We start from the raw sequence: 57,671 nt of genomic DNA, 5'->3' as shown, positions 1-57,671 counted from the left end.
CAGCACGGGCCCCCGCTGGCGCGGGGAGGGCGGCGGATCAGAAGTGGTACGCGGCGCGCAGTTCGAAGAAGTTCACGCCCGAATTCGGCTTCTTGTAGCCGCCGTTCGAGAAGTGCTGCACGCGGGCGGCAACTTCCCACTTGTTGTCGAACACATAGCCAACGCCCAGGTGGTCGCCGAACTGGAAGTGGGTCGACAGGCGGTTGTCGTCGTTGTTGTACAGCTTGGACAGCATGTGCACGCCGATGCCGCCTTCGTAGTAGATGCCTTTTTTGTTGTCGTTCTGGAAGCGGAACACTGGGGTGAAACCGATGTCCCACAGCTTGTGCTCGACGCCAGGCTGGTTCATGTAAGCGTTTTCGCGCCAGATGCCGGTGCTGGCTTCCCAGTAGCCGCTCAGGTTGGTGCCGTTCGACTGGAACCACTTGGTGTCCCAGTCTTTGGCGGCGCTGAAGCGGACCATTTGGACTTTGGAGCCGGTGCCCACGTCGACCGACACGGAATCAACCAGTTTGTCATCGGCGAACGCGCTTTGCGCAACGACCAGGGCGGCTGCAACCGCCATCATTTTTTTAGCGAACATAGTATCCTTGGAATGTTGAATGCTGTATCTCAGGTTTGTTATACGGCTAACCCGTGATTGTACCGGGGTTCGGGAAAATATTCAGGAGCGGCATTGTCGACGCAAATTAGCTTTTTAGGCATAGGCTTGATGGGGGATCCGATGGCGCGGCGCCTGCTGGCGGCCGGCCATGCGGTCACGGTCTGGAATCGCACCCACGCCAAGGCGGAAGCGCTGGCCGGCGCTGGCGCGCGCGCCGTGCCGGATGTGCAAGAGGCGGTGCGTGGCGCGCAGGTCATCATCTCCATGCTGGAGGCCGGCCCGACGGTGCAACAGGTGCTGGCGGCGGCGCTGCCGGCGCTGGCGCCCAATACACTGTGGATCGACATGAGCTCGACGCAGCAGGCCGAAGCGCAAGCCGTCCATGCGCGGCTGACGGCGCGCGGCTGCCGCTTCATCGACGCCCCGGTGTCCGGCGGCGTGGGCGGCGCGGCGGCCGGCACACTGGCCATCATGGCCGGCGGCGGCGCCGAGGATTTTGCCGAGGCCGAACCGCTGCTGTCCGCCATGGGCCGCGCCACGCTGGTCGGCCCGGCCGGCGCCGGGCAGGTGGCCAAGCTGTGCAATCAGCTGATTGTTGGTGCAACGATCAATATTGTCGCGGAGGCCATGCTGCTGGCGCAGGCGGCCGGCGCCGACCCGGCGGCAATGCGCGCCGCCATCCGCGGCGGGTTTGCCGAGTCGAAGATTTTAGAGGTGCACGGCCAGCGCATGCTGGACCGGAATTTTGTCGCCGGCGGCAAGATCAGCACGCAGTTGAAGGACCAGCGCAACATCCTGGCGGCGGCCGAGGCGGCTGGCGTGGTGCTGCCGCTGACGGAACTGGTGACGGCGCGCTACCTGACGCTGTCCAAAACCATCCCGCAAGCCGATCACGCGGCCGCGCTGATCGGCCTGGAGCAGCTGAATCCGGGCCAGCGCGTTGGCACCGGCCCCGACCAGCTAGGCTGACTCAGGCCGCCTTGGGCAGGCTGGCCTCGGTCAGCTTGACCCAGAAGCTGGCGCCGACCGGCAGCAGGTTGTCGTTGAAGTCGTAGCTGCCGTTGTGCAGCACGCAGGGGCCGAGGCCATGGCCGCCGTCGCGGTGGTCGCCCTCGCCATTGCCGATGAAGATGTAGCAGCCCGGCTTGGCCTGCAGGAAGTAGGCGAAGTCCTCGGCCGCCATCGACGGCTCGGTGTTGTCATCGACCTTGTCGGCGCCCACCACCGACTTCATCACCTCCACCGCGAAGCGCGTCGCTTCCGGATCGTTGACCAGCGGCGGGTAGTTGCGGCGGAAGCGGAATTCCACTTCAGCGCCAAACGCGGCGGCAGTGTTGACGGCCACTTCTTCCATCTGCTTTTCGATCGCGTCCAGCACCTTGGCGGACAGCGTGCGCACCGTGCCGGCCAGCTTGGCCTCGTCGGGAATGACGTTGGTGGCGGTACCGGCGTGGAACTGCGTCAGCGACAGCACGGCGGTGTCGATCGGATTGGTGCGGCGGCTGACGATGGTCTGCCACGCCTGCGCGATCTGCATGCCGATGATGACCGGGTCGATGCACTTGTGCGGCTGCGCGGCGTGGCCGCCCTTGCCCTTCACCGTCAGATAGAACTCGTTACTGGAGGCCATTTGCGGGCCGGGCGTGACGCTCATGTGGCCGGACGGGATGCCGGGCCAGTTGTGCATGCCGTAGATGGCGTCCATCGGGCATTGCTCGAACAGGCCATCGTCGATCATGCGCCGGGCGCCGGCGCCGCCTTCTTCCGCCGGCTGGAAAATGAGGTAAACCGTTCCGTCGAAATTGCGGTTGTCGGCCAGGTGTTTGGCCGCGCCCAGCAGCATGGCGGTGTGGCCGTCATGGCCGCAGGCGTGCATCTTGCCGGGATGGCGCGAGGCGTGCGGGAAGGTGTTCACTTCCTGCATCGGCAGCGCGTCCATGTCGGCGCGCAGGCCGATGGCGCGCGCCGAGGTGCCGTTCCGGATGATGCCGACCACGCCGGTCACGCCCAGGCCGCGTATCACCGGGATGCCCCATTCGGTGAGCTTGGCGGCCACCACCTCGGACGTGCGTTGTTCTTCGTAGCAGAGTTCCGGATGGGCGTGCAGGTCGCGCCGTATCGCTTGAATTTCGGATTGAAATGCAATGATGGGATCTACCAGTTTCATGCTGCTTCTCCAATAATTCGGGTCGCTTGCTTTTTAAGCATCGAGAACAGCCATTGTAGCCCTTGTCAGCCGACTAAAGCCAGAGCGGGCGCAATGGTTTACGATACCGTTTTACGCATATGCTTCCCTGGATTTTTTCATGACTACCACACAAGTCCGCGCAGCCTGCCCGCTCGACTGCCCCGACACCTGCGCCCTGCTGGTGACGGTGGAAGACGGCGTCGCCACCGCGGTCAAGGGCGATCCCGACCACCCGACCACGGCCGGCGTGCTGTGCACCAAAGTGTCGCGCTATACCGAGCGCACCTACCACGAAGACCGCTTGCTGTACCCGCTCAAGCGCGTCGGCAAAAAAGGCGAGGGCAAGTTCCAGCGCATCAGCTGGGACGAGGCGCTGGACACCATCGCCGCGCGCCTGAAGCCGATCGCCGCGCGCGCGCCGGAAGCCATCCTGCCCTACAGCTATTGCGGCACCATGGGACTGATCCAGGGCGAGTCGATGTCGTCGCGCTTCTTCAACAAGATCGGCGCCTCGCTGCTGGACCGCACCATCTGCGCGATGGCCGGCGCCACCGGCTACAAGTACACCATCGGCAGCTCGGTCGGCACCGACATGGAGCAGTTCCAGAGCGCCAAGCTGCTGATCATCTGGGGCGGCAATCCGATCGCCTCCAACCTGCACTTCTGGATGCGCGCGCAGGAAGCCAAGCGCAATGGCGCGAAGCTGATCGCCATCGATCCCTACCGCTCGCTGACGGCCGAGAAGTGCCACCAGCACATCGCCCTGCTGCCCGGCACCGACTCGGCGCTGGCGCTGGGCATGATGCATGTGCTGATCGCCGAAGACCTGCTGGACCACGACTACATCGCGCGGTACACGCTGGGCTTCGATCAGTTGAAGGAACGCGCCGCCGAATGGACGCCGGAACGCACGGCGGCCACCTGCGGCATCACGGTCGCCGAAGTGGTGGAGCTGGCGCGCCTGTACGGCGGCATGGCCAAAACCGGCGAGCCAGTGGCGATCCGCACCAACTATGGCGTGCAGCGCGTGCATGGCGGCGGCATGGCGGTGCGGAATATCGCCTGCCTGCCGGCGCTGGTGGGCGCGTGGCGCCATCCGGCCGGCGGCGTGCAGCTGTCGGCCAGCGGCTCCTTCCCGACCAACAAGGCCAGGCTGCAGCGCACCGATTTGCTGAAGAAGATCCCGCGCACCATCAACATGAGCACCATCGGCGACGACCTGCTGCGGCCGGCGTCGCCGGCGTTCGGGCCGGCGGTGGAGGCGGTCATCGTCTACAACTCGAATCCGGTGGCGGTGGCGCCGGATTCGGACAAGGTGATGCGCGGCTTCCTGCGCGAGGATTTGTTCACGGTGGTGCTGGAGCACTTCCAGACCGACACCGCGGATTACGCCGACATCGTGCTGCCGGCCACCACGCAGCTGGAGCACCTCGACGCCCACACCTCCTACGGCCACCTGTACATGATGGCGAATAACCCCGCCATCGCGCCGATCGGCGAGGCCAAGCCGAACACCGAAATCTTCCGCCTGCTGGCGGCGCGCATGGGCTTTGACGACGACTGCTTCAAGGAGACGGACGACCAGCTGGCGTCCATCGCCTTCAACGCGCAGGATGCGCGCGCGGTCGGTTTCGACTGGGACGCCTTGAAGCGCCAGGGCTGGCAGAGACTGAACATGCCGGCCGCGCCGTTCGCGCAGGGCGGCTTCGCCACGCCGTCCGGCAAGTGCGAGTTCTATTCCGCGAAGATGGCCAAGGACGGACTCGATCCGCTGCCGGCCTACGTGCCGCCGTATGAATCGGCGGCCAGCAATCCGGCGCTGGCGGCGCGCTATCCGCTGGCGATGATTTCTCCGCCGGCGCGCAACTTCCTCAACTCCACCTTCGTCAACGTCAAGAGCCTGCGTGCGACGGAGGGCGAGCCGCATCTGGACATCCATCCCGACGACAGCGCGGCGCGCGGCATCGCGCACGGCGACATGGTCCGCATCTTCAATGACCGCGGCTCCTTTGTGGCCAAGGCGCGCGTGACGGACAAGGCGCGCGCGGGTCTCGTTGTCGGCTTGTCAGTGTGGTGGAAAAAGCTCGCCACGGATGGCAAAAACGCCAATGAGGTTACCAGCCAACAGTTGACAGATATGGGCCGCGCGCCGACGTTTTACGATACACTGGTTCAAGTCGAGAGAGTCGCCGCTTGAAGGTAATGTATGCGCAATATTGCACGCCGAATGCTCCGCGCCAGGTACTGGCTGGTGCCGGCGTGCGCCGCCGCGATGCTGGCCGGCTGCGCGCAATTCAAGTACTACATGCAGGCCGCGCAAGGCCAGTATGCGCTGTGGTCGGACGCGCGTCCGATCGACGACTGGCTCGGTGATCCGTCCACCGATCCGCAGCTCAAGGCGCGCCTGGAAAAGGCGCTGTTGATCCGCAAGTTCGCGGTCAGGGAACTGGGCCTGCCGGACAACGCCAGCTACAAAAATTACGCCGCCTTGTCGCGCCCCTTCGTGCTGTGGAACGTGGTGGCGACGCCGGAGCTGTCGCTGCGGCCGATCCAGTGGTGCTTCCCGATCGCGGGCTGCGTCAGCTATCGCGGCTACTACAGCAAGGACGATGCGCTGGCCTACGCCGACGAACTGCGCAAGGAGGGCAACGACGTGCAGGTGGGCGGCGTGCCGGCGTATTCCACGCTGGGCTGGTTCAGCGATCCGCTGCTGTCCACCTTCATCAACTATTCCGACGCCGAGCTGGCGCGCATGGTGTTCCACGAGCTGGCGCACCAGGTGGTGTACGTGCCGGGCGATACGCAATTCAACGAGAGCTTCGCCACCGCGGTGGAGGAGGCCGGCGTGGCGCGCTGGCTGGAGCTGTATGGCACCGATCCGATGCGCGAGGCCTATGCCCGCTACAACGCGCGGCGGCAGGACTTCCTGGCGCTGCTGGTGCGCCACCGCAAAATGCTGGCCGACCTGTACGCCAGCAAGACCAGCACCCGCCACAAGCGCGCCGAGAAGGCGCGCATCTTCGCCCATCTCAAATCCGACTATCTGAAGCTGAAGGAAAGCTGGGGCGGCTACGCCGGCTACGACCGCTGGTTTGCCGAGCCGCTGACCAACGCCCACCTGTCCGCCGTGGGGACGTACCACGATTATCTACCGGCCTTCCGGGCGTTGCTAAAGCAGGAACGAACGTTCGTGCGTTTCTATGCTGCGGTGCAAAAGATAGCGACTCTTGATGTAGTTCAACGCCGCCAGCAGTTGGACGTCTTGGGCCGCCCGGCGATGCTCAACGCGGAGGGCACCAAGGATGGTTCCGCCGGCGCCGAAGGCGCGCATTGATGTTGCGCCGCGTCATGAAAAGCCGTTAGAACCTCCGTTCTAATTATGGTTAAATGCGCTTGCGTACGGGCTTGGTGCCCGATAGCATCGCATCATCAGCAAGCTCCCCTTACAACGATAATTATTCGAGACAGAGGCACAGGATGGAGAAAATCTGGTTGAAATCGTATCCGCCGGGCATGCAGACCGAGGTCGATACGGGTCAGTACCGTTCGCTGGTGCAGTTGCTGGAAGAAGCTTTCCACAAGTATGCCGACCGCAACGCTTACGTCTGCATGGACAAGTTCCTCACCTATGCCGAAATCGACGCGTACTCGAAGCGTCTGGGCGCGTGGCTGCAAAGCCGCGGCCTGAAGCCGGGGGCGCGGGTGGCCATCATGATGCCGAACGTGCTGCAGTATCCGATCGCGATCGCGGCCATCCTGCGCGCCGGCTACACGGTGGTCAACGTCAATCCGCTGTACACGCCGCGCGAGCTGGAGCACCAGCTGAACGATGCCGGCGCCGAGGCCATCATCATCCTGGAGAACTTTGCCACCACGCTGGAGCAGGTGCTGGGGCGGACCCAGGTCAAGCACATCGTCGTGGCCAGCATGGGCGAGATGCTCGGCAGCCTGAAGGGCATGCTGGTCAATTTTGTGGTGCGCAATGTGAAGAAGCTGGTGCCGGCGTTTTCGCTGCCGAACGCGGTGCGCTTCAAGGACGCGCTGTCGCAGGGCGGCGGCATGAAGCTGACGCCGGTCGAGCGGCAGTACAACGATCCGGCGTTCTTGCAGTACACCGGCGGCACCACCGGCGTGTCCAAGGGCGCGACGCTGACGCACCAGAACATCGTCGCCAACCTGCTGCAGAGCGAGGCGTGGTCGCAGCCGGCGCTGGGCGATTCCAGCGCGCAGACGACCATCGTCTGCGCGCTGCCGCTGTACCATATCTTCGCGCTGACGGCGTGCGCGATGTGGGGCATGCGGGTGGGCGCGCTGAACATCCTGATTCCGAATCCGCGCGACATCGGCGGCTTCGTCAAGGAGCTGGCCAAGTACAAGTTCAACATGTTCCCGGCGGTGAACACGCTGTACAACGCGCTGCTGAACCATCCGGATTTCGCCCACCTGGATTTCTCGGCGCTCAAGATCTGCAACGGCGGCGGCATGGCGGTGCAGCAGTCCGTCAACGACCGCTGGCTGAAGGTGACCGGTGTGTCCATCATCGAGGGTTACGGCTTGTCCGAGACCTCGCCGGTGGCCACCTGCAACCGCGCCGACAGCACGGCGTTCACCGGCACCATCGGCCTGCCGGTGCCGTCGACCGACATCGCCATCCTGGATGACGACGGCAAGGAAGTGCCGCTGGGCACGCCGGGCGAGATCGCTATCCGCGGCCCGCAGGTGATGGCCGGCTACTGGAACCGGCCAGACGAAACCGCCAAGGTGATGACGCCGGAGGGTTTCTTCAAATCCGGCGACGTCGGCGTGATGGATGAGCGCGGCTTCGTTAAAATTGTCGACCGCAAGAAGGATATGATCCTGGTGTCGGGCTTCAACGTCTATCCGAACGAGCTGGAAGGCGTGATCGCCGCCCATCCGGGCGTGCTGGAGTGCGCCGCGATCGGCGTGCCGGACGAGCATTCCGGCGAGGCGGTGAAAATCTTCGTGGTCCGCAAGGACCCGAACCTGACGCAGGAGGCGCTGATGGCCTACTGCAAAGAACAACTGACCGGCTATAAAAAGCCGAAATACATTGAGTTCCGCGAGGAGCTCCCAAAAACCAATGTCGGGAAAATTCTGCGCCGCATGTTGCGCGACGAACCACCCGGCGAGAAGAAGAAGGCAGCATAAAGATGGAAAAGATTTGGCTCAAGTCGTACCCGGAAGGCGTACCGGCGGAGATCGACCCCACCCAGTTCCGCTCGGTGACACACCTGATGGAGGAATCGTTCCGCAAGTACGCGGACCGCAATGCCTTCGTGTGCATGGACAAATTCCTGACCTACGGCGAGCTGGATCACCTGTCGCAGCAAGTGGGCGCGTGGCTGCAGTCGAAAGGCCTGCAGCCGGGCGCGCGCGTGGCGGTCATGCTGCCAAACGTGCTGCAGTATCCGGTGATCATGGCCGGCATCCTGCGCGCCGGCTACACCGTGGTCAACGTCAATCCGCTGTACACGCCGCGCGAGCTGCAGCACCAGCTGACCGACTCCGGTGCCGAAGCCATCTTCGTGCTGGAAAACTTTGCCACCACGGTGCAGCAGGTGGTGGCGCAGACTTCCGTCAAGCACGTGGTGGTGGCCAGCATGGGCGATATGCTGGGCGGGCTGAAGGGCTTTATCGTCAACTTCGTGGTGCGCAATGTGAAGAAGATGGTGCCGGCGTTTTCGCTGCCGGGATCGGTGTCGTTCAAGCAGGTGCTGGCGGAAGGCGCGGGCAAGACGCTGCAGCCGGCCAAGCAGGGGCATGACGATATCGCCTTCCTGCAGTACACCGGGGGGACCACCGGCGTGTCCAAGGGCGCCATCCTGCTGCACCGGAATATCATCGCCAACGTGCTGCAAAACGAGGCGTGGCTGCAGATGAAGGCCGGCGGCGAGCCGATGGTGTTTGTGGCCGCGCTGCCGCTGTATCACATCTATTCGCTGACGGTCAGCGCCTTCATGAGCATCCGCACCGGCGGCCTGAGCCTGCTGATTCCGAATCCGCGCGACATCCCTGGCTTCGTCAAGGAGCTGGCCAAGTACAAGGTGACGGTGCTGCCGGCCGTGAACACGCTGTACAACGCGCTGCTGAACAACGCCGACTTCGCCAAGCTGGACTTCTCGTCCTACAAGCTGTGCAACGGCGGCGGCATGGCGGTGCAGAAGGGCGTGGCCGAGCGCTGGCTGAAGGTGACCGGCACGCCGATCATCGAGGGCTATGGCCTGTCCGAGACGTCGCCGGTGGCCACCGCCAACCGCATCGACATCAAGGAATTCACCGGCACCATCGGCCTGCCGATTCCATCGACCGAGGTGGCGATCCTGGACGACGATGGCAAGCCGCTGCCGATCGGCTCGACCGGCGAGATCGCGATTCGTGGTCCGCAGGTGATGGCCGGCTACTGGAACCGCCCCGAGGAAACCGCCAAGTCGATGACGGCCGACGGCTTCTTCAAGACCGGCGACGTGGGCGTGATGAACGAAGACGGCTACACCAAGATTGTCGACCGCAAGAAGGACATGATCATCGTCTCCGGCTTCAACGTCTATCCGAACGAGGTGGAAGAGGTGGTGGCGTCGCATCCTGGCGTGCTGGAAGTGGCGTGCATCGGGGTGCCGGACAAGAACTCGGGCGAGGCGGTGAAGCTGTTCGTGGTGCGCAAGGATCCCAACCTGACCGCCGAGCAGATTCTCGACTACTGCAAGCACGAGCTGACCGCCTACAAGAAGCCGAAGTACATCGAGTTCCGCGACGAGCTGCCGAAGACCAACGTCGGCAAGATCCTGCGCCGCCAGCTGCGCGACGAAAAAGCCGCCGCCTGACCCCCGTCGTCCCGGCGCAGGCCGGGACCCATAGAACGTCTCCGTATTTAGCTCAGCATGGGTCCCGGCGGGTCAGGTTTTGCGCAGGCCCGGCTGGCCATTGCGGACCACGAAGCCGGCGGCGCGGGCGATGGCGCTGGCGCTGTTGTGCACATCGTCCAGCGCCAGAAAGTGGGCGGTGGTGTCGGCCGGCGTGATGGTCAGCAGCATGTAGCCACGCTTGTCGCTGCGGCCATACTTGATGGCGTGATTCATCCTCACATATTCCTCCGTGCGCGCCTGCGGGCGTGACGGCGACGTCACCGACGTGCCGCAGAACTCCGTCGCCACCAGCGGATTGCCGGCACTGCGCGGGCGCGATGGATTGCGCGCCAGCTCGCCGGCAAAGAAGCTGTGCACATCCCCCGACAGCACCAGCGGATTGCTGGCCCGGCTGGTGTAGAGCGTGTCCATCAGGCGCTGGCGCGCCACCGGATAACCATCCCAGCCATCGGTCCAGAAGCGGCCGTCGCCCTCCTTCACGACAGGCACTTGGCTGTTCTGCGCCATCAGCGTCTGCTGGGCGAGGATGTTCCAGCGCGCCGGCGAAGCGCTCAGTCCCTGCGCCAGCCATTGTTCCTGCTCCTTGCCCAGCATGCTGCGGCCGCGGTCCAGCAGCGCCGGGCAGTCGCGCGGCGTTACCGAGCTGGAACCGCCGCGTCCCTTCGGCGGACAGGCGTGGTAGGCGCGGTATTGGCGGTCGTCCAGCACGTGGAAGCGCGCCAGCCTGCCCCAGTCGTAGCGCTGGAAGATGCGCAGGTGAGCGAAGTCTGTCGGCGTCGAGGACAGCCGAAGCGGCATGTGCTCGTAGAAGGCCTGGTACGCGGCCGCGCGGCGTTCGATGAAGCGCGGATTGAGACGCTCATCACGGTCGTTGCCGTAATCGTTGGCCACCTCGTGGTCATCCCAGGTGACGATCCACGGCGCGGCGTGGTGCGCGGCCTGCAGTTGCGGGTCGGTTTTGTACTGGGCATAGCGCGCGCGGTAGTCGGCCAGCGTGAAGCACTCGGAGACGCGTACCGCGCTTTTCGGATGCTGCAGCTGGTACGGCCCCCACTCATAAATGTAATCGCCCAGGAAGGCCACCAGGTCCGGCGCGGCGGCGGCGATGTGGCGGTGCGCCGCATAGGTGCCGAATTCCCAGTGCTGGCAGGACGCCACGGCCAGCTTCAGCGTGGACGGCATGGCATCGGCGGCGGGTGCGGTGCGGGTGCGGCCGACCGGGCTGACGGCGTCGCCCAGCATGAAGCGATACCAGTACCAGCGATCCGGCCGCAAGCCGGTGACGTCGACGTGTACGCTGTGCGCCAGTTCGGGCGGCGCGCTGGCCGTGCCCTTGGCAACGATGCGGCGGAAGTTGTCGTCCTCCGCCATCTCCCAGCGCACGCTGAAGGCCAGCGGCGGCGTCGTCGTCGCATCGAGGGGGTGTTGCAAAACGCGAGTCCAGATCACCACCGCGTTGGGCAGCGGCGAGCCCGAAGCCACGCCTAGCGAGAACGGATACGCCGCAAGGGGTCCGACCCCTTTTGGCTGTTCGGGTTGAAAGGTGCCAAGCGCGGCCAAGGCGCCGAGAAAGATGCGGCGTTGTTCATCCATGCAGCGCAGGCTATCACGCTTACTGCTGGATCAGCGTTTCGATAGGCGGCACCTTGCGCGGCTTGCGGTTGGAGTCCGTCGCCACGTAGGTCAGCGTGGCCTCGGTCACTTTCACGGTGTCGGCCTGCAGGCGGTTGCGCTCGGCGTACACCTCCACCTGTACCGTAATGGACGTATTGCCAACCTTGACAATATCAGCATAGAACGACAGCAGGTCGCCCACGAACACCGGATTCTTGAACACGAACGAGTTCACCGCGATGGTGGCCACACGGCCATTGGCGCGACGGGTGGCCGGCAGCGAGCCGGCAATGTCCACCTGGGCCATGATCCAGCCGCCGAACACGTCGCCGTAGACGTTGGCGTCGGACGGCGCCGGCATCATCCGCAGTTCCGGCATCTTCCCGGCTGGCAGGCCACGATTGACGGTGGTGACGGCGATAGGGGAGGGCGTTGGGGACGTGGTCATCTTAAAATCTCTTCAGGGGCTACAATAAACAAGATTGAAACATAAAAACGCTATTATCCACCATGCGCCGTTATTCCGAATCCCCGCCAGCTCCCGCCAGCACGCCCGCTTCGTCCCGCAGCGATTTCTCCACCCTCCGCACCCTGCTGCCGTATTTGTGGGTCTACAAATGGCGCGTGGCGCTGGCGCTGGGCTGCCTGGTCGGCGCCAAGCTGGCCAACGTCGGCGTGCCGGTGGTGATGAAAAAGCTGATCGATTCGCTGACCATCACGCCGTCCCATCCGCAAGCCTTGCTGGTGCTGCCGCTCGGCGCGCTGGTGGCGTATGGCGTGCTGCGCGTGTCGACCACCGTGTTCACCGAGCTGCGTGAATTCCTGTTCGCGCGCGTGACGCAGCGCGCCGTGCGCACCATCGCGCTGAAGGTGTTCCGCCACCTGCACGCGCTGTCGCTGCGTTTCCACCTGAACCGCCAGACCGGCGGCATGACGCGCGATATCGAACGCGGCACGCGCGCCGTCGGCTCGCTGATCTCGTACACGCTGTTTAACATCCTGCCGACGCTGGTGGAGATTACGCTGGTGCTGGGCTATCTGGTCACGCATTACGACATCTGGTTCTCGGTGATCACCTTTGTGGCGCTGGTGTCGTACATTACCTTCACGGTGATCATCACCAACTGGCGCACGCACTTCCGCCGCACCATGAACGAGATGGACTCGAAGGCCAACACCAAGGCCATCGACTCGCTGATCAACTACGAAACGGTGAAGTACTTCGGCAACGAGGAGTACGAGGCGCGCCGCTACGACGAGGGCTTGCAGAACTACGAGAGCGCGGCGGTCAAGTCGCAAACGTCGCTGTCGCTGCTGAACACCGGCCAGTCGATGATCATCGCCATTGCGGTGACGCTGATCCTGTGGCGCGCCACGGTGGGCGTCATCGACGGCAAGATGACGCTGGGCGATCTGGTGCTGGTCAACTCCTTCATGATCCAGCTGTACATTCCGCTGAACTTCCTCGGCGTGATCTACCGCGAAATCAAGCAAAGCCTGGCGGACATGGAGAAGCTGTTCTCGCTGCTGGACCAGAACCGCGAAATCGCCGACGCGCCGGACGCCAGGCCGCTGGTCACGCATGGCGCGCAGGTGCGCTTCAACCACGTTGACTTCAGCTACGATCCCAAGCGCCAGATCCTGTTCGACGTCGACTTCACCATCGCGCCGGGCACCACGACAGCGGTGGTGGGCCACAGCGGTTCCGGCAAGTCGACCTTGTCGCGTTTGCTGTTCCGCTTCTATGAAGTCAACAGCGGCAGCATTACCATCGACGGCCAGGACCTGCGCTCGCTGACGCAGGACTCGGTGCGCCACGCCATCGGCATCGTGCCGCAGGATACGGTGCTGTTCAACGACACCATCGAATACAACATCGCCTACGGCAAGCCGGGCGCCTCGCACGACGAGATCGTGGCCGCCGCGCGCGCCGCGTCGATCCACGACTTCATCGACAGCCTGCCGGATGGGTACAAGAGCATGGTCGGTGAGCGCGGCCTGAAGCTGTCCGGCGGCGAAAAGCAGCGCGTGGCGATTGCGCGCACGCTGCTGAAGAATCCCGCCATCCTGATCTTCGACGAAGCCACGTCGGCGCTGGACTCCAAGGCGGAGCAGGCGATTCAGGCGCAGTTGAAGGAAATCTCGCGCACCCGCACGACGATGGTGATCGCCCACCGCCTGTCCACCGTGGCCGATGCGCAGCAGATCATCGTGCTGGATCATGGCCGCATCGTCGAACGCGGCACCCATCAATCGCTGCTGGCCGCCAACGGCCTGTACGCGCAGATGTGGGAGCGCCAGCAGGCCAAGGCTGAGGAAGAGGACAGCGTCGTCTGAACCTTCAGACCAACGATTCCGCGTAATGGCTGCGCTTGCTTGCTGTGCGCTGCCTCAAGGCGCATCATGTGCGCACGGACTACGCTTCAATGACATCTTTTACCGCAGAAGCCTGGGCCACGACGTCGCCATGAGCCCTTTATTACGCAGGGGCTGTGATGGGTGGCATTGCCGCGGCAACCGGCCGAACGTTTGCGGGCGCCTGATGCACCATCCTGAGCTATACGCGGAGGAACCAATGAAAGATGGGTTAATGCTACTGCTTACCGGAGTGATTTGTGCTGGTGGCGCAGCACTATTTTTCCGATTCTTTGGGAGCGATGCGGTCAACATCATCTTGTTGTTGACACTGATTTGTACGCTGATTGACAACGCTCGTCTGCGCCGCCGGTTGCGGGAGATGGGGGCCAGGCCGGAGGGCAAGCGCACCTGGCTGTAATGAAAAAGGCCGCTTGCAGGCGCGATCCTGTTACGTTGGCGTTTACCCGGTCATTCCGGCGCAGGCCGGAATCCATACGCAGCATGTGTCATGTCATGCGTGCGTTCTATGGGGTCCGGCTTGCGCCGGAACGACGGGCTTGACTGGCGGTGTTATGTAGCAGCTTTCGGCGTGTCCATCTCGCCTTCCCACTTGGCGACCACGGCGGTGGCGATGCCGTTGCCGATGACGTTGGTGGCCGAGCGCGCCATGTCGAGGAAGTGGTCGATGCCCAGCAGCAGCAGCATGCCGGCTTCCGGAATGTTGAACTGGCCCAGCGTGGCGGCAATCACCACCAGCGACGCGCGCGGCACGCCGGCCATGCCTTTCGAGGTCAGCATCAGCACCGCCATCATGGTCATCTGCTGGCCCAGCGACATCTCGATGCCGTAGGCCTGGGCGATGAACACGGTGGCGAAGGTGCAGTACATCATCGAGCCGTCCAGGTTGAACGAGTAGCCGATCGGCAGCACGAACGAGGCGATGCGGTTGCGCACGCCAAAGCGCTCGAGGCCTTCCAGCGTTTTCGGGTAGGCTGCCTCGCTCGACGCGGTCGAGAACGCCAGCAGCGCCGGGCTGCGCATTTCCTTCATCAGGTCGAAGATGCGGCGCTTGAGGAACAGGAAGCCGATGAAGATCAGCAGCGCCCACAGCAGCGCGATGCCGAAGTAGAACTCGGCCATGAACACGCCGTAGGTCTGCAGCACGCCCAGGCCGCTTTTGGCGATGGTGCCGGCCACCGCCGCAAACACCGCGAACGGCGCGAACTGCATGACGTAGCCGGTGACTTTCAGCATCACGTGGGCCACGCCGTCCAGCGCTTCGATCAGCGCGTTGGCCTTGGGGCCGACCGCGGCCGCCGCCGAGCCGAAGAACAGCGAGAAGATCACGATCTGCAGGATTTCATTCTTGGCCATACCGTCGACGATGGAGGCCGGCACCAGGTGGGTGACGAAGTCCTTCAGCGTCAGGCTGGAGGTGGCCAGGTCGGCCTTGGCGGCGGTGGCGGCCATGTGGCCCAGCAGCGCGTCGCCCGGACGGAAGATGTTGACCAGAATCAGGCCCAGCGTCAGCGACATGACCGAGGCGATGAAGAACCAGCCCAGCGTCTTGATGCCGACGCGGCCGACGGCGCTGGCGTCGCCCATCTTGGCGATGCCGCACACCAGCGTGGAGAACACCAGCGGTGCGATAATCATTTTGATCAGGCGCAGGAACAGCGTGGTGATCAGCGCCATGGTGTCGGCAAAGCCGGTTGGGTTGGCCAGGTTATCGTGGGCGAAATAGCCGGTGATGATGCCTAGCGCCAGTCCAATCAGGATGTACGTGGTCAATCGGCTTTGTTTGTTCATATTGTTGGGTTTCCTGTGGTAGTGTCTCTTCTTGGCCTGCACAGCGGGCAGGTTGGCGGCCACTGCGTTCTTCCTGGCGTGGCGACAGCCGGTTGGAAGGTGCGCCGGCTGCTGAAACTATTGGCAAGTTCCGCAGTATCCTTGTGGGCAGGGACGCTGTCAAGCGCGTGGGCGCCGCGCGCCGTGCCAGACCGAATAATCTATTTTCTTATGATCGAAATCAAAAACATCAGCAAGTGGTATGGCCAATTCCAGGTGTTGAAGGATTGCAGCACCCGTGTCAGCAAGGGCGATGTGATGGTGATTTGCGGGCCGTCCGGCTCCGGCAAGTCGACCCTGATCAAGACCGTCAACGGGCTGGAACCGTTTCAGCAGGGGGAAATCATCGTCGATGGCACCTCGGTCGGCGCCAGGGGCACCGATCTGCCGGCCCTGCGGGCGCGGATCGGCATGGTGTTTCAGAACTTTGAGCTGTTCCCGCATTTATCGGTGCGCGACAACCTGACGTTGGGCCAGATCAAGGTGCTGGGCCGTGGCGTGGACGAGGCCACCGCGCGCGGTTTGCAGTATCTGGACCGGGTCGGCCTGCTGGCGCAGCAGGACAAATTCCCCGGCCAGTTGTCGGGCGGGCAGCAGCAGCGGGTGGCGATCGCCCGCGCGCTGGCCATGGACCCGATCGCCATGCTGTTCGACGAGCCGACCTCGGCGCTGGACCCGGAGATGATCAACGAGGTGCTGGATGTGATGGTCGGCCTGGCGCAGGAGGGCATGACCATGATGGTGGTGACGCACGAAATGGGCTTCGCCCGCAAGGTGGCCAACCGGGTGGTGTTCATGGACCAGGGCGCGATCCTGGAGGACGCGTCCAAGGACGAGTTCTTCCAGGCCCCGCGCACCGAGCGCGCGCGCGATTTCCTGGCGCGTATCATTCACTGATTAATCATAGCTCCTCCACATACGCAGGATGCGGACGGTTTTTTCGTCAGGGAAGACTTCGTACCTTTTGCGCCTGGCGCGAATATAGCAGCTGCCAGCTCACCAGCTCAATTCCTTGCTGCTGTCTGCCAGTGCTTGCGCGCGCGCGGCAATGATGGATTCCCGCATGCCGGGCACGCCGATACCAGCACAGCATGATTGCGCTTGCCGGTGATGGTAACCGGGGCACGGCTGGCGGCGGTGAATACGTACGCACTGTCAGGCGGCTGGCGCAACGAGGTAAAATGTCGCCTATTCGCATTTGATAGCCTGAAAGCACGCCGCCATGTCCGATCTCGCAACCACTCCCGACAGCATCACCATCACCCGTCCAGACGACTGGCACCTGCACCTGCGCGACGGCGCCACGCTGGCCAGCGTGTTGCCGCATAGCGCCCGCCAGTTCGCCCGCGCCATCGTGATGCCAAATCTGAAACCGCCGGTGACCACCACGGCGGCCGCTGTCGCCTACCGCGAGCGTATCCTGGCCGCGCTGCCGGAGGGCATGCGCTTCGAGCCGCTGATGACGCTCTACCTCACCAACAACACCCAGCCGGACGAAATCGTGCGTGCCATGGACAGCGGCATCGTCCACGCGGTCAAGCTGTACCCGGCCGGCGCCACCACCAACTCGGACGCCGGCGTGACCGATCTGGCCAACTGCTACAAGGTGCTGGAGAAGATGCAGGAAGTGGGCATGCCATTCCTGGTGCACGGCGAAGTGACCGACCAGGACATCGACCTGTTCGACCGCGAGGCGGTGTTCATCGAGCGCGTGATGCGTCCGTTGCGCCGTGATTTCCCGGCGCTGAACATCGTGTTTGAACACATCACCACCAAGCACGCCGCCCAGTACGTGGCGGAAGCCGAAGGCCCGATCGCCGCCACCATCACCGCGCACCACCTGCTGTACAACCGCAACGACATCTTCAAGGGTGGCATCCGTCCGCACTACTACTGCCTGCCGGTGCTGAAGCGCGAAGAGCACCGCCTGGCGCTGGTGACGGCGGCCACCAGCGGCGACGAGCGCTTCTTCCTCGGCACCGACTCGGCGCCGCACGCCAAGGGCGCCAAGGAAGCCGCCTGCGGCTGCGCCGGCTGCTACACCGCGCTGCATGCGATGGAGCTGTACACCGAAGCCTTCGAGCGCGCCGGCGCGCTGGACAAGCTGGAAGCCTTCGCCAGCCTGAATGGCCCGGCCTTCTACGGCCTGCCGGTCAACCAGGAGACCATCACGCTGAAGCGCGAGCAGTGGACGCTGCCGGAAGCCCTGCCACTGGCCGACCAGACCGTGGTGCCGCTCAACGCCGGCGAAACTATCAACTGGAAAATGGTGTAAGCAGTGCGGGACACAATCGACTGGTCGCGTCCCTGGTACGAATCGGTACGCGACGCGGCCGGCCGCTTGTCCGCAGACACCCACTTCCGTGATGGCTTCAGCCAGCAGGCGGCCGCGCTGGGCCTGCGCAATCACCTTGGCCTGCCGGTGTCCTTCGTGCCGCAGGAAGCTCTGCCGGAGGGCACGGCCTACGAGGAGCACATCGGCGCCACCGGCTGCGTGCCGACGCGCGACAACTTGCACGACTTCTTCAACGGCCTGGTATGGCTGACCTTCCCGCGCATCAAAGTCCAGCTCAACGCCCTGCAGGCCGCGCAGATCGCCCGGGATGGCGTGGGCAAGTCGCGCGGCCCGGCGCGCGACGCCGCCACCATCTTCGATGAAAACGCCGCGCTGCTGGTGGTGCGCGACAACGCGGCCGGCCAGGCGCTGATGGATGCGCTGCGCGAGCACCGCTGGCATGAGGCGTTTGTCGCGCGTCGCGCCCAGTGGGGCGTGGAGGCGCAGGTCTGGCTATTCGGCCACGCGCTGATGGAAAAGCTGGTGGCGCCGCGCAAGGCCATCACCGCCCACACCCGCATCGTGCTGGCGGACGAGGAATTCTTCACGCTGGACGACAGCGCGCGCCGCGCATGGATCGACGAGCGCGTGGCGCGGCAACTGGCCGAGGAGGGCCTGAGCACCGCCGGCTTCACGCCGATGCAGGCGCTGGGCGTGCCGGGCTGGTGGCCGCAGCAGGACGCGGCCTTCTACGCCGACGCAACGGTGTTCCGCCCCAAGCGCGTGGCCGCAGTAAAATAGCCTTTTCGACATCAACCAACACGCCGCCGACGCGGCAGAAAGTGTACGCCATGACGCAGGTAATTCGCTGGGGTATTCTGGGCACGGGCAAGATCGCCAAGGCCTTCGCCACCGCCTTGCAGGACACGCCGGACGCCAAACTGGCGGCCGTTGCTTCGCGCTCCGTAGATAGCGCTACCAGCTTCGGCCTGGAGTACGGCGCCGAGCGTTTTCACGGCAGCTACCAGGCGCTGGCCGACGATCCGGACGTGGACGTGATCTACATCGGCACGCCGCACCCGATGCACCACGAGAACGCGCTGATGTGCCTCAACGGCGGCAAGGCGGTGCTGGTGGAGAAGTCGTTCACCATGAACCGCCGCCAGGCCGAGGACATCATCAACCTCGCACGCGCCAAAAAGCTGTTTGTCATGGAGGCGATGTGGACGCGCTTCATGCCGGCCATCGTCGAGGCCAAGCGCATCGTGGACAGCGGCGAGATCGGCAAGCCGGCCAACGTCTCGGCCGATTTCGGCTTTACCTCGGACGCCGGCCCGGAACACCGCCTGTTCGCGCCGGAGCTGGGCGGCGGCGCGCTGCTGGACCTGGGCATCTATCCGCTGTCGATGTCGTCGTTCTTCCTCGGCGCGGTGACCGGCGTGAAGGCGCAGGCCGAAATGGCCGCCACCGGCGTCGACATGCAGACCGCCTTCACGCTGACGCACGAAGGCGGCGGCGTCTCGTCCTGCGCCTGCAGCCTGCGTTCGCGCACGCCGACCGAACTGGTGATCTCCGGCGAAAAGGGCTACGTGCGCCTGCACGACCGCTTCCACAACACCGACACCCTCACCGTCACGCTGGTGGATGGCGCCGCGCGCAACGAGCGTACGCTGAACCTGCCGAAGTCCGGCAACGGCTACACGCACGAAGCGCAGGAAGTGGGCCGCTGCCTGCGCGCGGGCTTGATCGAAAGCCCGGTGATGCCGCATGCCGAAACGCTGGCGCTGATGGGCACCCTGGACGAGATCCGCGCCCAGATCGGCCTGCGCTACCCGGCCGACGCCTAAGGCCGCAAGCGCGGCCGGCGCGAACTGGTTACAATGCCCCGATAAGCTTTTAACAACGGGGACCACATCATGTTCGTCGCAGACCGCGCACCTTCCTTGAAAACCGTGCTGCTCGCCACCGGCGTCGTGCTGACGCTGGCGATGGGCGTGCGCCATGGCTTCGGCTTCTGGATGCAGCCGATTTCCCAGGCCAACGGCTGGACCCGCGAAACCTACTCGCTGGCGCAAGCCATGCAAAACCTGATGTGGGGTGCGCTCGGCCCGTTCGCTGGCATGGCGGCGGACCGCTTCGGCACCATGCGCGTGGTGCTGGTGGGTGCCGTCAGCTACGCGGCGGGCCTGTTCTGGATGGCGCTGGTCAAAGATCCCATGTGGTTCGTGCTGGGCACCGGCCTGTTCGTCGGCTTCGGTCTGGCCTGCACCGCGTTCGGCGCGGTGAGCGGCATCATTGGCCGCGTGGCGCCGCCGGAAAAGCGCTCGTGGGCGTTCGGCATCTCCGGCGCGGCCAGCTCGTTCGGCCAGTTCATGCTGATGCCGATCGAGCAGCAGCTGATTTCCGCCGTCGGCTGGCAGAACGCCTTCTACATCCTGGGCGCGCTGGTGGTGGCGCTGATGGTGCCGATGTCCTTCTACCTGCGCGAGCCGGCGGTGACGCACACGCACGGCGCGCAGCAGAGCATCCGCGAGGCGGCCAGCGAGGCGCTGGGCAACCGCTCCTTCCTGCTGCTGGTGGCCGGGTATTTCGTGTGCGGCTTCCAGCTGGTGTTCATTGGCGTGCACATGCCGGCGTACCTGAAGGACAAAGGCATCGCCAATCCCAACGTCGCCGTGCTGGCGCTGGCGCTGATCGGCTTGTTCAACATCTTCGGCTCGTACTACGCGGGCAAGCTGGGTGGGCGCTTCCCCAAGCGCTACCTGCTGTCGATGATCTACTTCGCGCGGGCGGCAGTGATCGCGCTGTTCCTGCTGGCGCCATTGATGCCGCTGTCGGTGTACCTGTTCGCGGCGGCGATGGGCGTGTTATGGCTGTCGACGGTGCCGCTCACCAACGGCATCATCGCCGGCGTGTTTGGCGTGCAGCATATGTCGATGCTGGCCGGGATGGTGTTCTTCTCGCACCAGTTGGGCAGCTTCCTTGGCGTGTGGCTGGGCGGCTATCTATACTCGGTGCAGGGCAACTACAACATGGTGTGGGGCATCGCGATTGCGCTGGGCGTGATGGCGGGCCTGGTCAACCTGCCGATCAACGAGCGCCCGCTGGCGCGCCTCAAGGCGGCATGATGAAAACCTGGCTGCTGCGCGCCGCCATCGCCGCCGTGCTGGCGCTGGTATTCGCCGCGTACTTGCGGCCAGACTTCATGATGGACCTCGCGAACCGTATCTACCTCTGTCTTTAAAAAAACCGGGGTCAGTGCCGACATTCGGACATTGGGTCGCGCGCGACCCAATGTCCGAATGTCGGCACTGACCCCGGTTTTTTCAGACTTTGAGGAATTCTTCGCGGCCGCCCAGCCAGCGGGCCAGGTGGGCTTCGACGGTGGCGGCTTTCTCGGGGCTGTTGGCGTGCAGAAGGTCGTGGGCGACGTCGCGCGCCTGGTCGACCAGCCAGCCGTCCGTTTCCAGGTCGGCGAAGCGCAGCATGGCCTGGCCGGATTGGCGGGCGCCGAGGAATTCGCCAGGGCCGCGGATCTCCAGGTCGCGGCGGGCGATTTCGAAGCCGTCGGTGGTTTCGCGCATCGTCATCAGGCGCTGTTTGGCGATCTGGCCCAGCGGGCTTTGGTACAGCAGCAGGCACACCGATGCCGCCGATCCCCGCCCCACGCGGCCGCGTAGCTGGTGCAGCTGCGACAGGCCGAATCGCTCGGCATGCTCGATCACCATCAGCGAGGCGTTGGGGACGTCCACGCCCACCTCGATCACCGTGGTGGCCACCAGCACCTGCATGTCGTTGGCGATGAAGGCGTCCATCACTTCCTGCTTTTCCGCCGGTTTCAGGCGGCCGTGCACCAGGCCCACGTTGAGGTCGGGCAGCGCCTCCGCCAGCAGCGCGTGGGTGTCGGTGGCGGTTTGCAGTTGCAGCGCTTCCGATTCTTCGATCAGCGGACAGACCCAGTAGACCTGCCGGCCTTCCAGCGCGGCCGCGTGCACGCGTTCGATCACCTCGTCGCGCCGGTTCTGGTCGATGGTGCGCGTGACGATCGGGCTGCGGCCCGGCGGCAGTTCGTCGATGACCGAGACTTCCAGGTCGGCGTAGTAGGTCATCGCCAGCGTGCGCGGGATCGGCGTGGCGGACATCATCAACTGGTGCGGCACCGAGCCTTCCACGCCCTTGTTGCGCAGCACGAGCCGCTGGCCGACGCCGAAGCGGTGCTGCTCGTCGACGATCACCAGCCCGAGATTTTCGAACGTGACCACGTCCTGCAGCAGCGCGTGGGTGCCGACCACCAGCCGCGCCTCGCCGGATTCGATCAGTTCATACGCCGCCTGCTTGTCCTTTTTCTTCAAGCTGCCGCTCAGCCATGCGACCTTGACGCCCAAGGGCTCCATCCACGCGGCGATCTTGCGGAAGTGCTGCTCGGCCAGGATTTCGGTCGGCGCCATCAGCGCAGCCTGGTAGCCGCTGTCGATGGCCTGCGCGGCCGCCAGCGCCGACACCACGGTCTTGCCACTGCCGACGTCCCCTTGCAGCAGCCGCTGCATCGGGAACGGCTGGCGCAGGTCGGCGCGGATTTCGTTCAGGACCTTTTGCTGGGCCCTGGTCAGCTTGAACGGCAGGCCGGCCTCGAAGCGCTCGGACAGCGGGCCGATGACCGTCAGCGCCGGCGAGCCTTTCAGCCGGCGTGCGCGCTGGGCGCGTTTCAGCGACAGCTGCTGCGCCAGCAGTTCGTCGAACTTCACGCGTGTCCACGCCGGATGCGAGCGGTCGGCCAGCGCGTGGTTGTCCACCTGCTGCGGCGGATAGTGCAGCAGCTTCACGGCCGGCTCCAGCTCGGACAACTGCAGCTGCTTGCGGATCTCGACGGGAATGGTGTCGGTCCAGTCGACGCGCTTCATGGCGTCGCCGATCGCCTTGCGCAGCACCGGCTGCGACAAGCCTTCGCCGGCCGGATAGACCGGCGTCAGGGAAGTCGGCAGCGGCGCGCCCTCGTTGACCACCTTATAAGCCGGGTGCACCATTTCGGCGCCGAAGAAGCCGTGTTTTAACTCGCCGCGCGCGCGCACCCGCGTGCCCTCGGCCAGCTGCTTGACCTGGCTGCCGTAAAAATTCATGAAGCGCAGCTGCAATTCGCCGCTGCCGTCGCTGATATGGACCAGCAACTGGCGGCGCGGCTTGTAGGTAATCTCGTTTTTGACGACAACGCCCTCAACTTGGGACGTGTCGCCGCCATGCAGGCGGGCTTCTTCGATGGTGATGACCTGGGTCTCGTCCTCGTAGCGCATCGGCAGGTGCAGCACCAGGTCCATATCGGTGTGCAAGCCCAATTTGGCCAGTTTGGCCTCTGCGCTGACGGTTTTTTTGGCAGTTTTCGACGGTGAAACAGGCATATGGCGTAAAATAGAGGGTTGGCCGCCGGTATTGTAAGGCCTACCGTATTTTTGTTAAGAACAGAGTCCGCAAATGTATTCGCTTTCCGATTTCGATTTTAACTTGCCGCAAGAGCGTATTGCGCAATTCCCGCTGCCCGACCGCAGCGCCTCCCGTCTGCTGCACCTCGACGGCGAGCAGATTATCGACCGCCAGTTCGCCGACATCGTCGAGCTGCTGCAGCCGGGCGACCTGCTGGTGATGAACAACACCCGGGTGCTGAAGGCGCGCTTTTTCGGCACCAAGGAAAGCGGCGGCAAGGTCGAGGCGCTGGTCGAGCGCGTGCTGGATAACCGCACCGTGCTGGCCCAGGTGCGCGCCTCGCGCTCGCCGCTGGCCGGCACCAAAATGCGCCTGGCCGACGCCTTCGACGTCACCGTCGGCGAGCGCGCCGGCGAATTCTTCACGCTGCACTTCGACGCCGATGTGTTCGACCTGATCGAAACCCACGGCCGCCTGCCGCTGCCGCCGTACATCGAGCACGATGCCGACTCGTTCGACGAAAACCGCTATCAGACCGTGTTCAACAAGGTGCCGGGCGCGGTGGCCGCGCCGACCGCCGGCCTGCACTTCGACCAGCCGCTGCTGGAGAAGCTGAAGGCCAAGGGCGTCAACTTCGCCTACGTCACGCTGCACGTCGGCGCCGGCACCTTCCAGCCGGTGCGTCACGAGAATCTGGCCGATCACCAGATGCATACCGAGTGGTACACCATGCCGCAGGAGACGGTGGACGCGGTGCGCGCCGCGCGCGCCGCCGGCCGCGACGTGGTGGCGGTGGGCACCACCTCGCTGCGTGCGCTGGAATCGGCCTCGCAGGGCGGCCAGCTGGAGGCGGGCAGCGCGGACACGGCGCTGTTCATCACGCCCGGCTACCAGTTCAAGACGGTCACGCGCCTGATCACCAATTTCCACCTGCCGAAATCGACGCTGCTGATGCTGGTGTCGGCCTTCGCCGGTTTTGAAGAGATCCGCAAGGCCTACGCCCACGCGATCGCCCATGAATACCGCTTCTTCAGCTACGGCGACGCCATGCTGCTGACGACGCAGAACAGAGCTTAACCGCCGCTTCGTCGTCCTCGCGTATCGGGGGACGCTTGCTCAGCATGGATTCCGGCGTTCGCCGGAATGACGGGGTAACAACAAGGATTGAATATGCTGGAATTTAAATTACACAAAACCGACACCACCGGCGTGACCAAGGCCCGCCGTGGCGAGGTCAAGCTGAACCATGGCGTGGTGCAGACGCCGATCTTCATGCCGGTCGGCACCTATGGCTCGGTCAAGGCGATGTCGCCGCTGGAGCTGAAGGAGATCGGCGCGCAGATCATCCTGGGCAATACCTTCCACCTGTGGCTGCGTCCGGGCAACGACGTGATGGCCAAGTTCGGCGGGCTGCACGATTTCATGGGCTGGGACAAGCCGATCCTGACCGACTCCGGCGGCTTCCAGGTGTTCTCGCTGGGCGCCATGCGCAAGATCACCGAGGAGGGCGTGCACTTCAACTCGCCGATCAACGGCGACAAGCTGTTCCTGTCGCCGGAAGTGTCGATGCAGATCCAGCGCGTGCTGAACTCGGACATCGTCATGCAGTTCGACGAATGCACGCCGTATGAAATCGACAACCGCCCGGCCACGCTGGACGAGGCGGCCAAGTCGATGCGCATGTCGCTGCGCTGGGCGCAACGCTCGTACGACGAGTTCCACCGCGGCGAGAATCCGAACGCGCTGTTCGGCATCGTCCAGGGCGGCATGTTCGAGAAGCTGCGCGATGAATCGCTGGAAGGGCTGGAGAAGATCGATTTCCCCGGCCTGGCCATCGGCGGCCTGTCGGTCGGCGAGCCGAAGGAAGACATGATGCGGATCCTGCAACACGTCGGCCCCAAGCTGCCGGCCAACAAGCCGCACTACCTGATGGGCGTGGGCACACCGGAAGACCTGGTGGCCGGCGTGTCCAACGGCGTCGACATGTTCGACTGCGTGATGCCGACCCGCAACGCCCGCAACGGCTGGATCTTCACCCGCTTCGGCGACATCAAGATCAAGAACGCCCGTTACAAGGATGACAAGGAGCCGTACGACAGCACCTGCGCCTGCTACGCCTGCAAGAACTTCTCGCGCGCCTACCTGCATCACCTGAACCGCACCCAGGAGATTCTCGGGGCGCGCCTGAACACCATCCACAACCTGCACTACTACCTGGACATCATGCAGCAGATGCGCGACGCCCTGGACGCCGACCGTTTCCCGGCCTGGGTGCAGCAATTCCACGCCGACCGCGCGCGCGGGGTGTAAAAGTCCTTGCGGCGAGCGCCCAGTGCTAGAATACAGCGCTGTTTTTTAAACTATAGATATCGGAGTCACCAGTGTCCTTCTTCATTTCCAATGCGTATGCCCAATCCAACCCAATAGAAGCGCTGGGTTCGTCCAGTTTCCTGGGCCAGTATGGTTTCCTGATTCTGATGTTCGTGGCCATGTACTTCCTGATGATCCGTCCTCAGCAGAAGCGCGCCAAGGAACAAAAAGCCATGATGGAGGCGCTGGCCAAGGGCAATGAAGTGGTCACCGCCGGCGGCGTGCTGGGCAAGATCACCAAGATTTCCGACGCCTACGTGACGCTGGAAATCTCCAGCGGCGCGGAACTGGTGGTGCAAAAGAACGCGATCACGATGGTGCTGCCAAACGGCACGCTGAAAGGCCTGTAATTCACCCGGGCCCGCGCGGGCGCGGGCCTGTTGACGTCACCATTGAACGTTAGAACTCTATGAATCGTTATCCACTCTGGAAATACATTGTGATCGTGGTGGCCATCCTGCTGGGTGCGCTGTACACGGCGCCGAACTACTTCGGCGAATCGCCGGCGGTGCAGGTCACCAGTGGCAAGTCGACCGTCAAGATGAGCGCGGACATGACCGCCAAGGTGCTCGACGTGCTGAACCAGGCGGGCATCGCCAACCAGGGCGTGGCCTTTGACGGCACCGGCAACTACGCGTCGGTGCGGGTGCGCTTCGCCACCCCGGACATCCAGTTCCACGCCAAGTCGGTGCTGGAAAAAGGCCTGAACACCGATCCTGAAGATCCCACCTATCTGGTGGCGCTGAACCTGCAGGCGGATACGCCGAAGTGGATGCAAAGCCTGCACGCGCTGCCGATGTACCTCGGCCTCGACCTGCGCGGCGGCGTGCACTTCCTGATGCAGGTGGACGGCGAGGGCGTGCTGAACAAGCGCATCCAGGGCCTGCAATCGGCCGCCCGCTCGATCCTGCGCGACAAGAACATCCGCCACGCCGGCATCGACAAGGTCGGCAATACCGTGGAAATCAAGTTCCGCGACGACGCCACCCGCCAGAAGGCCAAGGACGTGCTGGGCGGCCAGCTGTCGGACCTGCAGTTCGCCGACGCCGGCGAGGGCAGCGACCTGAAAACGGTGATGAGCCTGAAACCGGCCGCGCTGAAGCAGACCATCGACGACGGCGTCAAACAGAATATCGCCACGCTGTCCAAGCGCGTCAACGAGCTGGGCGTGGCCGAGCCGGTGATCCAGCAGCAGGGCGCGGACCGCATCGTGGTTCAGCTGCCGGGCGTGCAGGACGTGGCGCGCGCGCGCGCCGTGATCGGCCGCACCGCCACGCTGGAAGTGCGCATGGTCGACGAGTCGATCACGCCGGGCACCGAGCTGTCGGCGGCGATTCCGTTCAACTCCGAGCTGTTCACCGTCGGCAAGGGGGTGCCGGTGGTGCTGTCCAAGGACGTGGTGCTGACCGGTGATTACATCTCCAGCGCCGTGGCGCGTACCGACCAGAACGGCCAGCCGGCCGTCAGCATCGACCTGAACGGCGATGGCGGCCGCCGCATGCGCGACGCCACCCGCGACCGCGTCGGCAAGAAAATGGCCATCGTGCTGTTCGAGAAGAAGGGCAAGCCGGGCGAAGTGCTGTCGGTGGCCACCATCCAGCAGGAACTGGGCAGCAGCTTCCAGATCACCGGCATGGGCACCTCCGAGAATTCGGCCGAGCTGGCGCTGCTGCTGCGCGCCGGCGCGCTGTCGGCGCCGATGGACATCATCGAGGAACGCACCATCGGTCCGGCGCTGGGCGCCGAGAACATCAGCAAGGGCATCCACTCGACGCTGTACGGCTTTGCCGCCATCGCGATCTTCATGATCGTCTACTACATGGTGTTCGGCTTCTTCAGCGTGTTCGCGCTGGCCTGCAACCTGCTGTTCCTGCTGGCCATCCTGTCGCTGATGCAGGTGACCCTGACGCTGCCGGGCATGGCCGCGATCGCGCTGGCGCTGGGCATGGCGATTGACTCGAACGTGCTGATCAACGAGCGCGTGCGCGAGGAGCTGCGTGCCGGCGCCTCGCCGCAGCAGGCGATCGCCGCCGGCTTCGACCGCGCCTGGGCCACCATCATCGACTCCAACGTCACCACGCTGATCGTCGGCGTGGCGCTGTGGGTGTTCGGTTCCGGTCCGATCCGCGGCTTCGCCGTGGTGCACACGCTGGGTATCCTGACCTCGATGTTCTCCGCCGTGTTCGTGTCGCGTGGCGTGGTCAACCTCTGGTACGGCCGCAAGAAGAAGCTGCAATCGATCGCCATCGGTACCGTCTGGGTACCGGGTCAGAAATAATCAGGGGCACCAAGCATGGAATTTTTCCGCATCAAAAAAGACATTCCGTTCATGCGCCACGCGCTGGTGTTCAACGTCATTTCGGCGTTGACCTTCGTCGCGGCCGTGTTCTTCCTGCTGCACCGCGGCCTGCATTTGTCGGTGGAGTTCACCGGCGGCACCGTGATGGAGCTGAAATACAAGGACGCGGCCAACCTTGAGCGCATCCGCCACACGCTGGAAAGCATCGGCTACGAGCAGCCGGAAGCCACCGGCTTCGGCACCGCCCACGACGTCATGCTGCGCCTGCCGGTGGTGAAGGGCATCACGCCCAACGCCGCCTCGGCCAAGGTGTACGACGCGCTGTGCAAGGCCGAAAACGGCGCCATGCAGCAGATCGACACCGTGACCGGCAAGGGCGAGCACGTGGTCAAGCAAGCCTGCTCGGACGCCGCCGGCGCCGAACTGGTCGGCCTGCAGAAGGTGGAATTCGTCGGTCCGCAGGTCGGCGACGAGCTGACCCAGAACGGCCTGAACGCGCTGGTGATGGTGGTGATCGGCGTGATGATCTACCTGGCCGTGCGCTTCGAATGGAAGTTCGCGGTGGCGGCGATCATCGCCAACCTGCACGACGTGGTCATCATTCTCGGCTTCTTCGCCTTCTTCCAGTGGGAATTCTCGCTGACGGTGCTGGCCGGTATCCTGGCGGTGCTGGGCTACTCGGTCAACGAGTCGGTGGTGATTTTCGACCGGATCCGCGAGAACTTCCGCAAGCAGCGGTCGATGTCGGTGCATGAGGTGATCGACAACGCGATCACCTCGACCATCTCGCGGACCATTATCACCCACGGCTGCACGCAGATGATGGTGCTGTCGATGCTGTTCCTGGGCGGCCCGACGCTGCACTTCTTCGCCATGGCGCTGACGATTGGTATTTGCTTCGGCATCTACTCGTCGGTGTTCGTGGCGGCGGCCGTGGCCATGTGGCTGGGCGTCAAACGTGAAGACCTGATCAAGCCGATCAAGCCGAAGGATGAAACCGACGGCGCGGTCGTCTAAGCGTCCCCAAAATCCCTCCCGCGCGGAGGGATTTTTTTTTGCCCCCCCAAACGAAAGGGTCAGACCCCGTACGGGGTCTGACCCTGGCCGCAGCGGTGTGCGGGGTGCGCGGGGGTCATCCGCTGCCGGACCGGTTGCGCCGCTTTGGTGCGTGACCGCTGGCACAGGACTTGCATATTTGATCATCTCTCAAGGAGGCGACCATGCAAGCTACGTTACAGAAGACGCTGGGCACGTTTCAACTGTGGGGCATCGCTGTCGGGCTGGTGATTTCGGGCGAATATTTCGGCTGGAGTTACGGCTGGGCGTCGGCCGGCACGCTGGGCTTTGCCGTCACCGCGCTGTTCATCGCCGCGATGTACACGGCCTTCATCTTCAGCTTCACCGAGCTGACCACCTCCATTCCGCACGCCGGCGGGCCGTTCGCCTACAGCAAGCGCGCTTTCGGCCCGCTGGGCGGCTATCTGGCCGGCGCCGCCACGCTGATCGAATTCGTGTTTGCGCCGCCGGCGATCGCGCTGGCCATCGGCGCCTATCTCAACGTGCAGTTCCCGCAGGTCGAGCCGAAGACGGCGGCGGTGTGCGCCTACCTGGTTTTCATGGGACTGAATATCCTCGGCGTGCAGATCGCCGCCACCTTTGAACTGCTGGTGACGCTGCTGGCGATCTTCGAGCTGCTGGTGTTCATGGGCGTGGTGTCGCCGGGCTTCTCGATGGCGAACTTCGTCCGCGGCGGCTGGTCCGGGCAGGATGCGTTCACGCTGGCGGCGATTCCCGGCATGTTCGCGGCGATCCCGTTCGCCATCTGGTTCTTCCTGGCGATCGAGGGCGTGGCCATGGCGGCGGAGGAGGCGCGCGATCCGCAACGCTCGGTGCCGGTGGCGTATATCGCCGGCATCCTGACGCTGGTGCTGCTGGCGCTCGGCGTGATGGTGTTTGCCGGCGGCGCCGGCGACTGGAGCAAGCTGGCCAACATCAACGATCCGCTGCCGCAGGCGATGAAGCTGGTCGTCGGTGAACACAGCGGCTGGCTACACATGCTGGTGTGGCTTGGGCTGTTTGGCCTGATCGCCTCCTTCCACGGCATCATCCTCGGTTACTCGCGGCAGATCTATGCGCTGGCGCGCGCGGCGTACCTGCCATCGTTCTTTGCCACGATACACCCGCGCTTCAAGACGCCGCACCGCGCCATCCTTGCTGGCGGCGTGGTGGGCATCGCCGCCATCTACAGCGACCAGTTGATCACGCTGGGCGGCCAGACGCTGACGGCGAATATCGTCACGCTGTCGGTGTTCGGGGCCATCACCATGTACATCATCAGCATGCTGGCGTTGTTCAAGCTGCGACGCGTGGAGCCAGCGATGGCGCGGCCGTTCCGCGCGCCGTGCTATCCGCTGTTGCCGGCCGTCGCACTGGTGGGGGCGCTGGTCTGCATGGCCACCATGATCTATTACAATGGGCTGATCTTCTGTGTGTTTGTGGTGTTGCTGCTGCTCGGGTATGGCTGTTTCCTGGCCACCGCGCCGCAGCGTCAGCGAAAGGACCGTGATGGGCTACTCGCACCAGGTGGGCAGTAAGACGTATCTGTTCCGCGATCTGAAGGACTTGATGGCGAAGGCGACGCCGGCGCGTTCGGGCGACCATCTGGCTGGCGTGGCCGCCGGCAGCGCCGAGGAGCGCGTGGCTGCGCAGATGGCGCTGGCCGAGCTGCCGCTGACCGTCTTCCTCAACGAGGCGCTGGTGCCTTACGAGGCGGACGAGGTGACGCGGCTGATCGTCGACACGCACGACGCGGCGGCCTTCGCGCCGGTGGCGCATCTGACGGTGGGCGATTTCCGCAACTGGCTGCTGAGCGACGCGGCCGATGCCGCCGCGCTGGCGGCGCTGGCGCCGGGGCTGACGCCGGAGATGGCGGCGGCGGTGTCCAAGATCATGCGGGTACAGGACCTGGTGCTGGTGGCGCGCAAATGCCGCGTGGTTACGCGCTTCCGTAACACCATCGGCCTGGCGGGGCGCATGGCCACGCGCCTGCAGCCCAATCATCCGACCGACGACGCCAGCGGCATCGCGGCCAGCCTGCTCGATGGACTGTTGTACGCCAGTGGCGACGCGGTCATCGGCATCAATCCAGCCACCGACAACGTGCCGCAGGTGATCAAGCTGGTGTCGATGCTGGACGAGATCATTGCGCGCTACGCGATTCCGACGCAGTCCTGCGTGCTGACCCACGTGACCAATACCATCGCCGCTATCGAGCGCGGCGCGCCGGTGGACCTGGTGTTCCAGTCGATTGCCGGGACCGAGGCGGCCAATGCCGGTTTCGGCGTGACGCTGTCGCTGCTGGACGAGGCGCGGCAGGCGGCGTTGTCGCTGGGGCGCGGCACCGTGGGCAATCATGTGATGTATTTCGAGACGGGCCAGGGCAGCGCGCTGTCAGCCAATGCGCACCATGGCGTCGATCAGCAGACCTGCGAGGCGCGGGCGTACGCGGTGGCGCGGCGCTTCCAGCCGCTGCTGGTGAATTCGGTGGTGGGCTTCATCGGGCCGGAGTATCTGTATGACGGCAAGCAGATTGTGCGCGCCGGGCTGGAAGATCATTTCTGCGCCAAGCTGCTTGGCTTGCCGATGGGCTGCGATGTCTGCTACACCAACCATGCGGAGGCGGATCAGGATGATATGGACGTGCTGCTGACGATGCTCGGCGCCGCCGGCGGGACCTTTGTGATGGGCGTGCCGGGGTCGGATGACATCATGCTGAATTATCAGAGCACATCGTTCCACGATGCGCTGTATGTGCGGCGCGTGCTGGGGCTCAGGCCCGCGCCGGAGTTTGAGGCATGGCTGGCAGCGATGGGCATCGTGGCGGAAGGGGCGCCGTTTGCGCTGGCCGATGGCGTGCCGCCCGCGTTCAGCAAGGCGGTGCTGCGGGTGGCGCATGGATAAGCCGGTGACGGACAACCCATGGGCCGCGCTGCGGCAGTTGACGGCGGCGCGGATCGCGCTGGGGCGCAGCGGCGTCAGTCAGCCGACGGCGCCGCAACTGGCGTTCCAGTTGGCTCACGCGCGTGCTCGCGATGCCGTGCATCTGGCGCTGGATCCGGCGGCGCTGGGCGACGCGCTGCACGCCGCCAGCGGCTTGCCATGCGTGAGCGTGCATAGCGCGGCGGCGGACCGCCACGTCTACCTCCAGCGCCCGGACCTCGGCCGCCGGCTCGACGACGCCTCGCGCGCGAAGCTGTCCGCCGCCGCCCCCGCAGACGACAGCGTGGCCCGTGACCTCGCCATCGTGGTGGCCGACGGCCTGTCGGCGCTGGCGATCGAGCAGAACGCCGCACCCTTCCTCCGCGCGTTGCTGGCCCGCCTGTCCGGCGAGCAGTGGCGCCTGGCGCCCATCACCATGGTCCAGCAAGGCCGCGTGGCCATCGGCGACGACATCGGCCACCTGCTGCGAGCGCAAATGGTGGTGGTGCTGATCGGCGAACGCCCCGGCCTCAGCTCCCCGGACAGCATGGGCCTTTACCTCACCTGGTCGCCGCGCCCCGGCCTGACGGACGCCAGCCGCAACTGCATCTCCAACGTCCGCCCCGAAGGCTTGACCTACGAGGCCGCAGCGTTCAAGCTTCACTACCTGTTGTCCGAAGCGCGCCGCCGCCAGTTGTCCGGCGTGGCGCTGAAAGACGAAACCGCAAGCGACAGCGCCAACCTGGAGGCGCCACGGCGCAATTTCCTGTTGGAGTGACCCCGTACCATGAGCCGCACTGGCCGCCTTTTCATGCTGATGGACGCCATGCGCGGCTACCGGCGCCCCGTCACCGCCGCCCGGCTGGCCGAACAGCTGGGCGTGTCCGAACGCACCATCTACCGCGACATCCAGACCCTGGCCGGCCTCGGCGCGCCGGTGGCCGGCGAGGCTGGCGTCGGCTACATGCTCAAGCCCGGCTTCTTCCTGCCGCCGCTGATGTTCGGCGCCGACGAGCTGGAGGCACTGGTGCTGGGCGCGCGCTGGGTACGTCGCCAAGGCGACGAGGCGTTGGCCCACGCCGCCAGCAACGCCCTGGCCAAGATCGCCGCCGCCACGCCCAAGGACCTGCGCGACGACATGGCCGACACCAGCCTGTGGGTGCCGATCGGTGAGGACCGCAACACCAGCGACATCCACGTGCGCCCGGTGCGCGAAGCGATCCGCTACCAGCACCGGCTGCGCATGTCCTACTGCGACGAGCACGGCGCGCCATCCGAGCGGGTGGTGTGGCCGTTTGCGCTGGCGTTCTTCGAAGGCAAGCGGCTGCTGGCCGCGTGGTGCGAATTGCGGCTGGCGTTCCGCCACTTCCGCATCGACCGCATCGCGGCGGTGGAGTCGCTGCAGCAGCGCTACCCCGCGCGCCGCCACGAGCTGCTGAAGACCTGGCGCGCCGAGCACAATATCCGCGACGACTCCTGACAAAAACTGTCGCGGCGTGGTCCTACGATGCAGTTCTCAACCCACTCAACGGAGACTGCAATGCGCCTGTACCACCACCCTATGTCGACCTCCTCGCGCCGCGTGATGATGGCCGCCCTGCACATGGGCACGCCGCTGGAACTGACCGAGGTCAGCCTGCTGAGCCAGGACGACCGGCGTCGCCTGGTGGCGCTCAATCCCAACAACAAGCTGCCGGTGCTGCAGGACGGCGACTTCACGCTGACCGAGTCCTGCGCCATCATGCAGTACCTGGCCGACCGTACCCATGGGCAAACGCTGTATCCCGACAACATCCTGCTGCGCGCCGACATCAACCGCTGGATGTTCTGGGCCGCGCAGCACTTCGCGCCGCCGATCGGCGTGTTTGGCTTCGAGCACATCTGGAAAGGGCTGATCGGCCTGGGCGGGCCGGACGCCGCCGAACTGGACCGCGCCGGCCGCCAGTTGGCCCAGTTTGCGGCGGTGCTGGAGCAGCATCTGGCCGGCCGCCAGTGGATCGTCGGCGAACAATTGACCCTGGCCGACCTGGCGGTTGCGCCGTCACTGACTTACATCCAGCAAGCCAAGCTGCCGGTCACGCAGTATCCCCAGCTGATGGCGTGGCTGGGCCGCATTCAGGAAATGGAAATTTGGAAACACACGATGCCGTCATGGTGATTGCAAAAAGCACACGCTTATGTGAAGTAGCGCACAGAGCGGGATGGGGAAGGGCAGTATTCTGAAACCGTCTCCTCTGGAGGAGATCCCTAGTTTTGGACTTTGCCCGCTGCCCAGCGGGCTTTTTTTTGGGGACAGACCACGTTTTTGCAACGCCTTGGCGTTGCAAAAACGTGGTCTGTCCCCGAATTACAGCATTAGGACCGCGTAGAGCGACTGCACCTCATGCGCCGATTCGGTCATGATGGCGTGCAGCGTGCCCTCGCCGACCACGAAGTCGATCGTCCGGGCGCCTTGCAGCGTGGTCGCGCCAGGGCGCTGGTGCAGCGGCGAATGCACCGGCGACAGGTCATTGGCCAGCAGCAGCGTGTCACCCAGCGTTTCCGGCGGCAGCGCGCGCAGGCCGACCCACATCGATTCGATCGCCTTGAACACGCCTTCCGGCACGCCCAGATGCGTCATGACGCCACGGCCGATCTCGATCTCGCCGTGCTCGACCCAGTCCTCCGGCTCGCCCTCCATCACCTGCGGGTAATCGCCGGCGCAGGACAGCATGTAGAAACCGGCCACCTCGTGCATGATGCCGGCAAACAGCGCCGTATCGGGATCGACATGGGTGACGCGGCGCGCGATCACCTGCGACAGCGCGGCCACATGGGCGGTGTGCTCCCACAGTTGCTGCACCTTGGCGGCCAGCGCCGGCTCGGTGACCTGGCTGCCGATCTGGCGCACGATCAGCGCCGCCACCAGCGATTGCAGCGTGCGCACGCCAAGCCGCTGCACGGCCGCGCGCACGCTGGAAATTTCAGTTCCGGAACGGTTGTAGGCCACCGAGTTGGCGATGGCGACGCTGCGCGCCGCCAGCAACGGGTCGGCCTGGATCAGCCTGGCAGCCGACTCGACATGGCAATCGGGATCATTCAGCGCCTGCTGCAAGCGCAGCGAGGCGTTGACGTTGGCCGGGAACGTGAGTTCGCCCCGGCTCGCTTGAGCAGCGATAGTCTTGAAGGCGTCGAGTCTGTCCATTGCCAAAAATTATACCCGGAATATTGCTCCATGGAACTTTTCCGGGTATGACTTTTTCAGACGTCTTTTTTCGCCAACAAGCAAATTGGTTATTGCTCGCTGAAGATGGCGTCGCAGCCCTCTACCGGCTCATCGGTGTCCTGCAACTCGTCGCTCAGGCCCAGGTCGAACAATTCCTCGACCGCGTTCATGAAGCTGTTGTGGGTGGAGGCGCCGATCAGGCGGTAGATTTCGCCGTCGGCGTTGCGCACGCCGACGATCAGCGCTTCCTGGCGCACTTCGTCCGCCGGCGCCACGTCCAGCAGCAGGTTGCCGATAATATGTTTGTCGAATTTGGCAGGCTTAATGCCTTCCAGCAGTGAGGTTTTCAAATCTGTTTCCTTGTTTTAATCACATTCGCGGGTGGACGGGCAGTCATCCGTCTGGCCGGCCATGATCACAGTTTTAAGCTCGGACAGCGTTTTTTCAAGGCGCGCAAAGTCGTCGTCGGTGAACTGAGCAAACACTTTGCCGCCCTGGGCGATGACTTCCGGGAACACGGTGCAGAACGTCCGCTCGCCCTCCGGGGTCAGCCGCACGAAGAAAGAACGCTTGTCGCAGTCGTTGCGCTGACGTTCCACCAGCCCTTTTTGTTCCAGCCGTTCGATCACCCCGGTCAGGGTGCCCTTGGTGATCAGCGTCTTGTCGCCCAGTTCCTTGTACGACATGCCGGGCGTATTGCCCAGCGTGGCGATGATGTCGAACTGCGCGTGCGTCAGGCCGCTCCGGCGCACATAGTTGCCGGAGAGCCGTTCATAGCCTTGCATGCATTCCGCCAGCAGCCGGATGCTTCTCAAGTATCGTTCACCCATAGAGCGTGATTATAGCCGCTTCGCATCCGGCTTTCCGGCGGGGTACACTACGCGAAACGACAAGATTGATCAGAATAGCCGATGTCCTTTGCAAATTTATCCAGCCTCGCCGGGCAGCGCCCCCTGCGGCTGCTGCTGGTCAACGCCGGCGAGGCGGACGCCATCACCTGGGCCGGGCTGGTGCAGCCGCTGCGCCTGGCCGCCGCGCAACTGGGGCGGGAGGTGCTGCACCTGGAAACCATGACGCCGGCGCAGGTCGTCCTGGCCCAGCCCGGCTGGCACCTGGCGCTGCTGGTGGCGGAGGAGCAACAGGCGCCGCTGCCGGCCGAGCTGTGCCGCGCGGTCATGGAACGCTGCCGGTCGGCGCCGTACTGGGGCGGCGTCGGCGCCGGCGTGCTGTGGCTGGCCAAGGCCGGGCTGATGGCCGGCGTGCGCATCGCGCTGCCCTGGGCCTTGTATGCCGACACCGAGGACATCACCGAGCGCGCCATCCTGACCCCGCACCTGTTCGAGCTGGACGGCCGCCACCTGAGCTGCTGCGGCGGCGCCGCCTCGATCGACTTTGCGCTGACGCTGATCGAGCACCTGTTTGGCGCGGGCGTGCAGGCCACCGTCAAGGAAACCTTGTGCATCGAGCGTGTGCGCGGGCCGGAGGAACGGCAGCGGGTGGCGCTGCAGGCGCGCTTCGGCGCCCTGCAGCCGCGGCTGTCAGAAGCGGTAACCTTGATGGAAACCAACATCGAAGAGCCGCTGTCGACCGACGACATCGCCAACCTGGTCGGCCTGTCGCGGCGCCAGCTGGAGCGGCTGTTCAAGCAATACCTGGGCAGCCTGCCATCGCGCTACTACCTGGAGCTGCGCCTGCAGCGCGCGCGCCAACTGCTGCTGGAAACCAACCACTCGATCGTGCAAGTGGGGCTGATGTGCGGCTTCTCATCCGGCTCGCACTTCTCCACCGCCTTCGGCGCGCTGTTCGGCAACACGCCGCGCGAGGAGCGCCAGCGCAAACTCCAGTCCTAACTCCGGGGTCAGGTCCTCCATTTCTACACGAGCACAGCAGTAGGCATTGCCTACTGCTGTGCTCGTGTAGAAATGGAGGACCTGACCCCGTTTTTAATTTGATAAGTTTACTTTGCGGCCAAAAGTAAAAATTCTTGTCGCCATTTGAAAAGAACTTTAGCATCCCGGTTTTTATAATGGGTCCACGCGGCGCTGTGCCGCGCATGACCCACATATTGATAGGGAATGCCATGAATGCCAATGTAGATACGACCGCTCTCAACCGTCCTGTAACCCGTCAGACGTTTGACGAGGTTCTGGTGCCGACTTATGCACCGGCAGCGATGGTTCCGGTCCGAGGCGCGGGTCTGGACCTGTGGGACCAGGCCGGCAAGCACTACCTGGACTTCACCTCCGGCATCGCCGTGGCCGCGCTGGGCCACTGCAACCCTGTCGTGGTCGAAGCGCTGACCCGCCAGGCCAATACCCTGTGGCACCTGGGCAATGGCTACACCAACGAGCCAGTGCTGCGCCTGGGCCTGGCCCTGACCGAAGCCACCTTTGCCGACCGCGCCTTCTTCTGCAACTCCGGCGCCGAGGCCAACGAGGCCGCGCTGAAGCTGGCCCGCAAGTATGCGCACGCCAAGTTCGGCCCGCAGAAATCGCGCATCGTGTCGTGCTACCAGTCGTTCCACGGCCGTACGCTGTTCACCGTGTCGGTCGGCGGCCAGTCGAAGTACACCGAGGGTTTCGAGCCGCTGCCGCCGTCGATCGACCACATCGTCTACAACGACATCGCATCGGCCCGCGCCGCCATCGGCGATGACGTCTGCGCCGTGATCGTCGAGCCGCTGCAAGGCGAGGGCGGCGTGGTGCCGGGCGACAAGGCCTTCCTGCAGGAACTGCGCGACCTGTGCAACAAGACCGGCGCCCTGCTGATCTTCGACGAAGTGCAGTCCGGCATGGGCCGCACCGGCTATCTGTTCAACTACATGGCCTACGACATCATCCCGGACGTGCTGACCTCGGCCAAGGCGCTGGGCAACGGCTTCCCGGTCGCCGCCATGCTGACCACCCACGAACTGGCGGCCACGCTGAACGTCGGCTCGCACGGCACCACTTACGGCGGCAACCCGATGGCCGCCACCGTGGCGCTGACCGTGCTGGAAACCATCAACCAGCCGGCCTTCCTGGCGCGCGTGAAAGAGGCTGGCGGCAAGCTGCGTTCGACCATGGAGAAGCTGGTGGGCGACTACCCGCAGGTGTTCCAGCTGGTGCGCGGCGCCGGCCTGCTGCTGGGCCTGGTCGTGACCGATGCGTGGAAGGGCCGTTCCAAGGATATCCAGAAGGCCGCCGAGGCCAATGGCATGATGGTGCTGATCGCCGGCATGGATGTGGTGCGCCTGGCGCCGGCGCTGATCGTGTCGGACCAGCAGATCGCCGAAGCCGACCGCATCCTGCGCAAGTCGCTGGATGATCTGCTGAAAGCTTAAGCGACACTACCTGGTCATTCCGGCGAAGGCCGGAATCCATACAGCCTGTCCGAGGCCGGACACTTGGCATGGATTCCGGCTTTCGCCGGAATGACGTTTCTGCGTTCACTAAGGAGTTGTTATGTATGTAGTCCGTCCGGTCGAACTTGCGGATATTCCGGCCCTTGAGGCGCTGGCCGCGGTGCCCATGCCGGGAGTGCATACCCTGCCCAAGACGCGCGAAAAAATCCGCGCCATGGTCGAACTGTCGATCGCCTCCTTTGCCGCCCACGTCGACATCCCGAGCGAAGAGGGCTACCTGATGGTGCTGGAGTCGCCGCAGGACAGGCAGATCGTCGGCACCGCCGCCATGTTTGCCGCCGCCGGCTCCAACGGCACCTATTTCTCCTTCCGCAACGACGTGATCCAGCAGGTTTCGCGTGACCTCAACATCAGCCACAGCGTGCACGCGCTGACGCTGTGCTCCGAGCTGACCGGCTACTCGCAGCTGTCGTCGTTCTACGTCGGCGAGCGCGAATACGGCACGCCGGAAGCCGCGCTGCTGTCGCGCGCGCGCTTGATGTTTGCCGTGCTGGCCCCACATCGCTTCTCGGACCGCTTCTTCGTGCCGCTGGCCGGCGTGACCGACAGCGAGGGCGGCTCGCCGTTCTGGGATGCGCTGGGCCGCAAGTTCTTCCAGATGGATTTCCTCGACGCCGAACGCACCATCGGCGGCGCCCGCAACCGCACGCTGATCGTCGAACTGATGCCGCACTATCCGGTCTACGTGCCGCTGCTGCCGGGCGACGCCCAGGCGGCCATGGGCCAGATCCATCCTTCGGGCGAGCTGGCGTTCAACCTGCTCACCGCCGAGGGCTTCGAGGCCGACGATTACATCGACATCTTCGACGGCGGCCCGATCCTGCAGGCGCACAAGAATTCGCTGCGCACCTTTACCGGCGCGCTGCAGCGCCGCGTGGCGACGTCGGTCGATACGCCGGACCGCGGCCGTGAACCGCAGCTGCGCTACGCCGTGTCGTCCGGCTCCGAACACGACTTCCGCGTCGTCATCACGCATTGTCCGGCGCTGGATTCGCAACTCAGCGTGGCGCTGTCTGTCGAGGTACAGGACGCGCTGCACGTCGCCGAAGGCGACACCGTCATCTGCGTCAGAATATAAAAACGAGAAAACCTATGCTAGTTGTACGCGCTATCCAAGCCACCGACCTCGATGCCCTGTACGTGATGGCCACCCAGGTAGGCAGCGGCATGACCACGCTCAAGCCGGACATGAAGATGATGGGCGATCGCCTCGACATCGCCGTGGCCTCGTTTGCCGAAACCATCCCGCCCGAAAAGCGCGACTACATGTTCGTGATGGAGGACACCGACACCGGCCGCCTGGCCGGCGTGTGCGCCATCAAAGGCTCGGTGGGCCTGACGGAGCCGTTCTACAACTACCGCATCGGCACCCTGGTGCACTCCAGCCGCGAGCTGGATGTGTTCACCCGCATGGACACGCTGTACCTGTCGAATGACCTCACCGGCAGCACCGAACTGTGCTCGCTGTTCCTGCACCCGGACTACCGCAGCGGCAACAACGGCAAGCTGCTGTCCAAGAGCCGCTTCCTGTTCATCGCGCAGTTCCCGCACCTGTTCACCGAAAAGCTGATCGCCGAGATGCGCGGCTACCAGGAGGAGAGCGGCCGCTCGCCGTTCTACGAGGGGCTGGGCCGCCACTTCTTCAAGATGGACTTCGACCACGTCGACGCGCTGACGGCCGTCGGCAAGAAGTCCTTTATCGCCGAGCTGATGCCGCGCCAGCCGCTGTACGTGGCCTACCTGCCGGACGATGCGCAGGAAGTCATCGGCAAGGTGCACACCTCCACCGCGCCGGCGCGTCGCCTGCTGGAGCAGGAGGGCATGTACTTCGAGGGCTACGTCGACATCTTCGACGCCGGCCCGGTGCTGCAGGCGCGGGTGTCGGAGCTGCGCGCCATGCGTGACAGCACGCTGGCCGAGATCGGCCCGACCACCGACTGGGATGCCGCCTGCGCGCCGGAGAGCGCGGCGGCCGAGCCGGTGCTGGTCTCCAACACCAACATGAAAGATTTCCGCATGATTTTGTCGCAGGCGGTGCCGGTCAACGGCGCCATCGCCCTGCCGGAGGCGGAGCAGACGCTCCTGCACTGCCATCGCGGCGACAGCGTGCGCACCCTGACTCTCAATCCGAGGAAGAACAATGGCTAATTCTGTGGCAAACATCAGCAACTTCATCAACGGCGAGTGGCTGCCTGGCAGCGGCCCGGAACTGGTCACCATCAATCCGGCCACCGGCAAGCAGACCTGGTCCAGCCATGAGTCCACCGCGCTGGACGTGGCGCAGGCCACCACCGCCGCCCGCGCCGCCTTCGACGCATGGGCATGGACGCCGCTGGAGCAGCGCATCGCCGTCTGCACCCGTTTCCGCGATCTGCTGAAGGAGAACGCCGAGGAGCTGGCGCTGCTGATCTCCGAGGAGGTGGGCAAGCCGATGTGGGAGGCGCGCACGGAAGTGACCACCATGGCCAACAAGATCGACATCTCGGTGCAGGCCTACGGCGCGCGCACCGGCGAAACGCACAACAAGGTGGCCGATGGCGAAGCGGTGCTGCGCCACCGTCCGCACGGCGTGTTCGGCGTGTTCGGCCCTTACAACTTCCCCGGCCACCTGCCGAATGGGCATATCGTCCCGGCACTGATTGCGGGGAACACCCTGGTGTTCAAGCCGAGCGAATACGCGCCGCGTACCGCCATCAAGACCGTGCAGCTGTGGGAGAAGGCCGGCCTGCCTTACGGCGTGCTGAATCTGGTCAACGGCGGCCGCGAAACCGGCATCGCGCTGGGTCAGAGCAAGCTGCTGGACGGCGTGCTGTTCACCGGCAGCTGCCAGACCGGCACCGCGTTGCACAAGCAGTTCGGCGGCCAGCCGGGCAAGATGCTGGCGCTGGAAATGGGCGGCAACAATCCGCTGGTGATCTGGGACGCCAAGGAAACCGACGCCGCCGTGTTCATGGCGATTTCGTCGGCCTTCATCTCGGCCGGCCAGCGCTGCACCTGCGCGCGCCGCCTGATCCTGCCGCAAGGCGCGGCCGGCGACGCCATCGTCGCGCGCCTGGTCGATGTGGCCAGCCGCCTCACCATCGGCGGACCGGCCGACGAGCCGGCGCCGTACATGGGGCCCGTGGTGTCGGCCGCTGTGGCCAAGCGCCTGGTGCTGGCGCAGGCCGACATGGTCGCGCGCGGCGGCAAGCTGCTGCTGGAAATGAAGCACCTGGACGCCAACACCGGATTCGTCTCGGCCGGCATCGTGGACGTCACCGACGCCAAGGGTATTCCGGACGAGGAGTGGTTTGGCCCGCTGCTGCAAATCATCCGCGTGCCGGACTTCGACAGCGCCATCGACGCCGCCAACAACACCGCCTTCGGCCTGGCCGCCGCGCTGATCTCCAACGACGAAAAGCTGTGGAAGATATTCCAGGTGCGCGCCCGCGCCGGCATCGTCAACTGGAACCGTCCGACCACCGGCGCCGCCAGCAGCGCGCCGTTCGGTGGCGTGGGTCAGTCGGGCAACCATCGTCCGAGCGCCTACTATGCGGCCGACTACTGCGCCTACCCGGTCGCATCGATCGAAAACAACGTACTCGAAATGCCGGCGAAACTGTCGCCGGGCATGCACTTCTAAAGGCCGCACCTCATGTCCGCACGCGAATTCAACTTCGACGGCCTGGTAGGCCCGTCGCACAACTACGCCGGTCTGTCGTTCGGCAACGTGGCGTCGTTCAGCAACGTCAAGAGCGCGTCCAATCCCAAGCTGGCCGCGCTGCAGGGCCTGGCCAAGATGCGCGCGCTGGCCGCGCGCGGCTTCGGCCAGGCGCTGCTGCCGCCGCAGGACCGCCCGAACTTCCGCCTGTTGCGCAGCATCGGCTTTACCGGCAGCGATGCCGAAGTGCTGTCCAAGGCCGCGAAAGAAGCGCCGGTGATCCTGGCGTGCGCGTATTCGGCCTCGCCAATGTGGACCGCCAACGCCGCCACTGTCAGCCCGTCTGCGGACAGCGCGGATGGCCGCGCCCACTTCACGGCTGCCAACTTGAACAACAAGCTGCACCGCGCCTTTGAGCACGAGCAGTCGGCGCGCGCGCTGCGCGCCATCTTCAAGGACGACAAGCACTTCGCCGTGCACGCCGCCCTGCCCGGCACGCCGGCTTTCAGCGACGAGGGCGCGGCCAACCACACGCGCCTGTGCAAGAGCCACGGCAGCGCCGGCGTTGAGATGTTCGTCTACGGCCGCACCGAGTTCGACGCCTCGGCGCCGGCGCCGAAGAAGTACCCTGCGCGCCAGACACTGGAAGCCTCGCAAGCCGTCGCCCGCCTGCATGGCCTGGCGGCGGAGCGCACCGTCTACATCCAGCAGAATCCCGACGTCATCGATCAGGGCGTGTTCCATAACGACGTGATCGCGGTAGGTAACGCCAATGCCTTGTTCTACCACGAGCAGGCATTCGCCGACGAAGCAGGCGCGCTCGATCAGCTGCGCCGCGCACTCGACGGCGTGGGCGCGGACCTGAACGCGATCCGCGTCGACACCACCCGCGTGCCGGTGGCCGATGCCGTGGCCAGCTACCTGTTCAACAGCCAGCTGCTGAGCAAGGACAATGGCAAGATGGCGCTGGTGATTCCGCACGAGTGCCAGGAGGTCAGTTCGGTAGCCGCGTACCTGCAGGATCTCGTTGCGGACGGCAGCGTGATCGATGAACTGATACATTTCGACCTGCGCCAGTCGATGCGCAATGGCGGCGGGCCGGCGTGCCTGCGCCTGCGCGTGGCGCTGACCGATGCCGAAGCCGCCGCCATGCATCAGGGCGTGGTGATGACCGAGGCGCTGTATCACACGCTGGTGGCGTGGGTGGAAAAACACTACCGCGACCGGTTGGAACCTGCCGATCTGGCAGATCCACAACTGGCGATAGAAGTGCATAATGCACTGGATGAGTTGAGCCGACTCCTCGGCCTTCCAGGACTTTACGCTTAAACAGCGCCGCGCAGCCACAAGCCGGCGCGGACATTGCAACACAAGATACCTATAACGTATTGGAGAAGCAAAGATGAAATCAACCCCACAGGACCTGCGCAATCAAACACTGGACCAGGTTAAAGCAAGCATGTCGCCCGGCGACGATGCCAAGGTCGCGGAGCTGATCGCGGCCTGGATCAAGTCCCTGGACGACGAAGACCTGGCCGGTATTGCGCCGGAGAGCCTGGCGATGGTGCTGTGGGGGGGGTTCATGCAGACGGCCAAGCGCACCGGCAGCGGCGCGCAGATCGCCCGCCTGCGCTACGACGATGGCCGCGGCGGCATGGCCACCGCGCTGCTGATCCTGAACGATGACATGCCGTACCTGGTGGACTCCATTGTCATGGCGATGCGCAAGCTGCGCGTGTCGGCCAACAATGTGCTGAACGCCGTGCTGCCGGTATCGCGCGATGTGGACGGCAACGTGGTGGCGGTGGGCGAACATGGCGCCAAGCTGGAATCGTATGTACTGGTGCTGCTGTCCGAAGACCTGCCGGAGGCGGAACTGGGCGCGCTGACCGACCGCATCACCATGGTGTCGCGCGACGCCGCCGTGGTGCGCCGCGACCGCGCCGCCATGCTGGAACACTTCAGCCGCATCGGCGCGGAAGCCGCGTCGCACGGCGACGAGGGCAAGGAAGTCGCCGCCTTCCTGGAATGGGCCCGCACCGAGGGCTTCGAGCCGTTCGGCTATGCCTACTACGCCGTCAAGCCGGGCGTGCGCGAGCTGGAACGCGACATCCCGAGCCGCATCGGCGTGCTGCAGGATACTTCGCACCCGGTGTACGGCACCTGCCTGGCCAACATCCCGGGCGACTTCGATACGCTGTCCAAGCGCGGCCACACGCTGTCCATCGTCAAGGCGGACGTGGAAGGCACGCTGCACCGCGACCAGCAACTGGACTTCATCGGCGTCCGCCACACCGACGCGCAAGGCGCCATCCTCGGCGAATACTGCTTCGTGGGCCTGTTCACCCGCGCCGCCACCTCCACGCCGCTGAACCGCCTGCCGTTCGCGCGCGGCCGCGTGGCGCGCGTGCTGAGCATCGCCGGCGTGCGCCAGGAAGGCTTCCGCGCCGAGAAGTTCGTCGAGATCCTCGAATCGCTGCCGCGCACCGAGGCGCTGGAAGCGGACCCGGAATGGCTGGCGGAAGTCTGCGGCGCCGTGGTGTCGCTGTACAAGCAGCCGCGCGCCAAGGTATTCGCCCGCCGCGACGTCTATGCACGCCACCTGAACGTGCTGGTCTACCTGCCGCGCGAGCGTTACAGCGCAAGCGTTGGCTCGGCGCTGGCGAAGGCGCTGCAGGCCAGCTCCGGAGCCCATCACGTCAGCTCGCAAACGCTGGTGGCCGACGGCCCGCTGGCCCGCGTCTACCTGATCGCGCATGGCGCCCGCTATCCGCTGGATCTGGAAACCGATATCCAGCAACCGCTGCTGGCGGTGCTGGATGGCTGGCACGACCAATTCTCTGTGCTAGCGGATGCCGTCACCGACGTGCCGCTGCGCGCCCGCCTGCGCAAGATGTGCGCCACGCTGCCGCCCGACTACGTCGCCACCACCACGCCGTCGGCCGCCTTCCACGACCTGGGCACCATCCTGCGCAATCCGGACACCTCGCGCGTCAACGTGCGCGTGGAGGCGGACAACGGCCACACCACCATCCGCCTGTACTCGGTGGACCGCGTGCCGTCGCTGTCGACCATTCTGCCGGCGCTGCATAACGCCGGCGTGGCAATCGACCGTGAACAGGCGCACTCGCTGCGCGTGAACGGCGAACGTCACTATGTCACCAGCCTGGCGGTGGATGCTGCCAGCGCGGTCAAGCTGGCCAAGCCGGAAATCGTGCCGGTGGCGGAGGAGTTGTTTGCCGCCCTGTTCAACAACGAAGCGGAAGACGGCCGCCTGAATGGCCTGGTCATCGAAGGCGGCCTGAGTGTGCGCGAAGTGCAGCTGGTGCGCGCCTACATGAGCTACTGGCGCCAGACCGGCACCAACTTCTCGGTACGCTACATGGCGGAGACGCTGCGCACGCAGCCAGCGTTGGTGAAAGAGCTGGTGGACGCTTTCCTGCAACGCTTCGACCCTGCCAACGACGACGCCACCCGCGCCGCCGCGCTGGACAAGCTGGCCGACATCAAGAGCCGCCTGCCGGCCATCAACCACGCCGACAGCGAAGCGGTGCTGGGCGCCATGGCCACGCTGATCAGCGCCACGCTGCGTACCAACTACTTCCAGAACAACCAGCAGGGCGACAAGATCATCTTCAAGTTCGACACCAGCAACCTGTCGCTGGTGCCGGAGCCGCGTCCGTTCCGCGAAATCTTCGTGTTCTCGCGCCGCTTCGAGGGCGTGCACCTGCGCGGCGGACCTGTGGCACGCGGCGGCCTGCGCTGGTCGGACCGCATGGAAGACTACCGCACCGAGGTCCTCGGCCTGGTGAAAGCGCAGATGGTGAAAAACGCCGTCATCGTGCCGGCCGGCGCCAAGGGCGGCTTTGTCTGCAAGCAGATGCCGAAGGACGCGGCACGCGACGTTATCGCGGCGGAAGGCGAGGCAGTCTACCGCCTGTTCATTTCCAGCCTGCTGGAAGTGACCGACAACCGCGTGCTCGGCAACATCGTGCCGCCGGCTGACACGGTGGTGTACGATCCGAACGATCCTTACCTGGTGGTGGCGGCCGACAAGGGCACCGCGACCTTCTCCGACATCGCCAACGGCATCGCCGTGCAGCGCGGTTTCTGGCTGGGCGACGCGTTCGCGTCGGGCGGCTCCAACGGCTATGACCACAAGAAGATGGGCATCACCGCCAAGGGCGCGTTCGAGGCGGTCAAGCGCCACTTCTACGAAATGGACCACGACATCCACGCGCAGCCGGTCACCATGGTCGGCGTGGGCGATATGTCGGGTGACGTGTTCGGCAACGGCGCGCTGTTGTCGCGCAAGCTGAAGATCGTGGCGGCGTTCGACCACCGCCACATCTTCCTTGATCCGAATCCGGACATGGAAGTGTCGTTCAAGGAGCGTGAGCGCATGTTCGCGCTGCCGCGCTCCTCGTGGGACGACTACAACAAGGAGCTGATTTCCAAGGGCGGCGGCGTGTATCCGCGCAGCGCGCGTTCGATCGAGCTGTCGCCGGAAATCCGCGCCGTGCTGGATATCGAAGAAACCGCGCTGGCACCGGAAGAGCTGATGCACCGCATCCTGCTGGCGCCGGTGGACCTGTTCTACAACGGCGGCATCGGCACCTACATCAAGGCCTCGACCGAAACCCACGCGCAGGTGAAGGACCGCGCCAACGACAATATCCGCGTCAACGGCAATGAGCTGCGCTGCAAGGTCGTCACCGAAGGCGGCAACCTGGGCGCGACGCAGGCCGGCCGGATCGAGTTCGCGCTGTCCGGCGGCCGTATCTTCACCGACGCCATCGACAACTCGGCCGGCGTGGATTGCTCGGACCACGAGGTCAACGCCAAGATGTGGCTGGACGTGGAAATGAACGCCGGCCAGCTGAGCGAGGCGGACCGCAACCGCATCCTCAACGAGATGACCAACGATATCGAACGCCTGGTCCTGCGCGACAATACGCTGCAAACGCAGTTGCTGGTGCGCGAGTTGCAGGCGCAGGTCGATCCTGACGTGCAGGATGGTTACGCCGCGCTGATCGCGTCGCTGGAAGAAGAGGGCGCGCTGTCGCGTGAACTGGAGCAGCTGCCGTCGGTGGCCGAACTGGCGCGCCGCAAGGCCGACGGCCGCGGCCTGACCACGCCGGAACTGGCGGTGGTCATCGCCAACGTCAAGAACCGCTACAAGCGCATCCTGTCGGCGCTGCCACTGACCGAGAATAGCTGGGCCGAGTCGGTGCTCAAGCCGTACTTCCCGGATCTGCTGGTGGCCACCCGTCCGGCGCTGGCGCACCCGCTGGCCAACGCCATCCTGGCAACCGTGCTGGCGAATGAATCGGTCAACCGTTGTGGTCCGCTAATGCTGCGCCAGTTGGCCGGCGAGCATGGCGTGGACGAATCGGATGTGATCCTGGCCTGGGGCCAGGCCTGGTCGGCGCTGAACCTGGCGCCGATCTTCAACACGCTGGACGCGGACGCGCTGAAGGTGCCGCGTGCGGTGTCGATCAAGGTGGATGCGCATACGCGCCAGTTGTTGAAAGCCGTGATGGAAGGCGCGCTGTCGGTGCCTGCCGAGCAGCTGCGCAATGGCGTTGGCGAGTTGACCCGCCTGTTTGCCAATCCGGAAACGCTGGCGCAGCTGACGCCTGTCAGCGGCCAGTCGGAAGCCGAATTGACCGCCGGCCTGCGCGCCGAGTTTGTGCGCGCATGGATGGCGGTGGACGCGCTGGAGGCCGTGGCGGCGTTTGTGTTCGCGGCGCTGTCGGTGCAACGTCCGGCGGGCATGGACTTGCCGGCCTTCCTGCAGGTGGGGCTGGCGTTGCGCGCGCAGGTCGGCATCGACACGCTGGAGCGCGGCCTGAAGCTGCCGGCCACCAGCCGTTCGCAGGAACAGTTGCGCAGCTATGCGCAGAATGCGCTGCGCCGCACGCAGCAACGCTTGCTGTCGCAGGTGCTCAAGCATGCGACCGGCGGCCATACGGCGCTGGAGGCGGTGGAAGTTGTCGCCAACACGCTGGGTCTGTCCGGCTACGCGGTGGCGACGGATCTGGAGCAGGCGATGCTGGATGTGTGGGCGTTGTCGGAGGCGGTCAACGCCAGCACCACGGCGTTGGCGGCGTAAGACGATGAGCGATTTGCCCGCAGATTCGCCGGCCGCATTGCCACAGCAGTTGCCGGCTGCGGTCCGCGCCCTCGCGGAGGCGGACTTCAGCGCCATCGCGCCGCGCTTCACGGCGGCCGGCTTCACGGTCGCCGAGCCGGCGGACGGCATCATCACCATCCGCGCCGGCGTGTCTGCCGCTGTCGCCGGTCCGCGCGGCGCGGCGCGGCCGGCAGTGCTGATCTCTGTCGGCGTTCACGGCGACGAGACCGGCCCGATCGAAGTCGTCGCATGGCTGCTGGACGCCTTGTCGCACCAAGCCGCCGCGCTGGCGGTGGACCTGATGCTCTGCGTCGGCAACATCGGTGCCATCCGCGCCGGCAAGCGCTTCATCGACGCGGACCTGAACCGCATGTTCCGCGCCCAGCGCGGCACGCTGGAAGGCACTGCCGAAGCCGCGCGGGCCGACGAGATGATCGCGGCCACCACTGCGTTCTTCAAGGACGCCGGTCCGCAGCGCTGGCACCTGGACCTGCACACGGCGATCCGCCCATCGGTCTATCCCACCTTCGCCATCGTGCCCGAGCTGATCGCCGACGATGCGCGCGGGCAGTTGATCGACTGGCTGGGCCTCGCCGGCATTGGCGCCATCATCATGAATCCGGCGTCGGTGGGCACCTACAGCTACTATTCGGCCGAGCACCACGCCGCGGCCGGCACCACGATAGAACTGGGCCGCATCGGCACGCTGGGGCAGAACGACCTGGCGCAATTCAAGGACGCGTCCCAGGCGCTGGACGACCTGCTGCGCGGCGCGCCGAAGCGCGAAGGCACGCAGCGTCCGCACGTGTTCAACACCGCGCGCCAGATCATCAAGTTGAGCGACCAGTTCCAGATGGCGTTCGGCAAGGACACGCACAACTTCACCGCCATGAAACAAGGCGACGTGATCGCGCGTGATGGCGACACGGTCTACACCGTGCAGTATCCGGAAGAGCTGGTGGTGTTCCCCAATCCCGACGTGCGCGTCGGTTTGCGCGCGGGACTGATGGTGGTGCGTGCCGATTGATCTTTACCCGCCTTTACACTTTGCGGGGTCATAGATACATGGATTAGTTCGTTAACAGGAGCAGCATTGTCCTTAACTACGGAGTAAGAACCATGAGCACAGCCATCAGCAGCCTGTCCAGCGGCACCACCCCCAGCGCCACCCAATTCGATCCAGCGAAAGGCGCGGCGCGCTTTGCGTCCAAAGTCTTCAGCGATATGGACACCGACACCGACGGTTCGGTCAGCAAAGACGAATTCGTGAAAGGCCTGGAATCCAAAGGCGTATCGGCGGAAGACGCCACCAAGCAGTTCGACGCCATCGACAAGCAAGGCGCCGGCTCGATCACCAAAGACGATCTGGAATCGGCCATCAAGAGCGGCGACTTCAAACCGCCACGTCCACAAGGCGGCGAAGGCGGCCCGCAAGGCGCAGGCGGTGCGCGCCACGCCGGCGGTGCGGCAGGTGCTGGCGGCGCCAGCGCGGCCGGCGGCGGCAGCAGTACCAAGACCTACGACGCCGCCGACAAGAACGAAGACGGCACGGTCACCGAACAGGAACAACTGATCTACGACATGGCCCAATCCGCCAAGTCTCCCACCACCAGCGCCGACAAGATCGGCACCAATATCGACGCCCTGGCCTGACCGCCAGCAGCCATCATCGCCTTGCGCTACACTCATCGCTTTCACACAGGAGGCGATGATGGCGCTATCGATGTATCAGGTTTCGGTGCCCGTGTTTGTACGCGGGTTGAAGGTGTTGTCGGAATTGTTGAAGAAGGCGGAGGCGCACGTGGAGCAGCATGGCGCCGTGCCGGATGCGATGATCTCGGCGCGGCTGGCGGCCGACATGCTGCCGCTGGCGGGACAGGTGCAGCGTGCCAGCGATACGTCCAAGCTGTCGGTGGAGCGCCTGACCGGCGTGCCGGCGCCCAAGTTTGAGGATAACGAAACGTCGTTCGATCAGTTGCAGCAGCGGATCAGCAACACCATCGCGTATCTCGACAGTGTGGCGCCGGCGCAGTTCGACGGCAGCGATGAACGCGCCATCCGCCTGAATTTCGGCGGCTTCCCGGACTTTACCGGCGCCAGCTACCTGCTGACGTTTGCGCTGCCCAACTTCTACTTCCACGTCGCCACCGCGCACGACATCCTGCGCAACCAGGGCGTGGCGATCGGCAAACGCGATTATCTGGGGGCTTACGCTTAAGCGTTAAGCGCGCACCATCATGGCGGTCAGCGTGATCGCCAGGCCAACCAGGATCATGGCGGCGCCGGTGATGGCGGCCGGGTGGATGCGGCGGGAAACGGTGGGGATTTTCTGGATCGGCATGGTGGGCTCTCTTCCTTGGCTTTGAGTAACACTTGCCGCCAGATTAACCGGAGGCGTGTTTGCAATCTATACATGCCGCTGTATCAAAAGTAAGGACTTGTAACGAGGTTGCATATTTGGCACAAAATACCTTTAGCGACAGCGGACCGGAAGGCCCTATAATCGCAGTGTTTTTGCCCGAACAAACCTCCCACAAGGAATGCCTGTGAACCAAACGTTGGTCCAGAAACTGACCCGTATCAAGCTGGTCGATCATCAAAACACTGAACACGCTTCAAGCAGCAATACCCTGCACCGCTCTGTAGGCCTGTTTCCCCTGACGATGATCGGCGTTGGCGCCACCATCGGCACCGGCATTTTCTTCACGATGGTGGAAGCCGTGCCCAAGGCCGGCCCGTCCGTGATTTTGTCCTTCCTGATCGCCGCCATCACCGCTGGCCTGACCGCGCTGTGCTACGCCGAACTGTCGTTCCGCATTCCGGCGTCCGGCTCGTCGTACTCGTTCGCGTACGCCAGCGTGGGCGAATTCCTCGCCTTCATCATGGCGGCCTGCCTGTTGCTGGAGTATGGCCTGGCCGCCAGCGCGGTGGCGATCGGTTGGTCGGACTACCTGAACAATTTCCTCAACAACGCCTTCGGCTGGCATATCCCCGAGGCGTTGCGCACGCCGAGCATCGTCTCCACCGCGCATGGCATCGAGTTCCACGGCGGCCATATCAACCTGCCGCCGATTATCCTGGTGGCGCTGTGCTGCTGGCTGCTGGTGCGCGGCGCCAAGGAGTCGGCCCGCACCAACGCCATCATGGTGATGATCAAGCTGGCCATTCTGGTGTTCTTCGTGGTGATCGCCTTCACCGGCTTTGACATCAACAACTTCCACCCGTTCTTCAGCCCGGACGGCGGCACCCATTTCACCGGCATGGCCGGCGTGACGGCGGCCGCGGCCACCGTGTTCTTCTCCTTCATCGGCCTGGACACCGTGGCCACCGCCGGCGAGGAAGTCAAGAATCCCAAGCGCAATGTGCCGATCGGCATTCTGGCGGCGCTGGGCATCGTCACCGTGTTCTACATGCTGGTGGCCGTCGCCGCGATGGGCGCGCAGCCGGCGGCCAAGTTCGCCGGCCAGGAAGCCGGCCTGGCCGTGATCCTGCAAAACGTCACCGGCCAGACCTGGCCGGCGCTGGTGCTGGCGGTGGGCGCGGTGATTTCCGTGTTCAGCGTCACGCTGGTGACCATCTATGGCCAAACCCGCATCCTGTACGCTATTTCCAAGGACGGCCTGATTTCGCCGACGTTCCAGAAAGTCAGCCCGCGCACCGGTTCGCCGGTGCAGAACACGCTGATCGTCTGCGGCGTGGTGGGCCTGGTGGCGGGCTTCGTCGATGCGACCTTCCTGTGGGACATGGTCAGCATGGGCACGTTGACCGCGTTTGCCGTGGTGTCGCTGGCGGTGCCGGTGATGCGCCGCAAGGAAGGCCCGACGGCCGAGAAGGGCTTCCGCGTGCCGGGCGGTCCTTACCTGGTGCCGGGGCTGAGCATTGCCGCCTGCCTGTACCTGATGTTTGGCCTGTCGCTGACCACTTACACCGTGTTCGGCATCTGGATGACGGCGGCGATCCTGACCTACTTCCTCTACGGCATGCGCCACTCGCATCTGAACTGAGGATGCCGTAAAACTTAAAAAGCCCCGGCCGCTTGCGCGTGCCGGGGCTTTTTGCCATTTTGCCTGGTTACCGTGCGGCTTATTCCGCGGCCTTGCTTTCTGGCTTGTTACCCAGGTACAGGCGCAGCACCAGGCCGGACAGGGCGATTGCGGCAGGCAGGTTTTCGATGATGGTCAGCATGGTATTTCTCCTTAAATTAAATTCGATTAAGCGCGCGAGGCGAAGAAGCGCAACTCGGCGGACAGGCCAGGGGAGTGGCGCTCGCAGTCATTCGCCATGCGGGTAAGCCACCAGATGGTTTCTTCTTTGTTGCGTTGCGACATACCCGGCTGCACGGCGAACACGGCGGCGAACAGCTGGCGTACCGCGTTAACAACATTGGCGAAGTAGCCAGTGCCGGCGGTGGTGGTGTAGGTCGTTGCGCTCATCAGAAGCTCCATCAATATTCGTTTGTTGCGTTGCAGTATGCGCCGGTTTCAGTAATAAATAAACTTTTGATTTGTGATACTAAGCATAAATAAAGCGTATAACTCTGCTTGAATCCTATGCCGTCGGGTATGATTACTATCCTTTTGGCAATAATCTGATGAGGTGGGGATGTCTCTGCGCACGAAATTCATGCTGGCGTTGTTGTTGACCGGATTGGCGGCGGTGGCGATGGTGGGCGGATTGGCCTACGTCGGCATGACCAAGAAGGTGGACAGCTTGCGGCGCGAGCGCGCGGCCGATAGTTTCCACCAGGCGATCACCGCCTATCTGACCCAATACGGTAGCTGGCAGGACAGCCCCGGCCCGCGCGGTTTCGAGCGCTTCATGCGGGCGCGCGAACAGGCCGACGAGCGGCCGCCATTGTCGGATGGGGCGCAGGACGAGGAGCGCCGGCCACCGCCGGAGGACCGGCGCGGTCCACCCGAGGACGGGCAGCGCCCACCGCCGGACGAAGATCGCCACGGCGCCGATGACGGCCGCCGTCCGCCGCCGCCGGGCCAGGGTCAGGGCCAGAGCGGCCGGCGCGGCGAGCCGCCCTATCACTTCATCCTGGTGGACCCGCATTACCGCGTACTGCTGGGCGCCGGCGTCTATGAGCACGACGAGCTGCTGCCGGAAGCGGCGCGCAAGGATGCGCGGCCGGTGCGGGTCAACGGCCAGGTGCTGGCGTATGTGTCGCCCGAAGGCGTGATTACGCCGAGCAAACAGGAACTCCAGTATCTGGCGGCCATGCGCGAGGCGCTGTGGTATGGCGTGAGCGGGGCGGCGATTCTGGCGCTGGTGCTCGGTCTTCTGATCAGCCGTGGGCTGGGCCGCACGCTGGGCCATCTCACCAGCGCGGTGCGCGCGATGCATGGCGGCTCGCTGTTGCAACGCGTGCCGGTGGAGGGCAAGGACGAAGTGGCCGAACTGGCCGCCGCCTTCAACGCCATGAGCGAAAAGCTGGCGCGTTCGCACGAGGAGTTGAGCGAGTCGCACCAGACCATTCTGGCGCAAGCGGAGCAACTGCGCGAACTGAGTGTGCGCGATGCGCTGACCAAGCTGCACAACCGCCGCCACTTCGATGAGCAGGCCAGCACCCTGTTCAGCCACGCGGTGCGCCACAAGCGGCCACTGAGCATGGTGATCGGCGATATCGATTTCTTCAAGAAGATCAACGACCAGTTCTCGCATGCCACCGGCGACGCGGTGCTGCGCCAGGTGGGCGAGATCCTGCGCAGCCATATGCGCTTGAGCGATCTGGTGGCGCGCTACGGCGGCGAGGAATTCGTCATCGCCTTCCCGGAGACGGAGCTGGCGCAGGCGGCCGCGCTGTGCGACAAGCTGCGCGCGATGATCGAATCCTTCCCGTGGCACCAGGTGCATCCGGACCTGAAGGTGACGATGAGCATGGGCGTCTGCGCCGACCTGGCGGCCGGCACGGCGGAGGCCATGCTGCAGAAGGCCGACGCGCTGCTGTACCGCGCCAAGGAGACGGGCCGCAACCGCGTCTGCTTCGCAGCCTGATTATGCCTTGCGGTCCAGCCAGCGGCCGCCGAACATGGTGCACACCAGCGCCGCGACGATGAAGCCGACACCGCCCCACTGCCAGGCGCCGATGGTATCGCCCAGCATCAGCATGCCGGAGGCGATGCCGACCACCGGCACGCCCAGGCTGAACGGCGCCACCCGGTTAACCGGGTAGCGCTTCAGCAGCCGGGTCCACATCGCGTAGCCGGCAATGGTGGAGATCCAGCCGATGTAGGCCACCGCCACCCAGGTGATGAAGGGCGCGCCGGTCCAGTGCCAGCGCGTGGCCGGATCGTCAAACGCCAGCGACAGCAGCACGAACGGCACAATCGGCACCGCGCCGCACCAGACGATGAAGCTGATCACGTCGAAGTCCGGCATGGCCTTCTGCGCGCGCCGCACGACGATATTCGACACGGCCCACATGGCGGCGCCGGCCAGGCACAGGACGAAGCCGGCCGGCGTGATGTCGTTGGCGTGGCCGGCCTGCAGGGAGCTCATGGCGAAGCAGCCCAGGCCCAGCGCTGCCAGCAGCAGTCCGGCGATCAGCGCGCGGCTGGTGTGCTCCTTCAGCAGCATAAAGCTGAAGATGGCGGTGAAGAAGACCTGCGTCTGCAGGATCACCGACGCCAGCGAGGCCGACATGCCAACCTTCAGCGACAGAAACAGCAGCCCGAATTGGCCCACGCCCTGGCTCAGCCCATAAGCGATCACCCACTTCGGCGCCAGCCTGGGCGGGCGCACAAAGAAGATCAGCGGCAGGATGGCGAACACATAGCGCGCGGCGCCCATCTGGAACGGCGTCAACGCTAGCAGGCCGATTTTCATCGCGACGAAGTTGGTGCCCCAGATGATGACAACCAGCAGGGCGGACAGCAGGTCGCGGGTGGTGAAGGTGGAAGTGGAGGTGGTCATGCCGGTCATACTAGCAGGCTTCGTGCCTGCGCCGCATGACCAGGTTCAGGCGAGGTCGCGCAGGATGGCTGCGCGGTGGACGATGATTTTGACGGCGTCCGCCTGCAGCAACCGGATGCGGCGCTGGACCAGCGGCCAGCCGGACCACGGCACCTGCGACGCCCGCGCCGCCGCCGCCGATTGCGCCGACAGCGTGGAGGCCGACATCAGCGCCTCCTCGCTGGCCTGGCTGCGCGGATCCAACGCGTGTTCCAGCACGTCCACCACCTGGGCGTGGCTTTCGGCCAGCATGGCGTTGACCGCTTCCGCCGGCAGTTCCTTCGTGTGGCGGCGCAGGATGGCGCGCAGCGCCGCCACGTGCGCCATCAGCAGGTAGTTCTGCACGATGAACAGGTTGATGTCCTCCACCGCGCGCTGTTTGCTGGACGGCTCATCGAGCATGCGCACCAGCGCGGAACTGAGCGCGGCCAGGCTGTCCATCAGGCGCTTGCGTTCGATGCGGTAGGCGAAATCGTCCTTGCCTTTGCCCTGCAGCAGATCGAAGCTGGCCTGCATGTAGCGCCGGTTCACTTCCAACACCTCGCGCACCAGGCGCGGCAAGGTCTGGTACTCCCAGCTGGCCAGTACGAAGCTGAAGGCTGTCGCCACCACCGCGCCCACCACCGTATCCACCAGGCGCTCCATGATCAGGTTCTCGTTGCCCGGCGCGATCAGGTACATCTGCAGCAAGATCATCACGCTGACCGCCACCGCCGCATAGCGATAGCGCAGATAGACGAAGGTCGGCATGGCCACCGTCGACAGCACCAGCGCGCCGAGGATGAAGGCCGGGTAGTTGAGGAACTTGATGATCAGCGCGGTGATCACGCAGCCGATCACCGTGCCGACGATGCGGTCGCGCCGCCGCTGCTTGGTCATGCTGAACGACGGCTTGAGGATGATGACGATGGTCAGCACGATCCAGTAGCTGTGCGTCGCATACGGCAGCCACGCCGCCACCGCCAGCCCGACCGAGATCGCCATCGCCACCCGCAGCGAAAAGCGGAAGATCGGCGAATCCAGCCGCAGGTGCGACAGGATCATGCGGAACTCATATTTTTGCTGCGACAGGAACGGGCCCATGTCGGCATCCACCCAGAACGGCGTGGTGTCGTAGGCCTTCTGGCTGGCCTGATGCAGCTCGCCGATCATCTTGATGATGGCGCGGATCTTGTTGCGCTGCGCGCGCAGCACCGCCAGCGCTTCGTGCTGCGGCTTGCCGGCATCGATGCGCTGCTGGATGGCCGCCAGTTCGGCCTCGATGGCGGCCAGCTCCGGCTCGTAGCTGATTTCCGGGTAGGAGGACTTCTTGCGCGTGACATCGTACGCCACCGATTCAATGTCGCGCGCGGCCTTGTAGGCCAGGTCGTGCAGCGTTTGCATCACCGGCGAATCGGCCAGGTGGGCGCGCAGCAGCGCGTAGTCGGTGTGGGTGGAGAGGATCAGCTCATACAGGTCCAGCATGCAGACGTGGACCTGCACCACGATGGCGTCGCGCGCGTTGTTGTGGGCGCGCAGGATCAGGTCGCGCGAGGCCTGCTGGCGGTCGGCCAGCAGGCTTTGATGGCGGATCAGCTTATTGAATTGTTCGGTGAGGTTGAAGCGGGTGTCGTAGAAGTCGGCCTTGATGTCGATGTAGGCGGCCAGCTCGAACAGCGCCTCGGCCAGCACCTGCTGCTTGATGCGGTGGCGCAGTATCCACGAGATGCCCATGGCGTAGGCCAGGTAGGCCACCGCGCCCAGCGTGAACACGCCGGTGTGGATGAAGGACTGGCGCACCGACATATCGTGTTCCATCGACATGGTCATGATGAACAGCGTGGCCAGTTGCAGCGGCATCGACTTTTTGCCGTAGACGACCATCATGCAGGCGGCAAAGCTGACCAGCACCAGCATGATCATCAGCAGCCAGTGGTACGGCGCGCACAGGCTGATTAACAGGGTGACGGCGCTGCACAGCAGCACCGAGGCGCTCATCTCGTTGAACTTGTGGCGCAGGGGACTGGGCATGTCCATCAGCGCGGTGCACAGGGCGCCGATGCAGACGGTCATGGCGGTTGCCATGTCGGCGAAGTGCAGCGTGATCAGCGTGACGCCGACCAGGCCGGCGGCGAAGCGCAGGCCGAGATAAAAGTAATGGCTGTAGAAGAAGGTGCGCAGATTGAGTGCGTAATGCATGGCTATGGCCTTGTGGGCAGCTTGCATGCGCGCCGCGGGATCGCCACGGCGCGCACGTTGAATGACGCGAAATACTACGGGAGGTTTAGAAGACCGACAGCACCGGGTAGCGGCGCCATTCCGGCTCGGCGTGGCGCTTGCCGTTGGCGAAGATGAAGCCCAGCACCGCGTCCTGGTCCGACAGCAGCGCCGGATTGGCGGCCTTCCATGCTTCGAATTTCGCTTTCAGTTCCGGCTCGGTGTCCAGCATCTCCAGCGCCAGGTCTTCGAACACGTAGTCCGAGTAGGCTTCTTTCTTTTCCAGCACGCTGTTGAAGAA

The 57,671-nt window shown here is 64.7% G+C and carries 47 protein-coding genes (1 of these 47 running past the window's edge); 34 read left to right on the top strand and 13 right to left on the bottom strand.

All coding sequences use genetic code 11. The features are described 5' to 3' along the window. Positions 1-37: 37 nt before the first annotated feature. Entirely contained in the window at positions 38-583 is a 546-nt protein-coding gene (locus FHW58_RS22725; protein ID WP_179675456.1) for an acyloxyacyl hydrolase, read from the bottom strand. Positions 584-676: 93 nt separating this feature from the next. Between FHW58_RS22725 and FHW58_RS22720 the strand changes: the two genes are divergently transcribed. Further along, entirely contained in the window at positions 677-1,573 is an 897-nt protein-coding gene (locus tag FHW58_RS22720; RefSeq protein ID WP_255484693.1) for an NAD(P)-dependent oxidoreductase, read from the top strand. A 1-nt stretch (position 1,574) separates the two neighbouring features. Here the strand turns inward: FHW58_RS22720 and FHW58_RS22715 are convergent, their stop codons facing one another. Further along, complete coding sequence (locus tag FHW58_RS22715; RefSeq protein ID WP_179675455.1) at positions 1,575-2,771, bottom strand: M20 aminoacylase family protein; 1,197 nt, start codon at positions 2,769-2,771, stop codon at positions 1,575-1,577. Positions 2,772-2,910: 139 nt separating this feature from the next. On the opposite strand from FHW58_RS22715, the gene FHW58_RS22710 reads away from it, so the two are divergent. From FHW58_RS22710 to FHW58_RS22695, 4 genes are all read left to right on the top strand, one after another. Next, positions 2,911-4,989: a molybdopterin-dependent oxidoreductase gene (locus tag FHW58_RS22710; protein WP_179675454.1), complete on the top strand. Its 2,079-nt coding sequence runs from the start codon at positions 2,911-2,913 to the stop codon at positions 4,987-4,989. A gap of 30 nt (positions 4,990-5,019) precedes the next feature. Further along, positions 5,020-6,126 carry an aminopeptidase gene (locus tag FHW58_RS22705; protein WP_229265457.1) on the top strand — a complete coding sequence of 369 codons (1,107 nt, stop codon included), beginning with the start codon at positions 5,020-5,022 and terminating at the stop codon, positions 6,124-6,126. A gap of 143 nt (positions 6,127-6,269) precedes the next feature. Further along, positions 6,270-7,961, top strand: coding sequence for a long-chain-fatty-acid--CoA ligase (locus FHW58_RS22700; protein WP_179675452.1), 1,692 nt, complete (start codon positions 6,270-6,272; stop codon positions 7,959-7,961). Positions 7,962-7,963: 2 nt separating this feature from the next. Then, a complete protein-coding gene (locus FHW58_RS22695) occupies positions 7,964-9,634 on the top strand; it encodes a long-chain fatty acid--CoA ligase (RefSeq protein WP_179675451.1) in 1,671 nt (556 codons plus the stop codon). 72 nt (positions 9,635-9,706) lie between these two features. Here FHW58_RS22695 and FHW58_RS22690 read toward each other — a convergent pair whose 3' ends face one another. Both FHW58_RS22690 and FHW58_RS22685 read right to left on the bottom strand, forming a co-directional pair. Then, positions 9,707-11,269: an alkaline phosphatase gene (locus tag FHW58_RS22690; RefSeq protein ID WP_179675450.1), complete on the bottom strand. Its 1,563-nt coding sequence runs from the start codon at positions 11,267-11,269 to the stop codon at positions 9,707-9,709. 19 nt (positions 11,270-11,288) lie between these two features. Beyond that, positions 11,289-11,738 (bottom strand): acyl-CoA thioesterase, encoded by a 450-nt coding sequence (locus FHW58_RS22685; protein WP_179675449.1) that lies wholly within the window; start codon positions 11,736-11,738, stop codon positions 11,289-11,291. A 62-nt stretch (positions 11,739-11,800) separates the two neighbouring features. Here FHW58_RS22685 and FHW58_RS22680 point away from each other — a divergent pair, with 62 nt between their 5' ends. Then, positions 11,801-13,627: an ABC transporter ATP-binding protein/permease gene (locus FHW58_RS22680; RefSeq protein ID WP_179675448.1), complete on the top strand. Its 1,827-nt coding sequence runs from the start codon at positions 11,801-11,803 to the stop codon at positions 13,625-13,627. 253 nt (positions 13,628-13,880) lie between these two features. After that, on the top strand, positions 13,881-14,066 hold the full coding sequence (locus tag FHW58_RS22675) for a hypothetical protein (protein WP_229265456.1): 186 nt from the start codon (positions 13,881-13,883) through the stop codon (positions 14,064-14,066). A 152-nt stretch (positions 14,067-14,218) separates the two neighbouring features. Here the strand turns inward: FHW58_RS22675 and FHW58_RS22670 are convergent, their stop codons facing one another. Next, positions 14,219-15,457: a dicarboxylate/amino acid:cation symporter gene (locus tag FHW58_RS22670; protein WP_179675446.1), complete on the bottom strand. Its 1,239-nt coding sequence runs from the start codon at positions 15,455-15,457 to the stop codon at positions 14,219-14,221. A gap of 210 nt (positions 15,458-15,667) precedes the next feature. Between FHW58_RS22670 and FHW58_RS22665 the strand changes: the two genes are divergently transcribed. The 5 genes from FHW58_RS22665 (at position 15,668) to FHW58_RS22645 (ending at position 20,899) form a co-directional block, all read left to right on the top strand. Continuing rightward, on the top strand, positions 15,668-16,393 hold the full coding sequence (locus FHW58_RS22665) for an amino acid ABC transporter ATP-binding protein (protein WP_179675445.1): 726 nt from the start codon (positions 15,668-15,670) through the stop codon (positions 16,391-16,393). Positions 16,394-16,718: 325 nt separating this feature from the next. Continuing rightward, complete coding sequence (gene pyrC / locus FHW58_RS22660; RefSeq protein WP_179675444.1) at positions 16,719-17,771, top strand: dihydroorotase; 1,053 nt, start codon at positions 16,719-16,721, stop codon at positions 17,769-17,771. A 3-nt stretch (positions 17,772-17,774) separates the two neighbouring features. Then, complete coding sequence (locus FHW58_RS22655) at positions 17,775-18,572, top strand: DUF3025 domain-containing protein (RefSeq protein WP_179675443.1); 798 nt, start codon at positions 17,775-17,777, stop codon at positions 18,570-18,572. A gap of 50 nt (positions 18,573-18,622) precedes the next feature. Continuing rightward, positions 18,623-19,618 (top strand): Gfo/Idh/MocA family protein, encoded by a 996-nt coding sequence (locus tag FHW58_RS22650; RefSeq protein ID WP_179675442.1) that lies wholly within the window; start codon positions 18,623-18,625, stop codon positions 19,616-19,618. 69 nt (positions 19,619-19,687) lie between these two features. Beyond that, positions 19,688-20,899, top strand: coding sequence for an MFS transporter (locus FHW58_RS22645; protein WP_179675441.1), 1,212 nt, complete (start codon positions 19,688-19,690; stop codon positions 20,897-20,899). Between the two features lie 198 nt (positions 20,900-21,097). Here the strand turns inward: FHW58_RS22645 and recG are convergent, their stop codons facing one another. Then, positions 21,098-23,164 (bottom strand): ATP-dependent DNA helicase RecG, encoded by a 2,067-nt coding sequence (recG, locus tag FHW58_RS22640; RefSeq protein WP_179675440.1) that lies wholly within the window; start codon positions 23,162-23,164, stop codon positions 21,098-21,100. Positions 23,165-23,237: 73 nt separating this feature from the next. Here recG and queA point away from each other — a divergent pair, with 73 nt between their 5' ends. From queA to FHW58_RS22590, 10 genes are all read left to right on the top strand, one after another. Next, a complete protein-coding gene (gene queA / locus FHW58_RS22635; protein WP_179675439.1) occupies positions 23,238-24,263 on the top strand; it encodes a tRNA preQ1(34) S-adenosylmethionine ribosyltransferase-isomerase QueA in 1,026 nt (341 codons plus the stop codon). Between the two features lie 93 nt (positions 24,264-24,356). Next, positions 24,357-25,496: a tRNA guanosine(34) transglycosylase Tgt gene (gene tgt / locus FHW58_RS22630; RefSeq protein ID WP_179675438.1), complete on the top strand. Its 1,140-nt coding sequence runs from the start codon at positions 24,357-24,359 to the stop codon at positions 25,494-25,496. A 71-nt stretch (positions 25,497-25,567) separates the two neighbouring features. Continuing rightward, entirely contained in the window at positions 25,568-25,906 is a 339-nt protein-coding gene (yajC, locus tag FHW58_RS22625) for a preprotein translocase subunit YajC (protein WP_179675437.1), read from the top strand. A gap of 59 nt (positions 25,907-25,965) precedes the next feature. Continuing rightward, on the top strand, positions 25,966-27,834 hold the full coding sequence (gene secD, locus FHW58_RS22620) for a protein translocase subunit SecD (protein WP_179675436.1): 1,869 nt from the start codon (positions 25,966-25,968) through the stop codon (positions 27,832-27,834). Positions 27,835-27,849: 15 nt separating this feature from the next. Continuing rightward, the gene (gene secF, locus FHW58_RS22615; protein WP_179675435.1) at positions 27,850-28,872 is read left to right on the top strand and encodes a protein translocase subunit SecF; all 1,023 of its coding nucleotides are present in this window, start codon (positions 27,850-27,852) and stop codon (positions 28,870-28,872) included. A 203-nt stretch (positions 28,873-29,075) separates the two neighbouring features. After that, entirely contained in the window at positions 29,076-30,449 is a 1,374-nt protein-coding gene (eat, locus tag FHW58_RS22610; protein WP_179675434.1) for an ethanolamine permease, read from the top strand. Next, positions 30,373-31,815 carry an ethanolamine ammonia-lyase subunit EutB gene (locus FHW58_RS22605; RefSeq protein ID WP_373996724.1) on the top strand — a complete coding sequence of 481 codons (1,443 nt, stop codon included), beginning with the start codon at positions 30,373-30,375 and terminating at the stop codon, positions 31,813-31,815. The genes eat and FHW58_RS22605 overlap by 77 nt, the downstream gene beginning before the upstream one ends. Further along, positions 31,808-32,611, top strand: a complete 804-nt coding sequence (eutC, locus tag FHW58_RS22600; protein WP_179675433.1) for an ethanolamine ammonia-lyase subunit EutC — start codon at positions 31,808-31,810, stop codon at positions 32,609-32,611. The genes FHW58_RS22605 and eutC overlap by 8 nt, the downstream gene beginning before the upstream one ends. A 9-nt stretch (positions 32,612-32,620) precedes the next feature. Then, entirely contained in the window at positions 32,621-33,313 is a 693-nt protein-coding gene (locus tag FHW58_RS22595) for a YafY family protein (RefSeq protein WP_179675432.1), read from the top strand. Between the two features lie 60 nt (positions 33,314-33,373). Then, on the top strand, positions 33,374-33,991 hold the full coding sequence (locus FHW58_RS22590; RefSeq protein ID WP_179675431.1) for a glutathione S-transferase family protein: 618 nt from the start codon (positions 33,374-33,376) through the stop codon (positions 33,989-33,991). Positions 33,992-34,180: 189 nt separating this feature from the next. Here the strand turns inward: FHW58_RS22590 and FHW58_RS22585 are convergent, their stop codons facing one another. The 3 genes from FHW58_RS22585 to FHW58_RS22575 form a co-directional block, all read right to left on the bottom strand. After that, positions 34,181-35,017 carry an HDOD domain-containing protein gene (locus tag FHW58_RS22585; RefSeq protein ID WP_179675430.1) on the bottom strand — a complete coding sequence of 279 codons (837 nt, stop codon included), beginning with the start codon at positions 35,015-35,017 and terminating at the stop codon, positions 34,181-34,183. A gap of 89 nt (positions 35,018-35,106) precedes the next feature. Continuing rightward, complete coding sequence (locus tag FHW58_RS22580) at positions 35,107-35,388, bottom strand: hypothetical protein (RefSeq protein WP_179675429.1); 282 nt, start codon at positions 35,386-35,388, stop codon at positions 35,107-35,109. A 15-nt stretch (positions 35,389-35,403) separates the two neighbouring features. Beyond that, positions 35,404-35,823: a MarR family winged helix-turn-helix transcriptional regulator gene (locus tag FHW58_RS22575; protein ID WP_229265455.1), complete on the bottom strand. Its 420-nt coding sequence runs from the start codon at positions 35,821-35,823 to the stop codon at positions 35,404-35,406. Between the two features lie 126 nt (positions 35,824-35,949). Here FHW58_RS22575 and FHW58_RS22570 point away from each other — a divergent pair, with 126 nt between their 5' ends. The 11 genes from FHW58_RS22570 (at position 35,950) to FHW58_RS22520 (ending at position 52,221) form a co-directional block, all read left to right on the top strand. Beyond that, complete coding sequence (locus FHW58_RS22570; RefSeq protein WP_179675427.1) at positions 35,950-36,888, top strand: GlxA family transcriptional regulator; 939 nt, start codon at positions 35,950-35,952, stop codon at positions 36,886-36,888. 230 nt (positions 36,889-37,118) lie between these two features. Next, positions 37,119-38,360 carry an acetylornithine/succinyldiaminopimelate transaminase gene (locus FHW58_RS22565; RefSeq protein ID WP_179675426.1) on the top strand — a complete coding sequence of 414 codons (1,242 nt, stop codon included), beginning with the start codon at positions 37,119-37,121 and terminating at the stop codon, positions 38,358-38,360. Positions 38,361-38,481: 121 nt separating this feature from the next. After that, entirely contained in the window at positions 38,482-39,519 is a 1,038-nt protein-coding gene (locus FHW58_RS22560; RefSeq protein ID WP_179675425.1) for an arginine N-succinyltransferase, read from the top strand. Between the two features lie 14 nt (positions 39,520-39,533). Beyond that, complete coding sequence (astA, locus tag FHW58_RS22555) at positions 39,534-40,589, top strand: arginine N-succinyltransferase (protein ID WP_179675424.1); 1,056 nt, start codon at positions 39,534-39,536, stop codon at positions 40,587-40,589. After that, positions 40,582-42,063: a succinylglutamate-semialdehyde dehydrogenase gene (gene astD / locus FHW58_RS22550; protein WP_179675423.1), complete on the top strand. Its 1,482-nt coding sequence runs from the start codon at positions 40,582-40,584 to the stop codon at positions 42,061-42,063. The genes astA and astD overlap by 8 nt, the downstream gene beginning before the upstream one ends. A 12-nt stretch (positions 42,064-42,075) precedes the next feature. Beyond that, positions 42,076-43,410, top strand: a complete 1,335-nt coding sequence (astB, locus tag FHW58_RS22545) for an N-succinylarginine dihydrolase (protein WP_179675422.1) — start codon at positions 42,076-42,078, stop codon at positions 43,408-43,410. A gap of 73 nt (positions 43,411-43,483) precedes the next feature. Next, a complete protein-coding gene (locus FHW58_RS22540; RefSeq protein ID WP_179675421.1) occupies positions 43,484-48,196 on the top strand; it encodes an NAD-glutamate dehydrogenase domain-containing protein in 4,713 nt (1,570 codons plus the stop codon). Positions 48,197-48,200: 4 nt separating this feature from the next. After that, on the top strand, positions 48,201-49,244 hold the full coding sequence (locus FHW58_RS22535; RefSeq protein ID WP_179675420.1) for a succinylglutamate desuccinylase: 1,044 nt from the start codon (positions 48,201-48,203) through the stop codon (positions 49,242-49,244). Positions 49,245-49,336: 92 nt separating this feature from the next. Further along, on the top strand, positions 49,337-49,870 hold the full coding sequence (locus FHW58_RS22530; RefSeq protein WP_179675419.1) for an EF-hand domain-containing protein: 534 nt from the start codon (positions 49,337-49,339) through the stop codon (positions 49,868-49,870). A 58-nt stretch (positions 49,871-49,928) separates the two neighbouring features. Further along, positions 49,929-50,435 (top strand): DUF1993 domain-containing protein, encoded by a 507-nt coding sequence (locus FHW58_RS22525; protein ID WP_179675418.1) that lies wholly within the window; start codon positions 49,929-49,931, stop codon positions 50,433-50,435. A gap of 328 nt (positions 50,436-50,763) precedes the next feature. After that, positions 50,764-52,221, top strand: a complete 1,458-nt coding sequence (locus tag FHW58_RS22520; protein ID WP_179675417.1) for an amino acid permease — start codon at positions 50,764-50,766, stop codon at positions 52,219-52,221. A 207-nt stretch (positions 52,222-52,428) separates the two neighbouring features. On the opposite strand, the gene FHW58_RS22515 is transcribed toward FHW58_RS22520, so the two are convergent. Beyond that, on the bottom strand, positions 52,429-52,650 hold the full coding sequence (locus FHW58_RS22515) for a hypothetical protein (protein ID WP_179675416.1): 222 nt from the start codon (positions 52,648-52,650) through the stop codon (positions 52,429-52,431). A gap of 169 nt (positions 52,651-52,819) precedes the next feature. On the opposite strand from FHW58_RS22515, the gene FHW58_RS22510 reads away from it, so the two are divergent. Continuing rightward, on the top strand, positions 52,820-54,217 hold the full coding sequence (locus tag FHW58_RS22510; RefSeq protein ID WP_179675415.1) for a diguanylate cyclase: 1,398 nt from the start codon (positions 52,820-52,822) through the stop codon (positions 54,215-54,217). Here the strand turns inward: FHW58_RS22510 and FHW58_RS22505 are convergent, their stop codons facing one another. The 3 genes from FHW58_RS22505 to FHW58_RS22495 all read right to left on the bottom strand — a co-directional run. Next, positions 54,218-55,135, bottom strand: coding sequence for an EamA family transporter (locus FHW58_RS22505; protein WP_229265453.1), 918 nt, complete (start codon positions 55,133-55,135; stop codon positions 54,218-54,220). Positions 55,136-55,180: 45 nt separating this feature from the next. Beyond that, complete coding sequence (locus FHW58_RS22500) at positions 55,181-57,352, bottom strand: FUSC family membrane protein (protein ID WP_179675413.1); 2,172 nt, start codon at positions 57,350-57,352, stop codon at positions 55,181-55,183. 85 nt (positions 57,353-57,437) lie between these two features. Continuing rightward, a protein-coding gene (locus tag FHW58_RS22495; protein WP_179675412.1) for a M14 family zinc carboxypeptidase crosses the window boundary here: on the bottom strand, positions 57,438-57,671 show its 3' end. Its footprint extends 1,452 nt past the window's final position; the window shows 234 of its 1,686 coding nt (coding positions 1,453-1,686); its start codon lies beyond the right edge, outside the window; its stop codon occupies positions 57,438-57,440.

This window comes from Duganella sp. 1224, assembly GCF_013408245.1.
Classification (GTDB): Bacteria; Pseudomonadota; Gammaproteobacteria; order Burkholderiales; family Burkholderiaceae_D; genus Rugamonas.
This window is presented reverse-complemented; position numbering and strand designations above follow the sequence as displayed.

Coding starts and splice junctions, on each gene's coding strand:
- FHW58_RS22725 (WP_179675456.1), bottom strand. CDS start 583: ATGTTCGCTAAAAAAATGATGGCGGTTGCAGCCGCCCTGGTCGTTGCG.
- FHW58_RS22715 (WP_179675455.1), bottom strand. CDS start 2,771: ATGAAACTGGTAGATCCCATCATTGCATTTCAATCCGAAATTCAAGCG.
- FHW58_RS22710 (WP_179675454.1), top strand. CDS start 2,911: ATGACTACCACACAAGTCCGCGCAGCCTGCCCGCTCGACTGCCCCGAC.
- FHW58_RS22705 (WP_229265457.1), top strand. CDS start 5,020: ATGCTCCGCGCCAGGTACTGGCTGGTGCCGGCGTGCGCCGCCGCGATG.
- FHW58_RS22700 (WP_179675452.1), top strand. CDS start 6,270: ATGGAGAAAATCTGGTTGAAATCGTATCCGCCGGGCATGCAGACCGAG.
- FHW58_RS22695 (WP_179675451.1), top strand. CDS start 7,964: ATGGAAAAGATTTGGCTCAAGTCGTACCCGGAAGGCGTACCGGCGGAG.
- FHW58_RS22690 (WP_179675450.1), bottom strand. CDS start 11,269: ATGGATGAACAACGCCGCATCTTTCTCGGCGCCTTGGCCGCGCTTGGC.
- FHW58_RS22685 (WP_179675449.1), bottom strand. CDS start 11,738: ATGACCACGTCCCCAACGCCCTCCCCTATCGCCGTCACCACCGTCAAT.
- FHW58_RS22680 (WP_179675448.1), top strand. CDS start 11,801: ATGCGCCGTTATTCCGAATCCCCGCCAGCTCCCGCCAGCACGCCCGCT.
- FHW58_RS22675 (WP_229265456.1), top strand. CDS start 13,881: ATGCTACTGCTTACCGGAGTGATTTGTGCTGGTGGCGCAGCACTATTT.
- FHW58_RS22670 (WP_179675446.1), bottom strand. CDS start 15,457: ATGAACAAACAAAGCCGATTGACCACGTACATCCTGATTGGACTGGCG.
- FHW58_RS22665 (WP_179675445.1), top strand. CDS start 15,668: ATGATCGAAATCAAAAACATCAGCAAGTGGTATGGCCAATTCCAGGTG.
- pyrC (WP_179675444.1), top strand. CDS start 16,719: ATGTCCGATCTCGCAACCACTCCCGACAGCATCACCATCACCCGTCCA.
- FHW58_RS22650 (WP_179675442.1), top strand. CDS start 18,623: ATGACGCAGGTAATTCGCTGGGGTATTCTGGGCACGGGCAAGATCGCC.
- FHW58_RS22645 (WP_179675441.1), top strand. CDS start 19,688: ATGTTCGTCGCAGACCGCGCACCTTCCTTGAAAACCGTGCTGCTCGCC.
- recG (WP_179675440.1), bottom strand. CDS start 23,164: ATGCCTGTTTCACCGTCGAAAACTGCCAAAAAAACCGTCAGCGCAGAG.
- queA (WP_179675439.1), top strand. CDS start 23,238: ATGTATTCGCTTTCCGATTTCGATTTTAACTTGCCGCAAGAGCGTATT.
- tgt (WP_179675438.1), top strand. CDS start 24,357: ATGCTGGAATTTAAATTACACAAAACCGACACCACCGGCGTGACCAAG.
- secD (WP_179675436.1), top strand. CDS start 25,966: ATGAATCGTTATCCACTCTGGAAATACATTGTGATCGTGGTGGCCATC.
- secF (WP_179675435.1), top strand. CDS start 27,850: ATGGAATTTTTCCGCATCAAAAAAGACATTCCGTTCATGCGCCACGCG.
- eat (WP_179675434.1), top strand. CDS start 29,076: ATGCAAGCTACGTTACAGAAGACGCTGGGCACGTTTCAACTGTGGGGC.
- FHW58_RS22605 (WP_373996724.1), top strand. CDS start 30,373: ATGGCTGTTTCCTGGCCACCGCGCCGCAGCGTCAGCGAAAGGACCGTG.
- eutC (WP_179675433.1), top strand. CDS start 31,808: ATGGATAAGCCGGTGACGGACAACCCATGGGCCGCGCTGCGGCAGTTG.
- FHW58_RS22595 (WP_179675432.1), top strand. CDS start 32,621: ATGAGCCGCACTGGCCGCCTTTTCATGCTGATGGACGCCATGCGCGGC.
- FHW58_RS22590 (WP_179675431.1), top strand. CDS start 33,374: ATGCGCCTGTACCACCACCCTATGTCGACCTCCTCGCGCCGCGTGATG.
- FHW58_RS22585 (WP_179675430.1), bottom strand. CDS start 35,017: ATGGACAGACTCGACGCCTTCAAGACTATCGCTGCTCAAGCGAGCCGG.
- FHW58_RS22575 (WP_229265455.1), bottom strand. CDS start 35,823: ATGCAAGGCTATGAACGGCTCTCCGGCAACTATGTGCGCCGGAGCGGC.
- FHW58_RS22570 (WP_179675427.1), top strand. CDS start 35,950: ATGTCCTTTGCAAATTTATCCAGCCTCGCCGGGCAGCGCCCCCTGCGG.
- FHW58_RS22565 (WP_179675426.1), top strand. CDS start 37,119: ATGAATGCCAATGTAGATACGACCGCTCTCAACCGTCCTGTAACCCGT.
- FHW58_RS22560 (WP_179675425.1), top strand. CDS start 38,482: ATGTATGTAGTCCGTCCGGTCGAACTTGCGGATATTCCGGCCCTTGAG.
- astA (WP_179675424.1), top strand. CDS start 39,534: ATGCTAGTTGTACGCGCTATCCAAGCCACCGACCTCGATGCCCTGTAC.
- astD (WP_179675423.1), top strand. CDS start 40,582: ATGGCTAATTCTGTGGCAAACATCAGCAACTTCATCAACGGCGAGTGG.
- astB (WP_179675422.1), top strand. CDS start 42,076: ATGTCCGCACGCGAATTCAACTTCGACGGCCTGGTAGGCCCGTCGCAC.
- FHW58_RS22540 (WP_179675421.1), top strand. CDS start 43,484: ATGAAATCAACCCCACAGGACCTGCGCAATCAAACACTGGACCAGGTT.
- FHW58_RS22535 (WP_179675420.1), top strand. CDS start 48,201: ATGAGCGATTTGCCCGCAGATTCGCCGGCCGCATTGCCACAGCAGTTG.
- FHW58_RS22530 (WP_179675419.1), top strand. CDS start 49,337: ATGAGCACAGCCATCAGCAGCCTGTCCAGCGGCACCACCCCCAGCGCC.
- FHW58_RS22525 (WP_179675418.1), top strand. CDS start 49,929: ATGGCGCTATCGATGTATCAGGTTTCGGTGCCCGTGTTTGTACGCGGG.
- FHW58_RS22515 (WP_179675416.1), bottom strand. CDS start 52,650: ATGAGCGCAACGACCTACACCACCACCGCCGGCACTGGCTACTTCGCC.
- FHW58_RS22510 (WP_179675415.1), top strand. CDS start 52,820: ATGTCTCTGCGCACGAAATTCATGCTGGCGTTGTTGTTGACCGGATTG.
- FHW58_RS22505 (WP_229265453.1), bottom strand. CDS start 55,135: ATGACCACCTCCACTTCCACCTTCACCACCCGCGACCTGCTGTCCGCC.
- FHW58_RS22500 (WP_179675413.1), bottom strand. CDS start 57,352: ATGCATTACGCACTCAATCTGCGCACCTTCTTCTACAGCCATTACTTT.